57 protein-coding genes (2 of these 57 running past the window's edge) are annotated in these 57,671 nt (G+C 43.0%); 56 read left to right on the top strand and 1 reads right to left on the bottom strand.

What is annotated here, in order from left to right:
- From HUG20_RS10790 to HUG20_RS10735, 12 genes are all read left to right on the top strand, one after another.
- Window positions 1-583, top strand: partial view of a helix-turn-helix domain-containing protein gene (locus HUG20_RS10790; protein WP_200084699.1) — the 3' portion only. The gene continues 1,457 nt to the left of window position 1, outside the view; the window shows 583 of its 2,040 coding nt (coding positions 1,458-2,040); its start codon lies beyond the left edge, outside the window; its stop codon occupies window positions 581-583.
- Window positions 584-730: 147 nt separating this feature from the next.
- Complete coding sequence (locus tag HUG20_RS10785; RefSeq protein WP_200084697.1) at window positions 731-1,540, top strand: IclR family transcriptional regulator; 810 nt, start codon at window positions 731-733, stop codon at window positions 1,538-1,540.
- Between the two features lie 11 nt (window positions 1,541-1,551).
- Window positions 1,552-2,334: an enoyl-CoA hydratase/isomerase family protein gene (locus HUG20_RS10780; protein ID WP_200084695.1), complete on the top strand. Its 783-nt coding sequence runs from the start codon at window positions 1,552-1,554 to the stop codon at window positions 2,332-2,334.
- A gap of 15 nt (window positions 2,335-2,349) precedes the next feature.
- The gene (locus HUG20_RS10775) at window positions 2,350-3,543 is read left to right on the top strand and encodes an acyl-CoA dehydrogenase family protein (RefSeq protein ID WP_200084693.1); all 1,194 of its coding nucleotides are present in this window, start codon (window positions 2,350-2,352) and stop codon (window positions 3,541-3,543) included.
- A gap of 37 nt (window positions 3,544-3,580) precedes the next feature.
- Window positions 3,581-4,720, top strand: a complete 1,140-nt coding sequence (locus HUG20_RS10770; RefSeq protein WP_246476384.1) for an acyl-CoA dehydrogenase family protein — start codon at window positions 3,581-3,583, stop codon at window positions 4,718-4,720.
- A 13-nt stretch (window positions 4,721-4,733) separates the two neighbouring features.
- Window positions 4,734-6,296, top strand: a complete 1,563-nt coding sequence (locus tag HUG20_RS10765; RefSeq protein ID WP_200084686.1) for a class I adenylate-forming enzyme family protein — start codon at window positions 4,734-4,736, stop codon at window positions 6,294-6,296.
- A gap of 22 nt (window positions 6,297-6,318) precedes the next feature.
- The gene (locus HUG20_RS10760; RefSeq protein WP_200084684.1) at window positions 6,319-7,770 is read left to right on the top strand and encodes an aldehyde dehydrogenase family protein; all 1,452 of its coding nucleotides are present in this window, start codon (window positions 6,319-6,321) and stop codon (window positions 7,768-7,770) included.
- Window positions 7,767-8,903 (top strand): NAD(P)-dependent alcohol dehydrogenase, encoded by a 1,137-nt coding sequence (locus HUG20_RS10755; RefSeq protein ID WP_200084682.1) that lies wholly within the window; start codon window positions 7,767-7,769, stop codon window positions 8,901-8,903. The genes HUG20_RS10760 and HUG20_RS10755 overlap by 4 nt, the downstream gene beginning before the upstream one ends.
- Before the next feature lie 39 nt (window positions 8,904-8,942).
- The gene (locus HUG20_RS10750; protein ID WP_200084680.1) at window positions 8,943-10,094 is read left to right on the top strand and encodes a thiolase family protein; all 1,152 of its coding nucleotides are present in this window, start codon (window positions 8,943-8,945) and stop codon (window positions 10,092-10,094) included.
- A 17-nt stretch (window positions 10,095-10,111) separates the two neighbouring features.
- Window positions 10,112-10,957 carry a crotonase/enoyl-CoA hydratase family protein gene (locus tag HUG20_RS10745; RefSeq protein ID WP_200084678.1) on the top strand — a complete coding sequence of 282 codons (846 nt, stop codon included), beginning with the start codon at window positions 10,112-10,114 and terminating at the stop codon, window positions 10,955-10,957.
- Window positions 10,958-11,012: 55 nt separating this feature from the next.
- Window positions 11,013-11,969 carry an NAD(P)H-dependent flavin oxidoreductase gene (locus HUG20_RS10740; protein WP_246476692.1) on the top strand — a complete coding sequence of 319 codons (957 nt, stop codon included), beginning with the start codon at window positions 11,013-11,015 and terminating at the stop codon, window positions 11,967-11,969.
- Window positions 11,953-12,720: a 3-hydroxyacyl-CoA dehydrogenase gene (locus HUG20_RS10735; protein WP_200084674.1), complete on the top strand. Its 768-nt coding sequence runs from the start codon at window positions 11,953-11,955 to the stop codon at window positions 12,718-12,720. The genes HUG20_RS10740 and HUG20_RS10735 overlap by 17 nt, the downstream gene beginning before the upstream one ends.
- 24 nt (window positions 12,721-12,744) lie before the next feature.
- Here HUG20_RS10735 and HUG20_RS19510 read toward each other — a convergent pair whose 3' ends face one another.
- Window positions 12,745-12,876 carry a hypothetical protein gene (locus tag HUG20_RS19510; protein ID WP_281392393.1) on the bottom strand — a complete coding sequence of 44 codons (132 nt, stop codon included), beginning with the start codon at window positions 12,874-12,876 and terminating at the stop codon, window positions 12,745-12,747.
- Window positions 12,877-13,085: 209 nt separating this feature from the next.
- Between HUG20_RS19510 and HUG20_RS10730 the strand changes: the two genes are divergently transcribed.
- From HUG20_RS10730 to HUG20_RS10525, 44 genes are all read left to right on the top strand, one after another.
- The gene (locus tag HUG20_RS10730; protein ID WP_200084672.1) at window positions 13,086-13,862 is read left to right on the top strand and encodes an enoyl-CoA hydratase/isomerase family protein; all 777 of its coding nucleotides are present in this window, start codon (window positions 13,086-13,088) and stop codon (window positions 13,860-13,862) included.
- A gap of 35 nt (window positions 13,863-13,897) precedes the next feature.
- Complete coding sequence (locus tag HUG20_RS10725) at window positions 13,898-14,665, top strand: SDR family NAD(P)-dependent oxidoreductase (RefSeq protein ID WP_200084670.1); 768 nt, start codon at window positions 13,898-13,900, stop codon at window positions 14,663-14,665.
- A gap of 186 nt (window positions 14,666-14,851) precedes the next feature.
- A complete protein-coding gene (locus tag HUG20_RS10720; RefSeq protein WP_200084662.1) occupies window positions 14,852-15,973 on the top strand; it encodes a TRAP transporter substrate-binding protein in 1,122 nt (373 codons plus the stop codon).
- Window positions 15,974-16,035: 62 nt separating this feature from the next.
- Window positions 16,036-16,569, top strand: coding sequence for a TRAP transporter small permease subunit (locus HUG20_RS10715; RefSeq protein WP_200084660.1), 534 nt, complete (start codon window positions 16,036-16,038; stop codon window positions 16,567-16,569).
- Window positions 16,570-17,883 (top strand): TRAP transporter large permease, encoded by a 1,314-nt coding sequence (locus tag HUG20_RS10710; protein ID WP_200084653.1) that lies wholly within the window; start codon window positions 16,570-16,572, stop codon window positions 17,881-17,883.
- Window positions 17,884-18,057: 174 nt separating this feature from the next.
- A complete protein-coding gene (locus tag HUG20_RS10705) occupies window positions 18,058-19,164 on the top strand; it encodes a TRAP transporter substrate-binding protein (RefSeq protein WP_200084651.1) in 1,107 nt (368 codons plus the stop codon).
- 128 nt (window positions 19,165-19,292) lie between these two features.
- Window positions 19,293-20,909: an acetate--CoA ligase gene (locus HUG20_RS10700; protein ID WP_200084649.1), complete on the top strand. Its 1,617-nt coding sequence runs from the start codon at window positions 19,293-19,295 to the stop codon at window positions 20,907-20,909.
- A 34-nt stretch (window positions 20,910-20,943) separates the two neighbouring features.
- Complete coding sequence (locus HUG20_RS10695; protein ID WP_200084647.1) at window positions 20,944-21,189, top strand: hypothetical protein; 246 nt, start codon at window positions 20,944-20,946, stop codon at window positions 21,187-21,189.
- 225 nt (window positions 21,190-21,414) lie between these two features.
- Window positions 21,415-22,557 (top strand): acyl-CoA dehydrogenase family protein, encoded by a 1,143-nt coding sequence (locus tag HUG20_RS10690; protein WP_200084645.1) that lies wholly within the window; start codon window positions 21,415-21,417, stop codon window positions 22,555-22,557.
- Window positions 22,558-22,612: 55 nt separating this feature from the next.
- Window positions 22,613-23,275 (top strand): SDR family NAD(P)-dependent oxidoreductase, encoded by a 663-nt coding sequence (locus HUG20_RS10685; RefSeq protein ID WP_246476383.1) that lies wholly within the window; start codon window positions 22,613-22,615, stop codon window positions 23,273-23,275.
- Complete coding sequence (locus HUG20_RS19165; RefSeq protein ID WP_246476382.1) at window positions 23,272-23,526, top strand: SDR family oxidoreductase; 255 nt, start codon at window positions 23,272-23,274, stop codon at window positions 23,524-23,526. The genes HUG20_RS10685 and HUG20_RS19165 overlap by 4 nt, the downstream gene beginning before the upstream one ends.
- A 57-nt stretch (window positions 23,527-23,583) precedes the next feature.
- The gene (gene fadH / locus HUG20_RS10680) at window positions 23,584-24,375 is read left to right on the top strand and encodes a 2,4-dienoyl-CoA reductase (RefSeq protein WP_200090478.1); all 792 of its coding nucleotides are present in this window, start codon (window positions 23,584-23,586) and stop codon (window positions 24,373-24,375) included.
- A 111-nt stretch (window positions 24,376-24,486) separates the two neighbouring features.
- Complete coding sequence (locus HUG20_RS10675) at window positions 24,487-25,152, top strand: enoyl-CoA hydratase-related protein (RefSeq protein ID WP_246476381.1); 666 nt, start codon at window positions 24,487-24,489, stop codon at window positions 25,150-25,152.
- 33 nt (window positions 25,153-25,185) lie between these two features.
- Window positions 25,186-26,211: a TRAP transporter substrate-binding protein gene (locus HUG20_RS10670; protein WP_200084634.1), complete on the top strand. Its 1,026-nt coding sequence runs from the start codon at window positions 25,186-25,188 to the stop codon at window positions 26,209-26,211.
- A 108-nt stretch (window positions 26,212-26,319) separates the two neighbouring features.
- Window positions 26,320-26,835, top strand: a complete 516-nt coding sequence (locus HUG20_RS10665) for a TRAP transporter small permease subunit (protein ID WP_200084632.1) — start codon at window positions 26,320-26,322, stop codon at window positions 26,833-26,835.
- The gene (locus HUG20_RS10660; RefSeq protein WP_200084623.1) at window positions 26,836-28,149 is read left to right on the top strand and encodes a TRAP transporter large permease; all 1,314 of its coding nucleotides are present in this window, start codon (window positions 26,836-26,838) and stop codon (window positions 28,147-28,149) included.
- 21 nt (window positions 28,150-28,170) lie between these two features.
- Window positions 28,171-29,877: a class I adenylate-forming enzyme family protein gene (locus HUG20_RS10655; protein ID WP_200084621.1), complete on the top strand. Its 1,707-nt coding sequence runs from the start codon at window positions 28,171-28,173 to the stop codon at window positions 29,875-29,877.
- A gap of 22 nt (window positions 29,878-29,899) precedes the next feature.
- A complete protein-coding gene (locus HUG20_RS10650; protein ID WP_200084619.1) occupies window positions 29,900-31,102 on the top strand; it encodes an acyl-CoA dehydrogenase family protein in 1,203 nt (400 codons plus the stop codon).
- An 18-nt stretch (window positions 31,103-31,120) separates the two neighbouring features.
- Window positions 31,121-31,276 (top strand): hypothetical protein, encoded by a 156-nt coding sequence (locus tag HUG20_RS10645; protein ID WP_200084611.1) that lies wholly within the window; start codon window positions 31,121-31,123, stop codon window positions 31,274-31,276.
- Between the two features lie 72 nt (window positions 31,277-31,348).
- Window positions 31,349-32,884, top strand: coding sequence for a class I adenylate-forming enzyme family protein (locus tag HUG20_RS10640; RefSeq protein WP_200084609.1), 1,536 nt, complete (start codon window positions 31,349-31,351; stop codon window positions 32,882-32,884).
- A 21-nt stretch (window positions 32,885-32,905) separates the two neighbouring features.
- On the top strand, window positions 32,906-34,318 hold the full coding sequence (locus HUG20_RS10635) for an OB-fold domain-containing protein (protein WP_200084607.1): 1,413 nt from the start codon (window positions 32,906-32,908) through the stop codon (window positions 34,316-34,318).
- An 11-nt stretch (window positions 34,319-34,329) separates the two neighbouring features.
- The gene (locus HUG20_RS10630; RefSeq protein ID WP_200084599.1) at window positions 34,330-35,511 is read left to right on the top strand and encodes an acetyl-CoA acetyltransferase; all 1,182 of its coding nucleotides are present in this window, start codon (window positions 34,330-34,332) and stop codon (window positions 35,509-35,511) included.
- Between the two features lie 22 nt (window positions 35,512-35,533).
- Entirely contained in the window at window positions 35,534-35,986 is a 453-nt protein-coding gene (locus tag HUG20_RS10625; protein WP_200084597.1) for a MaoC family dehydratase N-terminal domain-containing protein, read from the top strand.
- 20 nt (window positions 35,987-36,006) lie between these two features.
- Window positions 36,007-36,228, top strand: coding sequence for a hotdog family protein (locus HUG20_RS19505; RefSeq protein WP_281392392.1), 222 nt, complete (start codon window positions 36,007-36,009; stop codon window positions 36,226-36,228).
- Window positions 36,209-36,415 (top strand): MaoC family dehydratase, encoded by a 207-nt coding sequence (locus HUG20_RS19500; protein WP_281392391.1) that lies wholly within the window; start codon window positions 36,209-36,211, stop codon window positions 36,413-36,415. The genes HUG20_RS19505 and HUG20_RS19500 overlap by 20 nt, the downstream gene beginning before the upstream one ends.
- Before the next feature lie 139 nt (window positions 36,416-36,554).
- Complete coding sequence (locus tag HUG20_RS10615; protein ID WP_246476380.1) at window positions 36,555-37,505, top strand: NAD(P)H-dependent flavin oxidoreductase; 951 nt, start codon at window positions 36,555-36,557, stop codon at window positions 37,503-37,505.
- A gap of 19 nt (window positions 37,506-37,524) precedes the next feature.
- The gene (locus tag HUG20_RS10610; RefSeq protein ID WP_200084595.1) at window positions 37,525-37,929 is read left to right on the top strand and encodes a PaaI family thioesterase; all 405 of its coding nucleotides are present in this window, start codon (window positions 37,525-37,527) and stop codon (window positions 37,927-37,929) included.
- Between the two features lie 24 nt (window positions 37,930-37,953).
- On the top strand, window positions 37,954-39,129 hold the full coding sequence (locus HUG20_RS10605) for a CaiB/BaiF CoA transferase family protein (RefSeq protein WP_200084593.1): 1,176 nt from the start codon (window positions 37,954-37,956) through the stop codon (window positions 39,127-39,129).
- A 17-nt stretch (window positions 39,130-39,146) separates the two neighbouring features.
- The gene (locus HUG20_RS10600; RefSeq protein WP_200084590.1) at window positions 39,147-40,295 is read left to right on the top strand and encodes an acyl-CoA dehydrogenase family protein; all 1,149 of its coding nucleotides are present in this window, start codon (window positions 39,147-39,149) and stop codon (window positions 40,293-40,295) included.
- A gap of 306 nt (window positions 40,296-40,601) precedes the next feature.
- Window positions 40,602-41,798 (top strand): thiolase family protein, encoded by a 1,197-nt coding sequence (locus tag HUG20_RS10595; protein WP_200084583.1) that lies wholly within the window; start codon window positions 40,602-40,604, stop codon window positions 41,796-41,798.
- A gap of 14 nt (window positions 41,799-41,812) precedes the next feature.
- Window positions 41,813-42,997 carry a CaiB/BaiF CoA transferase family protein gene (locus tag HUG20_RS10590; RefSeq protein WP_200084581.1) on the top strand — a complete coding sequence of 395 codons (1,185 nt, stop codon included), beginning with the start codon at window positions 41,813-41,815 and terminating at the stop codon, window positions 42,995-42,997.
- A 2-nt stretch (window positions 42,998-42,999) separates the two neighbouring features.
- Window positions 43,000-44,244: an acetyl-CoA hydrolase/transferase family protein gene (locus HUG20_RS10585; RefSeq protein ID WP_200084579.1), complete on the top strand. Its 1,245-nt coding sequence runs from the start codon at window positions 43,000-43,002 to the stop codon at window positions 44,242-44,244.
- Between the two features lie 25 nt (window positions 44,245-44,269).
- Window positions 44,270-45,643 carry a hypothetical protein gene (locus HUG20_RS10580; RefSeq protein WP_200084577.1) on the top strand — a complete coding sequence of 458 codons (1,374 nt, stop codon included), beginning with the start codon at window positions 44,270-44,272 and terminating at the stop codon, window positions 45,641-45,643.
- 80 nt (window positions 45,644-45,723) lie between these two features.
- Entirely contained in the window at window positions 45,724-45,918 is a 195-nt protein-coding gene (locus tag HUG20_RS10575) for a hypothetical protein (RefSeq protein WP_200084575.1), read from the top strand.
- Between the two features lie 153 nt (window positions 45,919-46,071).
- On the top strand, window positions 46,072-46,890 hold the full coding sequence (locus HUG20_RS10570) for an enoyl-CoA hydratase/isomerase family protein (RefSeq protein ID WP_200084573.1): 819 nt from the start codon (window positions 46,072-46,074) through the stop codon (window positions 46,888-46,890).
- Between the two features lie 16 nt (window positions 46,891-46,906).
- Entirely contained in the window at window positions 46,907-48,067 is a 1,161-nt protein-coding gene (locus HUG20_RS10565; protein ID WP_343073170.1) for an acyl-CoA dehydrogenase family protein, read from the top strand.
- Window positions 48,060-49,136 (top strand): acyl-CoA dehydrogenase family protein, encoded by a 1,077-nt coding sequence (locus HUG20_RS10560; RefSeq protein WP_200084571.1) that lies wholly within the window; start codon window positions 48,060-48,062, stop codon window positions 49,134-49,136. Before HUG20_RS10565 ends, HUG20_RS10560 begins: the two co-directional genes overlap by 8 nt.
- A gap of 187 nt (window positions 49,137-49,323) precedes the next feature.
- Window positions 49,324-50,463, top strand: coding sequence for a thiolase family protein (locus HUG20_RS10555; protein WP_200084569.1), 1,140 nt, complete (start codon window positions 49,324-49,326; stop codon window positions 50,461-50,463).
- 351 nt (window positions 50,464-50,814) lie between these two features.
- Window positions 50,815-51,870, top strand: a complete 1,056-nt coding sequence (locus HUG20_RS10550; protein WP_200084567.1) for a phosphotransferase family protein — start codon at window positions 50,815-50,817, stop codon at window positions 51,868-51,870.
- A 36-nt stretch (window positions 51,871-51,906) separates the two neighbouring features.
- Window positions 51,907-53,556, top strand: coding sequence for an AMP-binding protein (locus HUG20_RS10545; protein WP_200084565.1), 1,650 nt, complete (start codon window positions 51,907-51,909; stop codon window positions 53,554-53,556).
- Between the two features lie 48 nt (window positions 53,557-53,604).
- Complete coding sequence (locus HUG20_RS10540; RefSeq protein ID WP_200084563.1) at window positions 53,605-54,807, top strand: acyl-CoA dehydrogenase family protein; 1,203 nt, start codon at window positions 53,605-53,607, stop codon at window positions 54,805-54,807.
- Window positions 54,808-54,924: 117 nt separating this feature from the next.
- A complete protein-coding gene (locus tag HUG20_RS10535) occupies window positions 54,925-55,905 on the top strand; it encodes a tripartite tricarboxylate transporter substrate binding protein (RefSeq protein WP_200084556.1) in 981 nt (326 codons plus the stop codon).
- A gap of 107 nt (window positions 55,906-56,012) precedes the next feature.
- Window positions 56,013-56,489: a tripartite tricarboxylate transporter TctB family protein gene (locus HUG20_RS10530; protein WP_200084553.1), complete on the top strand. Its 477-nt coding sequence runs from the start codon at window positions 56,013-56,015 to the stop codon at window positions 56,487-56,489.
- Window positions 56,490-56,506: 17 nt separating this feature from the next.
- A protein-coding gene (locus tag HUG20_RS10525) for a tripartite tricarboxylate transporter permease (protein WP_246476379.1) crosses the window boundary here: on the top strand, window positions 56,507-57,671 show its 5' portion. Its footprint extends 329 nt past the window's final position; 1,165 of the gene's 1,494 nt are visible here — the first part of the coding sequence; the start codon lies at window positions 56,507-56,509; its stop codon lies beyond the right edge, outside the window.

Raw genomic sequence — 57,671 nt, 5'->3', positions numbered from 1 at the left:
GAATGACTTCAAAGAAAAGCTTTCCGTTCTCTATACAAAGGGGACGACTGTGGTCACCCTTCTCTATGCATCACGGTTGGAAATAGATGACATCGATGCTTTCTTATCGCGATTCACTCAAGAAAACACTAATATGCGAATGCGCGCTGGGCTGGGTTCTCAAGCAAATCAACTCTCATTGCTTCCAAGAAGTTATAAAGAAGCAGAAAAAGCACTCTCTCACCTCGAGGTAAAAGGCGAATGGGAGTGTGTGATGAGCTATACGGATATTGGCATCAATCGACTTTTTATCGATCAACCACAAGAAGACCTTCATGCCTTTATACAGGACTTCTTTGCGCCGTTGAACGCGATAGAAGGAAAAGAGGAACGTTTAAGCGAAACACTTGAAACGTTTATGAACAACAATCGATCCGCCGGGCAAACGGCAAGGGAACTGTATATCCATGTGAACACTTTGTACCAGCGTTTAAAGAAGATTGAAGAAATTTTACAAATATCTTTTCATAACAGTCACGACGTCCTTCAAGTGCAGCTTGCATGTTATTTGCGGGAGAATGTTCATGAAGAAAATAAGCGTTAAAATGATAACCTATTAACCCGTCCAACACAGTAAAAAAATGAAAATTTCATTGACAAAAAACTTTATAATATATAAAATAATAGAAACTATCGTTTTTATTTTGAAAGCGATTACATCATGTGATACGACGCACGAAAGGGAATGGATATGTCAAAGCAAATGAATGAGAAGGAAAACGGGAAAAGAAAATATAGTGTGCCAGCCGTAGAAATTGCATTTAGAATTTTGACGCTGTTAAGCCGAAAAAAATTTAGCCAAAGCAACTTAACGGAAATTGCGAATGCCCTCTCATTACAACCAACGACGTGTTATCGCGTATTGCAACAACTTAGGGAACACTCCGTTGTTCATTATGACAAACGTTCAAAACAGTACAGCCTGGGTCCTTATTTAGTTGTCTTAGGTGAAAGGGCGAAAGAAAATTCTTTAGATATTACCATTATTCTTCCTTACTTGGAAGAGCTATCTGAACGTACCGGTCTAACGTCCGTGCTCGTTAATCGAATTGGTAAAACACGAACAACAATTGTTGCCAAAAGCGAAGGAGGAGATTTCGGCGTTAACGTTTCCGTAGGCAGACACTTTTCGATTGTGGACGGCGCATACGGAAAATGCCTGCTCGCGTCTATGGAAGAAGAAGCATCGAATGAATTGCTCCAAGAGGTAAAACAGCAACGCTCATTGTCCGATCAAGAAATCAATCAGCTAAAAGCAGACTTCCCCGTTATCCGTGATTATGGATATGCTACTAATTTCGGGGAATCCATCAATGGGATCTTCGGGATAGCCGCACCGATTTTCAATATGGATAACAATGTAGACATGACGATCAATTTGTTTGGAATGACCGCACAGTATGACGAACACGAACTGATTCCTAAAGGGGAATTGTTAAAAGATGCGGCTGATCGCATCAGTGCAAAAATTAAAGGGCAGGGAAATAACCTGTTCGTTTAAAGGAGGTCAACATGGAAAATCAATGGATCATTAATGAAAAACAGGGAAGTACGAAAATCATCTACTTGAATCAACCGGAAACACGTAATGCGTTGGCGATGGAAATGAGGTTAGCCTTACTGCAAGCATTGGAAGATGCAGAACAAGACGATGCCATTAAATGTATCGTTTTAACAGGATCGGGAAAAGGCTTTTCAGCAGGTGGGGACATCTCAGCCATGAAAAAGGAGATAAAACCCCTCGAAGGCAGAAAAAGACTGCAACAGTCCCACCCTTTGCTTCTGAAGATGTTGAGCATGGAAAAGCCCATCATTGCAGCTGTCAATGGAGCAGCTGCCGGAGCTGGTTTCAGCTTGACATTGCTTTGTGATCTTATCGTAGCGTCCGACGAAGCGTTTTTTGTTCAAAGTTTCGTAAACATCGGACTGATCCCGGATTTCGCAGCCATTCATTTTCTTCCCGCGTTAATTGGGACCCAACGTGCGAAAGAGCTGATGTTTTTAGGAGAACGAATTTCTGCTGACGATGCGCAAAGGTTCGGAATTGTAAATCGTGTTGTTTCTTCCGACCAATTGTTGCCTGAAGTAATTGATATGGCAGAGAAATTAGGGAAAAAAGCGACCGCAGCAATGGGAATGACAAAAAAAATCATGAACGAGCATTTGAACAAAGATTTGAAAAATCTATTAGAGATGGAAGCCCAAGGCCAAGACATATGTTTCCAAACCGAAGATTTTAAAGAAGGTGTGCGAGCGTTTTTTGAGAAAAGAGAGCCTTATTTCACAGGAAAATAAAGGGGGAATTACATAATGGATTTTTCATATTCAACGACAGAAAAAGCATTTCAAGAGGAACTGAGGGCGTGGTTAGAAACAAATTTGCCATCAGGCTGGTTAGATGGCGAACGTAAGGTCCCGAAAGATGAGAAAGAAAAAGGAATTTTTCTTAGGGATTGGCAACGTAAACTTTATGAAGGGAAATGGGCTGGTATCTCTTGGCCAAAAGCGTATGGGGGCAGAGAAGCTTCGCTGATTGAACAAGTGATTTATGAGCAAGAAATGGTGAGGGTAAAGGCACCGCCCGTTTTGAACATCATTGGTACTGCAATGATTGGGCCGACATTATTGCAAATCGGAACAGAAAAGCAAAAAGATCGGTATGTTCAAAAAATTATCAACGGAGAAGAAATCTGGTGCCAAGGATATTCTGAGCCGAATGCAGGTTCTGATTTAGCAGCGATCCAAACAAAAGCCGAAAAAAAGGGAGATCGGTGGGTGATCAACGGTCAGAAGGTTTGGACGAGTTACGCCCATTATGCCGATCAATGTTTTTTATTGGCAAGAACAGATAATAGCGGAAAAAAACATAACGGCATCACTGCTTTTTTAGTGGATATGAATCAAGAAGGTGTAGAAACAAAACCAATCAGATCGATCGATGATAATCCTATTTTTAATGAAATGTTTTTCAATGATGCAATTGCCTATGACGAAGATATTGTCGGCGAAATTAACGAGGGATGGAAAACATCGCTAATCCTATTGAGTCATGAACGAGTCGGGGTAGCCAGAAGAACTTTTGCTATCCAGAAACAGTTTGAGGAGTTAGTTGATCTGGCAAAAACCCTCCAAAAGAATGGCCGCTCCTTAATTAAGGATCCAATCGTACGCCAAAACCTCACCCGTTTCCGTGCTCGATCGAGAGCTCTTTTGATGAATTACTATCGACATTTAACAAATATCATACGAACCGGTCGTCCAGGCCCCGAAGGATCCATGGATAAAATGGCATCCAGTGAATTGGCTAAAGAAATGTACGCCTATGCTATGACGATAAGTGGATCCGGGAACATATTGTGGGGGGATGATGCAATCGTATCTGCGGATTGGCAGGAAAGTTATTTGCGGTCGTTTGGTTTTACCATCGAGGGAGGCACCTCCGAAATTCAAAAGAATATCATTGCTGAACGAATGCTCGGTTTGCCGAAAGACGTGAAATATTAGTAACTTGCACAATTTTCAAGAATGAGAAGGGGTGGAAATGGTGGATTTCGCACTAAATGAAGATCAAGAAATGTTCCAAACGTCAACGCGGCAATATCTAAAATCAAAAGGGGGATTAGACATTCCGCGTCGCTACATGGACGGGGAAGCGCACATTTTGCAAGAGATGTGGCATGGCTTAGCTCAACAAGGATATTTGGGTGTCAATGTCTCGGAAAGGTACGGCGGGCTCGGCCAAGGATCGCTTAGTCTGGTTCCTATATTAGAAGAGATGGGACGTGCCATTATTCCCGGTCCTTACCCTGAAACAATGGCGATCGCGGTTCCTCTATTGGAGGCTTATGGAACGGAGGAACAAAAGGAGAAGTATTTGCCGGAAATTGTAGATGGTAAACGGAAACTAACGCTGGCTCTACTTGAATCAAACGGAGAAAACTCCCCGGAAAATATCCAATTGGCCGCAAACGAAGAGGATGGAGAATACACCCTGCACGGAACAAAAGTATTAGTCCCTCACGGGGACGTAGCTGATACATTGATTGTACCTGTCCGTACAGGAGGGGTTCATAGCGAGTACGGTATTTCTTTACTATTGGTTGACCGAGAGGATACAAACATTGAGATACAAGAACAACAAAGTTTTGAGCAAACGAGAAAAATAGCAAAAATAAAGTTTAAGGAAACAAAAGTAGCTAAACAACAGCTTTTGGGACCGAAAAATGCAGGTTGGGGTGCTTTGCAATCCGCCATGAACGATTTGCATGTTGCTTTATGTTCAACGATGGTTGGCGGCATCGACAGAGTTGTAGAAATGGCGAATGAATATGGCCAAACACGGATGCAATTTGGCCAACCGATCGGGCGTTTTCAAGCCATTAAACATCGCATCGTAGATATGAGAATGGATTTGGAAAGTTCACGATCCCTTACTTACTATGCTGCATGGGCCTTGGAAAATAACGCCGAAGATATGATTGAAGCGATCGCACTTGCGCGTTCTTTCACCTCGGAAGCGTTTGTTCGGACAGCAAGTGAAAATGTTCAAATTCACGGCGGGATGGGATTCACATGGGAATTTGATTGCCATCTATTTTTAAAACGTGCGCGTGCATTAGAAAATTACCTCGGATCTTCAGACGACTGCCTTGAAATCGCTGCCGGTGAATTAGGTTGGTAATGGGGGCTTAATCATGCATTTAGGCAAACTGTTCGAGAGGTCAGTGGAAAATTGTGCTGAACTGGAAATGGTGACGAACGGGGAATACAGAGCGACGTATCGTGAAGAACAGGCGCGCACACAACGATTAGCCGCTGCCATGAAGGCGGTAGGTGTCCAAAAAAATGACCGTGTTGCTTTTGTTGATACTAACCGGTATGAATTCTTTGAAATACTTTTTGCGACTGTATCACTGGGTGCCGTCTTTGTACCTATCAATTACCGGACAAAAGAAAAAGAATTGGAATACATGTTGGATCGGGTAGATATAAAAATGGCTTTTGTCGGGGAACGTTACTACCCGATGGTGCAACAAGTGAAGCGTAATGTGCCTACATTGGAAAGTGTTGTTTTATTCGAAGGTGATCATGAGGGTGCACTTTTGTATAAAGACCTTTTGAAGTGTGGCGTTCAAAGGAAATTATCACATGAGGGAACAGAAGATGATCTGGCCGTTCTTTTATTTACAAGTGGGACTACATCTCGTCCCAAACCGGTGATGCTTACGCACCAAGCAGTGTACAATTTTTTAAATGTCTATCCCTCCTCTGAAAATCTGGAACAAGAAGTCTTGCTATTACATGCCCCAAATTTTCATGTAGCCGGGCTACTAAATGCAATTATCGGCATTTACAAAGGCGTCCGATTCGTATTAATCCCGCAGTTTGATGCACAGTTATGGCTTGAGCAAGTCCATAACGAAAAATGCACGCGCACGTTCTTGACCCCAACGATGATGAAACACGTATTGGATCATAAAGATTTTGATCGCTATGACTTATCAAGCTTAAAATTAGTTACGTATGGTTCGGCACCGGCATCCATTACTATTATCGAAGAGACAATGCACAGATTCCCGGAAACGACAGATTTTGCCCATGCTTTCGGAATGACGGAAACGATGTCGACGGTAACGTCGTTAGGTCCAAGTGATCATAAATTAACCGGAACAGGAGAGGCGCTTGAAAAACAGAAAAAACGTCTGCACTCTGTCGGCCGTCCATTGCCTGATGTACGTATACGTATTTGTGATGAGAAAGGAAATGAGCTTCCTCCAGGAAAGGTGGGACGTGTGGAGCTATTAACATCGCGCACGATGGATGGTTATTTAGGGGATGAAGAAGCTACACGACAGGCATTTACATCAGATGGATGGTTTCAATCCAGTGACATGGGTTACTTGGATGAAGATGGTTACCTCTATATTATGGGAAGAAGTGACGAGCTGATTATACGAGGCGGCGAAAATATATCGCCTTTGGAGGTTGAGGGAGTCATTAGCCGGCACCCGGAAGTGTATGAAGTCTCGGTTATTCCTGTTCCAAGCCTTGAATGGGGGCAAGAGGTGATGGCGATTATCGTCCCGAAAGACAAGAACAATAAACCGGATGCAGAAGCCATCATTCAGCATTGTCGGGAGAACATGACAAGTTTCAAAAAGCCCGGTTACGTCACGTTTGTTTCTGAATTGCCCCGGAATTCAACCGGGAAAATTCTTAAGAACGTTTTGAAAGAACAGTATACGGTGCATCATTAAAACCTGAAAGGGCGGATGATTGATGGGAACAACTGTCAAACAATTTGGCATGACTGTAAACGGGGAAGCGGTTTACACGAAAAATACATTGCCTGTCATCAACCCAGCAAATGAAGAAGTCATTGCGCAAGTTCCCCACGCAGATCAAAATGATCTAAATCATACGGTGAACGCTGCAAAAGCTGCCTCTCCTGCATGGGCTGCACGCTCTGCTGAAGAACGGGCTGCTAAATTGGAAGCATTTGCGGATGCATTTTACGAGCAACGCGACGAGCTAGCAAGGCTATTTACCTTGGAAATGGGAAGACCTCTAAAGGGATCATTACAAGAAGTTATAGGGTCATCGAAATCATGTAAAATGATTGCCGGCCAACGGTTGGAAAACGAGATTCTAGAGGAAACAGAGCAACATTTTGTGGAGAAATCCTACACCCCGCTTGGTGTTGCAGGGTTAATTGTTCCATGGAATTTTCCTGTGACTCTCGCGATTTGGAAAATAGCGCCTGCATTATTAACCGGAAACACGATTGTAATGAAACCTTCTCCTAATACACCTTTAACAGCGTTATTTTTAGGGAAAATTGCCAAGGATATTTTCCCTGCAGGTGTTGTTAATGTTGTTACCGGCGGGAATGAGCTGGGAGCTTGGATGACAGAGCATCCGGGTATCGATAAGATCAGTTTCACAGGTTCAACGGCAACGGGGAAAAAGGTGATGCAAGGTGCAGCTGACAACCTAAAGCGTATTACCTTGGAGCTTGGCGGAAATGATGCGGCTATTGTGCTAGAGGATGCAGATCCGAAGAAATTCGTAGAACCGGTATTTTGGGCAGCTTTCCGAAACACGGCGCAAATCTGTATCGCGTCAAAGCGATTATATGTTCACGAAAACATTTACGATGAGTTTTTAGCGGAACTTGTGAACTATGCGAAAACGGTGAACGTCGGTGATGGGATGGATTCGGACACCATGATTGGACCTGTCCAAAACAACATGCAGTTTGAAAAAGTCAAAGACCTCATTGAAGATGCAAAATCCTCAGGCGCAACCATCGTTTGCGGTGGAGATGTAGAGGATAAACCGGGATACTTCATTCCAATTACGATCGTTGATAATCCGGCCGAAGATTCCAGGGTTGTTCAGGAAGAGGCTTTTGGCCCGATCTTGCCGGTGTTAAAGTATCACGACTATGAGGATGTCATTCAAAGGGCAAACGACTCTATCTATGGATTAGCCGGTTCCGTATGGGGAGAGGATCTAACATTTGCCAAATCTATTGCAGACCGACTCGAAACAGGTACGGTTTGGATCAATGAAGCACACATCCTGTCGCCAAAATTCCCGTTCGGCGGACACAAACATTCAGGAATAGGTGTCGAGCATTCCCGGGAGGGACTTGCGGAATACACGAATACAAAGGTTGTTATGATGAGGAAAAAATATTTTTTTTACAAAAGGGGGGGAAGATTATGAAGGTTACAGCAGCAATTATCAATGAAGCCAATAAAAATTATCAACTTGAAGCGCTAACACTAGGTGAACTTTATTCTGATGAAGTTGTCGTAAAAATGGTTGCCTCCGGCATTTGTCAATCAGATGAAGTAGTACGAACGGGGAAGTCAAGTATTACTCCATTGCCTGCTGTTATGGGCCATGAAGGCGCAGGTGTCATTGAAAAGGTTGGCAGCGCCGTCAAAGACTTAAATGTGGGTGATCAAGTGGTCATGGCTTACAATTATTGTGGTGCATGCCCAAGTTGCCGTACAGGTCATCCTTCTTCCTGTAGCCAATGGACAACACTAAATTTGAGTGGTGCCCGTCCGGATGGAAGCCATATCTTTTTTAAAGCAGATGGTACACCGGTGTCAAGCTTCTTTGCACAAAGTTCTTTTGCCACCTATACGATTACAAATGTTAATAACTTAATTAAAGTTGAACCGGAAGTAGACTTGCGTTTAGTTGGCCCTTTGGGCTGTGGATTGTTGACCGGTTTTGGCACCGTAGTGAATGGTTTACAACCAAAAACGTCTTCATCCATTGTTGTATTTGGAACAGGAGGCGTTGGCCTTGGGGCACTCATGGCTGCAAACATTGAAGGTTGTTCAACTATTATCGCCGTTGATATTCATGATTCCCGGTTAGAAATAGCCAGAGAGCTTGGAGCAACACATACCATAAACAGCAGCACTGAACATTTGGGAGAGCGTATAGCAAAAATTACAGGTAGCTTAGGCGTAAACTATTCAATCGATACAACGGGTATTTCATCCGTGATGAAAGCATCCATTGATGTTTTGGCCATTGCCGGTGTTAGTGCACCCGTAGCCATATCAAAAGACTCCATAGCATTTAACACGTTTAAAGACTTGTCACTGACAAACCGTAAGTTAATAGGTGTCTTAATGGGTGATGCCGTTCCGCAAATTACGATTCCGCAACTTATTCGATACCATAATGAAGGGAAATTCCCATTTGATAAATTAGTAAAGTTTTATAAATTCAATGACATAAATCAAGCAGCAGCAGACTCTACGAACGGTCAAACCATTAAACCAATCGTAATTATGGATGAGAATTATCGCAAGGAAGAACCTATTGGCATTTAATCAATAACAAAAATATGAACCTTTGAAAGGAAGATAACAATGCAAGAAGCAGTCATTGTAGAAGCGGTAAGAACACCGGTAGGGAGGAGGAATGGCTTACTGAGTGAGACCAGACCTGATGAATTGGCAGCAAAAGTACTAAAAGAAGCAGCAACCCGGGGCGGGTTATCTCCGGAACATGTGGAAGACGTCATTATGGGTTGTGTTTCCCAGATTGGAGAACAAGCACTAAACATAGGAAGAGTTGCTGCTTTAATTGCCGACTATCCGACGGAAGTGCCCGGCACGACCATTGATCGGCAATGCGGCTCCAGTCAACAAGCGGTCCATTTTGCGGCTCAAGCAATTGCTAGTGGAGATATGGATGTTGTCGTTGCAGCAGGCGTCGAAAATATGTCGAGAGTGCCGATGGGATCAACTTATAAGGGAACAGAGCGAAGCGAAGAATTAACATCACGTTATGAGATGATTAATCAAGGGTTGTCGGCAGAACGTATTGCCGAAAAGTGGGGGATGAGCCGACAACAACTGGATGAATTTTCATTAGAAAGCCATGAACGGGCGTTACAGGCGCAACAAGAAGGCCTCTTTGAGAAAGAAATCATGCCATTAGAAGTGACGACACCAGAAGGAGAACGAACGACTGTACGGGATGATTCCGGGCCGAGAAAAGGCTCGTCGCTTGAGAAACTTGGCAGTTTGAAACCCGCATTTCAGGAAGACGGGGTCATTCATCCCGGGAATTCCAGTCAAATCAGCGACGGCGCAGCAGCACTTGTCCTTATGTCCAGAGACAAAGCAGAGAAGCTTGGGCTTAACCCGCGTTTCCGTATTTTAGCGCGTTCCGTTGTGGGATCTGATCCAACCATGATGTTAACCGGGCCTATTCCTGCCACTGAAAAAGTGTTGAAAAAAGCAGGGTTAAGCATCCATGATATCGACACTTATGAAGTCAATGAAGCTTTTGCTCCTGTACCACTTGCTTGGTTGAAAGAAACCGGGGCTGATCCCAAAAAGCTTAATCCTCATGGAGGTGCCATTGCCTTAGGCCATCCCCTCGGGGCAAGCGGTGCACGGTTAATGACAACGATGGTGCATGAACTGGAACGCACAGGTGGACGTTACGGATTGCAAACGATGTGTGAAGGAGGCGGCATGGCGAACGCAACCATCATTGAGCGTTTAAATTGAGGAAGGGAGATTTAATCATGGATGAGACGATCAAGGTTGATGTCAGTAACAAGATTATGACGATCACCCTGAATCGCCCGGACAAGTTAAATGCATATAATCGTCAAATGCAAAACGACTTCATGCACGCACTGGACCGTGCAGATTCGGATGATGAGGTTAGAGTTGTCATCGTAACGGGTGAAGGCAGAGCTTTTTGTGCCGGAGCTGATTTGGAAAAAGGCGGCGAGACGTTCGGTTTCGAAGACTCGATCGAAGAACACCGTGATGGCGGCGGGATATTGGCATTGCGCATTTATGAATTAAAAAAACCGATTATCGCCGCAATTAATGGACCTGCAGTTGGTATAGGCGCAACAATGACACTTCCGATGGATGTTCGTATTGCTTCTGATAAAGCAAAAATGGGATTTGTTTTTGCAAGACGGGGGATCACGCAAGAAGCATGTAGCGGGTGGTTTTTACCACGTATTGTCGGCATCAGCCAAGCGATGGAGTGGGTCTCTACAGGGAGGATTTTTAAGGCAGAAGAGGCGTTGGAAACAGGACTGGTCAGTAAGGTAGTTCCTCCTGAAGAACTTATGGATACAGCTGTGTCGCTAGGCAGAGAAATAGCGGATAACACCTCTGCCATTTCAGTAGCGCTTTCCAGACAATTAATGTGGAAAATGATGGGTGCCGATCATCCAATGGAAGCGCACAAAATTGAATCGAAGTATCTCTATTGGGTTGGCAAACGGGAGGACGCACGGGAAGGTATTAACTCTTTTCTTGAAAAACGTGAACCGAATTTTAATATGAAACCGAGCACAGACATGCCGGAATTTTATCCATGGTGGGAAGAACGTACGTTTAAAAGCTGATGGTATGAAGGAGTTAATCAAGGTGAACAGAAAAATAGAGCATCTGAAACAATCAATGGAATTGCCGGTTATTATGGCACCGATGTTTTTAATTAACGATGCCAGAATGGTAATCAATACTTGTTCCTCTGGCATCATGGGCACCTTTCCAGCACTAAATGCTCGTACGAATACGATTTTGGAAGAATGGATGCAGCAAATAAACGGGGAACTAGACAGATTAAAACGCGAAAACCCTGAAAGAAAAATTGGCCCGTGGGGAATTAACTTTATTGTCCATAAGTCGAATAAACGATACAAAGAAGACCTTAAACTGATTGAGAAATATCAGCCCCCGGTTGTTATTACATCTTTGGGGGATCCAAGTCCTGTTGTTGAAGTTGTTGACAAATATGGAGGATTTGTTTTTTCAGACGTGATCAATATAAAATTCGCCAAAAAAGCAATTGAAAAAGGGGCGGATGGATTAGTCCTTGTCGCAAATGGTGCCGGTGGCCACGCGGGGACATTTAATCCTTTTTCATTTATCCATGAAATTAGAGAATTTTTTGACGGTCCAATCGCTTTATCCGGAGGGATGACAACAGGAGAAGATATTCTGGCATCCGAGGTGCTTGGAGCAGATTTTGCATATGTTGGCACACGGTTCATTCCGACGAAAGAAAGTATGGCCCCACAAGGATATAAAAATATGATCGTTGAATCTTCGATCGAAGATATCATTTATACGGATGCATTCAGCGGCGTCAATGCAAATTACCTAATTCCAAGCATAGAAAATGCAGGTCTTGACCCTAACAATCTTCATAAAAAGAAAGAAGTTAATTTTTCAGAGCTAAGAAACAAAGAAGTGAAAGCCTGGAAAGATGTATGGGGGGCCGGTCAAGGTGTTGGGTCGATCAGTGAGGTCCAGACGGTTAAAGAAATTGTTGACGAACTAAAAGGTGCTTATGACAAGTCGAAAGAACGTATAAAGAGAGGGGAGTTTATTACACATGGAACTAAAGAATAGTGTAGCCGCCGTTACCGGAGGTTCTTCCGGGCTGGGAGAAGCCGTTGTACAAAACATTGTTTCTAATGGGGGAAAAGCAGCAATTCTGGATCTTAATGAAGAGAAAGGACAGGATCTGGCACAGTCTCTCGGAGAAAATGTCATGTATATTCAAACAGACGTTACTGATGAGGAAAGTGTACAATCCGCGCTAGATGAAACAGTAGCAAAATTTGGCTATATGAATGTCTTAGTTAATTGCGCGGGTATCGGAGGCGCACAAAAAACGTATGGCAAAAAAGGGGTGCACGGCCTCGGACATTTCCAAAAAGTGATTCAAGTTAATTTGATCGGAACGTTCAATGCCATCCGCCTTGCGTCGGAGAAAATGAGTGTCAATGAACCAAATGAGCATGAAGAAAGAGGCGTTATTATTAATACAGCCTCTGTCGCTGCTTTCGAGGGTCAAATGGGGCAAGCCTCGTATAGTGCTTCAAAAGGCGGAATTGTTGGGATGACGTTGCCGATTGCAAGAGATTTAGCCAGCTTGGGCATCCGAGTATCGACGATCGCTCCAGGGTTGTTTGAAACACCATTGTTTGGGAACGCGCCCGAAAAAGTAAAAAACGCATTAGGAGAAATGACGCCATTTCCTAAACGGCTTGGCTATCCTGATGAATTTGGTCAAATGGCGAAAAGCATTATTGAGAACCCCATGCTTAATGGTGAAACGATTCGTCTCGATGGCGCGATTCGAATGCAGCCTAAATAGGAATTGCTGAACAACTTGCAGCTATCAACTGAAGCCGGGATGCCGCTTCCATGGCTTCGCTTTCCGCAGACGAACGTTCAAGCCTCCTCGCGCAAAACCGGTGCTGCGGGGTCTTGACGCGTCCGTTTTTCCGCTGGAGTCTCGCCATTGCAGCACCGTCCCTCCGTACGTTGCCAGAAATGCAAGGGTTTTTTTGCTTATAGGAGGCACCAAAATCTACGGTTTGACAAACCTAGGGTAATTATGATGTGTAGTGACCGCTACGGAAAAACACTACGCTTTCCCACAGGAGTCTCCGTGTTTTTCCTCCGCTAGCTAGTGTTATCACCATGGTGAAGAGCCGCAATAAGAAAGGGAGATTATAAATGGCTAAAGTTGTATCCGTAAGTAAAGAGCAAGGAATTGCAACCGTTACGATGGACAATCCTCCAATGAATACGTTGAGTGCGCAAATGAGAACAGACTTAGCTGAAGTTTTTACTGATTTGAAGGCAGATAACGAAGTTGTTGCGATCATACTAACAGGTACCGGGGAACGTGCATTCATGGCCGGTGCAGATATTAAAGAATTTCCGGATCGGGATAAAGTGACGGAGCAAGAAGCGTCCTCCGCATCCATGGATGTTTTTAGCGTCATTGAAAATACGCCCAAGCCCACCATTGCAATGCTCAACGGCTATACATTAGGCGGTGGCCTTGAAGTTGCATTAACATGTGATATCCGTATCGCTGAAGAACATGCAAACGTCGGCCTTCCGGAGGTAAAGCTTGGATTGCTGCCGGGAGGCGGCGGTACGCAAAGATTGCCTAAAATCGTCGGTCCCTCCAAGGCAAAAGAGATGATGTTTACAGGCTCACAAGTGCCAGCCGACGAAGCGCTTCAGCTCGGCATTGTCAGCAAAGTAGTCCCGCAAGGGGAAGGGCTGGCTGCTGCGCAAGAATTAGCGACGAAGATTGCCAGACAATCTTTACAAGCGCTTAGCCGCATTAAGCAGTTAGTGAACGAAGGAACAGAAAAACCTCTGGAGGATGGCCTTAAAATGGAGCGTGAATTTTTTGACGGACTTTTCGAGACGAAGGATGCAAAAGAAGGCATCAGCGCATTCATCGAAAAACGCCGTCCGGTGTTTACGCACGAGTAATAGTCATCAACTCACGGTATTTGGAGGTGCTTAAATTGAGCTTAAAAGACTTTTCGGTTAAAGACAAAGTAGTCATCATCACGGGAAGTTCTCAAGGGATCGGGCATAGACTTGCGACGGGATTTGCCGAAGAAGGCGCCAAAGTCGTCGTTAACAGCAGAAAGTATGACAAGCTTACGCCGCTTATCGAAGAAATAGAAGGTTTTGGGGGAGAAGTGCTCCCTGTACAAGCAGATATGAGAGAGTATGATGATGTCGTAGCGTTAATGAAAAAAACCAATGAACGGTTTGGAACAATTGACCTATTAATCAATAACGCGGGCGGAAGTTTCGGTCATTCTTTGGATGAGCTATCCCCAAATGGATTTTCCGCGATTACCCGTAATAATTTGGATCAAGTCTTTAATTGCTGCGCTGCCGTCCGGCCATTTATGGCTGAGCAAGATGGAGGCCGGATTATTAACGTAAGTTCGATGGCAGGCATTCGCCCCTCCCCCGGCTTGGGTGCTTATGGTGCAGCCAAAGCCGGTGTCATTAGTTTGACTGAAACACTCGCTTTGGAGTGGTCTAAGTATAATATACTTGTAAATTGCATTGCTCCGGGGTTGATCGTAACCGAGGGGACAAAAGATGTATTAATACCGACCGAAGAAAAAGAACAAGAATATAGAAATAAAATTCCTGTAGGAAGAATCGGAGTGCCGGAAGATATTTTAAACGCTTGTATCTATCTTGCAAGTGAAGCATCGTCTTATATTACCGCTGAGACGATTAAAGTGGAGGGCGGTCCGCGGCAGGGTTGATTTGAGTCATGGGCATAAAAATGGCCGTTTAAATATTGAGGGGGCTGTCATCATTACGTTATTGCCGACAGGTATGCGGATGGGCATTGCCCCCTTTTTGCTACTGAGCTGAATCGATCATTTGCCAGGTATATTGTAAGCGCTTTTCTTGAGCCGACGAAGAAATAGCAACGAAAGGAGATAACGATGAAGCAATTAACAACACACGGTAAGCAGGTTGTTTCATTCATTTTTCTAATACTTGTTATCTCAGCATGCTCTAGTCCGTCTACTGCTATGACAACAGTGGAGGAAGAGGAAGGAAGTGAATCTGATACATATCATTTAATTTATCATTCTTCCTACACACCAAAAGATGAATCGGAGGACTTTGATCCTTTGTATCATGTCCAGGAACGGTTCATGGACTTGGTTGAAGAAAGAACGGATGGGCGTGTGATGTTTGATGCTTACTATAATAATCAACTGGTAGGTCAGGATGAAGCTGTCGATGCACTTGCAAATGGAACGATTGATGTACAAATTACATCTCCTGATTATTGGGCAGAACGAATACCGGAAGGATTTATCGTGAATTTGCCTTACTGGAATATGGGTGCAGAGCATTCTCTTCATATTTTACGAGAAACGGAAGTAGGTGCGTTGTATGAACAGGCATTGGAAGAATATGATATAAAGCTTTTAAACTATTGGGTCAGTGGTACTTCCGGTTATATGTCGACTTCACCTATTTTTAGTGTTGAAGATATGCAGGGATCCATTATAAATACCACCAGTAATTTTGCTATAAATTTCAACCAAGAAGCAGGTGCCGGGACTGCGTCGTTATCCGTGGCGGAACAATATGAGGGACTATATCGGGGTACGATCGATACAATACAGTTTCCATATTATTCATTGGATAGCATAAGATATGTTGATGTTATTGACTATTTATCTGTTCCGACCTTTAATCCGTCTATCGGAATGGTTGCGATGAGCCAATCAACTTTGGACGAACTTCCCGAGGATATCCAAAACATTATGATGGAGACAGCACAAGAAATGGAAGAAACTACAGCAGAAGTGGGGCCGAGTTATGATCAAGAGATCTTTGCATTTGCGGAAGACCATGGGATAGAACTGGTAAGCATGTCCGAAGAGAATTTCAAGGAAATGGAACAGCTCGCCCAGGAAACTGTTTGGGAAGATTTTGCGTCCGTGAATGATCGTACTGAACAAATGGTTGAATCCTTACTTATGGAAAATGAGGAGTGGTTGGAAGAAAACCCTGAAGCAGAAAATTATATGGACCAGTACCTGGATTAGTTCTCCCTTATAAAATGTTGGTTCTAGCCGTCTACAAAAAAAAGGAACGTGAGGGGATGTCAATGAAACGCTCCGTTATTATGATCATGGATGGGATCACAAAGCTAAATAAATCGATGGTATGGATCATGGGCGTATTAATCGCTGTAGTCAGTATATTGCTCTTTGTCGATGTGCTCTTAAGGTATTTCTTCAGTTCCCCTACCGCATGGGCCTTCGATCTATCAACGTGGAGCACTGGTATCATCGCTTTTGGTCTTGGTGGATATGCATTGGCTATGGGGTACCATGTTCGTATCGATTTATTTTTCGAAAGGTTTTCAAGAAAACAAAAATGTTTCGTAGATCTAATCAGTGCCGCTTTTTTATTTCTGATGGCGATTACATTAATTTGGTTGGGCATGGATTATGTGATCCATTATTATCAAATCGATGCCATGTCATCGGGGGGGATGGGCATGCCTTTGTGGATTCAATGGCTTATCGTTCCGGTGGGAGGAGCTCTAATCGGTCTCCAAGGCTTAGTGAAAGTAATCAATGACATCTATATTATCATCACCGGAAAAGAACTGTATGATGCCGGGGAGGGTCGATAAATGGAATTATGGATGATAGCGATTATTTTATTTGGATCCTTGCTTTTCTTTCTTTTTCTGGGTATTCCGGTGAGTTTTGCCCTCGGAGGCATATCTATTATTCTTGGTATGATTTATTGGGGTGGTCTCCCCAGTCTGGATGGCTTTGTTTTAGGTTCATATGAAAATGTCACGCAAGCCATCCTCACAGCCGTTCCTTTGTATATTTTTATGGCAGCCGTTTTGATGTACAGTGGTTTAGCGGAAGATTTATATGAAGTCATTTACCGTTGGTTCGGGGGAATTCGTGGAGGACTGGCTGCCGGAACATCGGTCATTGCCGCTATATTTTCCTCTATGGTTGGGGTTATTTCTGCATCCACAGCAGCATTGGGGATGGTGTCCAGGCCCTCCATGTTAAAAAGAGGCTATGATGATAAATTAACCTTAGGCGTTATTATGGCTGGGGGTACGTTAGGGCTTCTGATCCCGCCAAGCATTGTGATGATCATTTACTCATCAGAATCCGGCGAATCGGCAGCAGCTCTCTTTATGGCTGGAATCGTTCCGGGTTTATTTGCAGCGGCGATATTTATTGTTTATTCTCTCGTTTTATGTTTCATAAAACCGGAAAAAGGCCCAAAGATTGATATTGAAGAGCGTTTTACTTGGGGAGAAAAACTTCGTTCATTACGTGGGGTCATTCTACCGTTAGTAGTGATTGCTATCGTGCTTGGGTCCATTTATTTAGGGATTGCTACACCGACGGAAGCAGGTGCCGTTGGTGGTGTCGGTGCATTATTTGCGGCTGGCACGAAGAAGCAATTAAACGTGGAAAATATGAAAAGCATATTTCTCATGACCGCCCGTTTAACCGGTATGGTGTTCTGGATTTTAATTGGTGCAGCGGCTTACGCACGTATCGTTGCCGTAACGGGAGTAGGAGATGGATTAGCGGCTATGATTGCTGAGTCCGACTATAACCGGTGGATCGTGTTAATACTAATCCTCGTTTTATTCCTTATTTTTGGGATGTTTATGGACTCGGTCGCTGTATTATTAATCACGGCTCCTTTTTTCTTACCCTTACTCACGGCTTTAGACTTTGATCTGATCTGGTTCGGTGTGTTATTCATCATTACGGTTTGTATTGGAAGCCTTACGCCTCCCGTAGGTTTGAGCTTATTTATAATGAAAGGGGTAGCGCCGGACATAAGTATCGGGAAAATCTATTCGGCGGTATGGCCATTTGTTTTCCTTCTTGTGCTGATGATCGTAATCGTACTAATCTTCCCGGAAGTCGCTATGTGGTTGCCGAGTATGATGATGGATTGACACTGAAATAATCTCTCCGGGAAATTCCTCCTGGGGCTGCTTATCGATCATTGACGGGAGAATCAAAATTTACAGACAGGGGGGATTGGAAATGCTCTAACAAGGAAAATATAAGCGATTGCAAATCGAGTGAAAAAGTAAAGACTAACAAATAACGAAAGAAAGGAGATAGCTGTGAATAGCTTGGATAAAAGAAATGGGTTCGTAGTTCTATCTTTGATCCTGCTATGTATTCTTTCCGCGTGCGCTACATCGGAATCAGCAGGAATCGAGGGTGGGACAAATGAAGAGGAAACGTATACATTGACTTTCCATTCTTCCTATCCTCCCTCGGTACATGATTGGGAACCAAAGTACTATGCTCAAGAAAAATTTATTGAGTTGGTAGAAGAACGAACAGACGGTCGTGTGACGTTTGATGTCTATTATAGTAATCAATTGGTTGGCCAAGATGAATCGGCGGATGCTCTGGCGAATGGAACCATTGATATACAGAATATTTCACCTTCTTATTGGGCAGAAAGGATTCCGGAAGGAAATCTTGTCAGTCTGCCATATTGGAATATGGGGGAAGAACATGCCCTTCATATTTTGAGAGAGACAGAAGTCGGGGAATTGTATGAAGACGCGTTAGATGATTATGGAATAAAGCTCTTACATTACTGGCCCAGTAGTACAACTGGTTATATGTCAACGACCCCGCTTTCCAGCATTGAAGATATGGAAGGGGTGGTAATGAATGTTTCAAGTAATCTAACGATTGATTATAATCAATCCATGGGTTCTGGCATAGCCTCCCTGCCGGCAATCGATCAGTATGAGGGGTTGTATAGAGGAACGATTGATGCAATACAATTTCCATATTACGCGTTGGAAACCTATAGTCTTGTTGATACCGTTGACTATTTGGCCGTGCCAACGCTTAATCCGGCGATGACCCATATAGTGATCAGTCAGGAGTCTTGGGAAAAGCTGCCTGAGGATATTCAAGACATTATGTTAGAGACAGGTCAGGAAATGGAGGAAGCTGCGATTGAAGGTTCACAACGATACACACAAGAAGTTTTTGAATTTGCAGAGAATCATGGAGTTGAATTTGTCAGTATGACCGAAGACGATTACGAACGTATGGAACAAATGAGTCAAGAAAAAGTTTGGGACAATTTTGCATCCATAAATAATCGTACTGCACAAATGATAGAGCACCTGATGATCGAAAATGAAAAATGGATGGAAGAGAATCCGGAGGCAGAAGATTACATGGATCAGTATTTAGATTAACTTAGGAGAAAGCAGGGAAAAGAAAAAGTTAAGTGATGGATTAGGTTTTGAAAAGGCCTCTGTAAATATAGAATTTACGGTTGCCATGGAATACGTAATAATTAACGGTTTCAAAGGAGTGTTCAAAAATGAATTATCACGAATTGGTTGAACATTTTTCTTGGGAAGAAGTGGAGAAACAATTTAATTTTAGATCTGGCGACGGAATTAATATGGCGCATTTAGTATGTGATCGCTGGGCAGAAGATCTAAACCGAGTTGCCATTCATTGGGAAGATGCATCAGGGAATGAACAGACATGGACATATAAAAAATTAAAAGAAAAGTCCAACCGGATGGCACATGCATTAAATTCACTCGGGGTAAAAAAGGGGGATCGAGTAGCGGGACTTTTAGGTAAAGATATGGAATTAATCGTCACCGCTTTAGCAACTTGGAAAGTAGGGGCAATATATGTTCCATTATTCACAGCATTCGGTCCGGATGCAATCATGCATCGTGCAACAGACTCGGGAGTCAGCCTCTTAGTGACGAATCAAGAACAAATGAGTAAGCTTAAGAATCAAGAAACAGCATTCAAAGTACTAACAACTGATGGTATTACTAATGAAGGAAAAACTTTTTGGGAATTGGTTGAATCGTTCGCTGATGACTACGTGATCGAACCTACCATCGAGACGGACCCTTCTGTCATTCAATATACCTCTGGAACGACAGGTCTTCCCAAGGGGGCGGTAAGCTCCCATAACAGCATTATAAGTTTATATCCATATATGAAATACGCGTTAAATATCGATTCAGATGATATCTTTTTCGGTGGCGCGGATATGGGTTGGTCCTATGGGCTAATGCCATGTACCTTTGCACCGCTTAGCTTCGGAATCCCCATTGTTGTATATAAAGGTTATTTTGATGTAGAAAAAATTTACAAGCTTTTGGATAAATATAATGTTACGAACTTCACCTACGCACCGACCGCATATAGGATGATGATGGCAGCCGGCACAGATCTTCTACAGAAGTATAACATAAAAACGAAAAAATTTAGCAGTGCCGGGGAGCCATTAAACGCTGAGGTTGTTCGTTTTTTCGAGAATAATTTTGGGATGCCCATATACGATCATTATGGATCAACCGAGTCAGGGATGCTTGTGAATAATTATAATATAACGGATATGGCTATAAAGCCCGGATCTATGGGGTTGCCGTTACCGGGTTATCGAGTTAGCTTGATAGATAACCAAGGGAATACTGTAATGAAAGGGGAAACCGGAGAAATTGCGATTGATACAACCGATGGTAAATTCAACTTTATGGGTTATTGGAACAACGAGCAAAAAACGAAAGATAAGCAATTTGGCAAATGGTTCTTGACCGGTGACCTTGCAAAGCAGGATGAGGATGGCTACTTTTGGTTTGAAGGGCGAGCGGACGATGTCATTACCAGCGCAGGATACAGAATTGGCCCCACTGAAGTGGAAAATAGCCTAATGGAACATCCTGCAGTTATGGAAGCCGCTGTAATCGGAAAACCGGATAAAGCAAAAGGGGAGATTGTGAAAGCGTTCGTGGTGCTTAATGACTCATATGAACCATCTGAAATGTTATCACAAGAATTCAAGGAATTCGTAAAGCAAAAATTATCAAAACATCAATATCCACGCGAGATAGAGTTTCTGGAAAATCTCCCGAAAACCCAGAGCGGAAAAATTCAGCGGTACCTTTTGAGGAAACAACACGTATAACAAATGAGAACCTATATTTAGGGACTGCTGAATAATGGAAAAAGACTGGCACAAAAGCATTTTCCGTTGGCGTTGCCAAAACTGGATGCAAGGAAATCCATCCTATAAGCAAAAAACCCTTGCACTTCTGGCAACGTACGGAGGGATGAAGTTGCAATGGCGAGACTCCAGCGGAAAAACGGACGCGTCAAGACCCCGCAGCGCCGGTTTTGCGCGAGGAGGCTTGACCGTTCGTCCGCGGAAAGCGAAGCCATGGAAGCGCCATCCCGGCTTCAGCTGATAGCTGCATGTTGTTCAGCAATCCCTATTTAGGGGCGCGCTTAAAGTGCGCTTCCTTTTTTTGTTCATTTCAAAATATCTCAAAAAGATCATAATATTATTGACAAAAAAATTTATTGTATGTAAAATATCAATAAATGAAAGCGATTCCAATGCTTGACACTGTTTCTTTTTAGATTGTATACAATAACCAGTTTTACGAAAGTGAAGTCAGGAGGGGCTTTATATGGGATTAACTGTTTACACCGACGAGCATCAAATTTTCCGCGAATCATTGAGGCGTTTTTTGGAAAAAGAAGTGGTTACCTACCTTGATGAATGGGAAAATCAACAATTCGTTCCAAAAGAGATGTGGAAGAAGTTCGGCGAACATGGTTTTTTGTGTCCATGGGTGGATGAGAAATATGGAGGCGCCGGTGTAGGCTTTGAGTATTCCGTTATTCTGATCGAAGAAATGGCAAAAATCGGATTTGATATGGCGACAAGCCTGCATAGCGATATCGTGGCACCATATATCGCCAGCAATGGGACTGAAAAACAGAAAGCCGAATGGCTCCCCAAGTGTGTGTCAGGGGAGATGCCGCTTGCGATCGGCATGACGGAACCAAATACCGGTTCGGATTTAGCAAACATCCAAACGACTGCCAAAAAATCGGGAAATGACTATATCATTAACGGTCAGAAGGTATTTATTACAAATGGCATAAATTGCGGAATGGTCATCGTAGCCTGTAAAACGGACACAAAAGCTGATCCGCCTCATAAAGGCATTAGTTTAATTGCCGTTGAAGAAGATACGCCCGGATTTATTAAAGCAAAAAAATTGGAGAAGTTGGGTCGTAATACATCAGAAGTTGCGGAATTATTTTTCGAAGATTGCCGTGTTCCCGCTGGCAATTTGATCGGCGAAGAAGGTAAGGGCTTTCAATATATGATGGAAAAACTTCAGCAAGAGCGTCTGATTCAAATAATTCGCAGTCAAACAGATGCCGAGACGATGTTGGATATGACGATTGATTATTGTCAAACGAGAACGGCATTTGGAAAACCAATTAGCAAATTCCAGCATAACAAATTTAAAATCACCGAGATGGCGACTGAAATTGAATTGGGACGCACATTGCTTGATCAGTTGTTAGAAGGGCATATTAATGGCATCGAAGATGTCAAGAGAGTTTCAATGGCGAAATGGTGGATTACGGAAATGGCTAATCGCGTGGCCTATCATTGTTTGCAGTTGCACGGCGGCAACGGATATATGGAAGAGTACCCCATTGCGCGCAGATATCGGAATGTTCGTATGGATACGCTTGCAGCCGGGACGACGGAGATTATGAAAGTGATTATCGCAAAACAGATGAAATTGTGAGCACTGTAGATTTGGATAGGGGTATAACTTAGATAAATAATTGGAGGACATACACATGGGGAAACTGGAAAATAAAGTAGCGATTGTGACAGGTGCAGGACGGGGGATTGGACGTGAAATTGCTTTGCTGATAGCGAGCGAAGGAGCGAAATTGCTTGTCAATGATTTAGGTGGTGAAGCAGATGGAGAAGGGAAAGACGTAAAAGTTGCCGATCAGGTGGTTGCAGATATTCAAGAAGCCGGAGGTGAAGCAACCGCAAACTATGATTCCGTTGCGGAATTTGAAAACGGTCAAAAAATGGTGCAACAAGCGATCGATGCTTTCGGTAAGATTGATATCGTCGTCAATAATGCCGGCATCTTAAGAGACCGTATGATTTTTAATATGACAGAGGAAGAGTGGGATGCTGTTATCGATGTCCACTTAAAAGGGACGTTCAATATGACACGTGCAGCGGCACCTCATTTCAAGAACCAAAAAAGCGGACGCTTCATTAACTTTACCTCTACTTCGGGGCTTATCGGAAACATTGGACAAGCCAATTATGGGGCTGCGAAGTTAGGGATAGCCGGCATGACGAAAGTAACAGCCCTTGACATGGCGCGTTATAACGTTACGGCCAATACGATCGCCCCGTTTGCATGGAGTCGCCTCATCGGTTCCATCCCAACGGAAAATGAAGAACAAGAAAAGCGGGTGGAGAAAATAAAAAAATGACGCCTGCCGATATCGCTCCGATCGTCACATATCTGGGAAGTGATGATGCAGCGGATGTGACCGGTCAAATTTTCGGCGTTCGCGGCAAAGAAATTATGCTGTTTTCGCAACCGCGACCGATTCGTTCCGCTTACAATTCCGATGGCTGGAGTGTTGAAGATATCGGAAGCACAGTGAAAGAAGCGTTTAAAAACGATTTTGTTTCCCTTGATGTGTCATCTGACGTATTCCCTTACGATCCATTAGTGTAAAAATAAAATCCTTAAAAAGGTGGGGTTCTTTTGTCAACCGAACAATATAAACAGCCGATGCTTCCGGAAGAAAGCTTAAAAGGCAAGGTGGCCATCATCACAGGCGGAGCGACCGGTCTCGGCGAAGCGATGGCGATGGAATATGCACGCTTGGGCGCTGATATTGTCATCGCGAGTCGTAAACAGGAAAAATTAGATCAAGCAAAAGAAAACATAGAACCATATGGGACGAAAGTGAAGACGATTCAAGTGGATGTACGGGAACCTGAGCAAGTAGAGAGAATGGTTAACGAGACGGTTTCGACATTTGGAAAAATAGATATTTTGGTCAACAATGCCGCCGGAAACTTTCTCGTTAAGGCCATCGATATGTCCACAAATGCGTGGAATACGGTCATTAATATCGTTTTAAACGGGACTTGGTATTGCAGTCAGAGTGTCGCGAAACGAATGATTGAGAAGGGCAACCCGGGAGCGATTTTAAATGTGGGAGCAACCTATGCGTGGACAGGCGGACCGCTAACGGCGCATTCCGCTGCAGCGAAAGCGGGCGTGGCGGCATTGACAAAAACGTTGGCCGTGGAATGGGCGCCTCACAATATTCGCGTGAACATGATTACCCCGGGACCGACAGAAGATACAGGTGCAGTTAGCCAACTTTGGGCAAGCCCGGAACAGGAGGAAGAAATTTTAAAGAATATTCCCTCCCATCGATTATCTACGCGGCAAGAGGTCGCAAATTTGGCATCTTATTTAGTTAGTGATTATGCCAGCTACGTCACGGGGGCAAACCACGTTATCGATGGTGGTGGCTGGTTGAATAAAGGCAGGTATAAAGATGAATTGTAAAAAGAAAGGAAGTCAAAAATCGCAGATCATTTAAAGATCGAACAAGAAGGCAGGAAAGTATGGATTCAATTTAATCATCCGGCTAAGTTGAATTGCTTGGACAAAGAAACGTTGACCAACCTAAAATCGGAACTTCTAAGAATTCGTGAAGATCGCGCCATATCCGTGGTCATTATAACGGGAGCAGGAAATAAAGCGTTCTCATCGGGTGTGAATGTGCATGAATTTGAACAACTCGATCCGCAAAATGCGCGTGAATTTATCACGTTATTAAAGGAAATATGTGAAACCCTTCGAAAAATGCCGCAAGCCGTGATTGCAGCTATTAATGGTTATTGCATAGGAGGGGCGATGGAGCTCGCGATGGCAGCAGATTTCAGAATTGCAACCACCCATGCTTCCTTTGGGATGCCTGAAATAAAATTGGGAATTCCTTCGGTATTGGATGCGGCGCTACTTGAAAAATATGTAGGATTGAATTTGGCCAAGGAAATGCTATTGATCGGGGATATGGTAGATGTCGAGCGCATAAACCAGTTTGGCCTGATCAATCAAGTTGTTGATAGTAAAGATCTAAGGCATACCGTTGATAAATACGCCGATAAAATTCTGTTAAACCCGCCGGAAACGGTAGCAATTCAAAAGAGACTTTTTGAAACTTGGCAAAATACCCATTTGGAAATGGCGATACAAGATAGTATCAATGAGTTTAGCCTTGCTTTTGCTACCGATATTCCCCATAAACAAATTGCTGATTTTTTAGCTGATAAAAAATAGAACATTTCTTTCTCAACCTTGAAGGGGGGTACGATGAATAACAAAGCGATGTTATCGATCATGTCTTCAACATTATTATTGGTTTCCGCTTGTGGACATTCGGGTAGTACGACTGCTTCTTCCGAAGAAACATATACATTAACTTATAATATCACGTTTCCGCCGCCTCAATATGACTATGAACCGAAACGTCATGCCGTTGAAACATTTTCTGAACGAGTGGAAGAAGAGACAGATGGCAGGTTGCAAATCGATTATTACTATAGTAATCAATTAGTACCTGAAGATGAATTGCTTGATGCAATAGCTGCGGGTACCGTGGATATGGGCGGACACGGACCTTACTGGGGGGACCTGGTGCCAACGAATGATGCTTTATGGTTGCCATTTGCCACCCAGGGGGAACAAGATGCTATAGAATTAATGCGGGAAACTGAATTCGGAGAAATTTTTGAAGAAAACATGGAGGAATACGGAGCAAAAGTTTTGTTTTATTGGCCGGCAAGTACACAGTCATTAATGACGAATCAGCCGGTTCGTAGCCCGGAAGATTTGGCGGGAACAAATTTGCGGTTGCCTACTGGGCTATATTTAGACTGGTTTAGCGAATTGGGAGTCGCTCCTTCAAGCATCGCGACGACAGAAATGTATGAGGGACTGCAGCGAGGCATGATGGACGGAACGATTTATCCTGCCTATACGCTCGATACGAACAATTATCATGAAGTTGTTGACTATGCAACAAGTCCGGGCATCGTTGATCCCATTGTATGCATGGTTACGATTAGTATGGAAAGTTGGGAACAATTGCCTGAAGATTTACAGGAAACTGTGCTGGAAGTTGGCCAGGAAATGGAGAAAAAAGCGATCGAAGGTTCCGAACGATTGACAGAGGAATCGTTACAGATTGCACAGGAAAATAATGTTGAAGTGAATGAACTAACGGAAGAGGAACTCGAAGCCTTTCGAGAAAGCAGCGAACCTATATGGCAAGATTTTGCTGAAATTAACGAAGATACGGCCAGAATGGTTGAAATATTGGAAGATCGCAGGGATTAGTATTCCTTGTGGATCCTTTTGATCAATGGTGAAAAATTCGTATAAGGAAGCAATGCTAAATAGCTTTCCTATATGAATTTTTGGTCATCATAAAGGAAGGTGTTTTGCATGTATAGGTTCGTAAAATTCGTTCGAAGCATAAATGAGACGATGTTATGGGTGGTTGGCATTATTATTGCCTTGATGAGTGTTTTATTATTTTATGATGTCATTGCCCGGTACTTTTTTAATAATCAAACGCAATGGGGATATGATTTATCCATTTGGATGACAGGTCTTTCCGTTTTTTTGGCAGGGGGCTATGTGTTATTGCATAAGGGGCATGTACGCGTTGATTTCTTTTATGAAAATTTTTCTGAAAGAAAAAAGAGTTTAGTTGATCTTATGACTGCACTGTTCATTTTTTTAGTCGCGTTGGCTTTTATGATCGTTGGCGGCGAAAGGGTTTTGCATCTTATGGAGCTAGGTGCCGTAGCTTCAACCGGGTTAAATATTTACCTTTGGCTGCAATGGTTGATGGTGCCGATCGGCGGCTTACTCCTTGCCCTCCAAGCGGTAGTCGATGTTATTAATGATCTATACACATTTTTTACGGGAAATAAGCTATGGGAGGAGGACATCTAAGTGGACGGTGGTGTTATCGCTTTAATATTGTTTGGGTCACTTCTCCTCTGTATAGGATTAGGGATTCCGGTGGCATTTTCGCTGGGGGGATTATCCCTGATTTTCGGCTTTTTCTTTTGGGACGGGATCTCCAGTGTTGATGGGTTTGTTTTGGGTTCCTACGGGAAGGTCACTGAATTTACGTTATCGGCATTGCCATTATATATTTTTATGGCTGCTATTTTACGCTACAGTGATTTAGCGGAAGATATGTATGAGGCAATATATCGATGGCTGGGCGGACTAAGAGGGGGATTGGCTGCGGGCACGAATGTGATTTCGGCTATATTTGGCTCAATGACGGGGATTGCAACCGTTGCAACAGCGACACTTGGTGTGACTGCAAGGCCTTCCATGCTCAATAGAGGATATGATAGTAAAATTATTTCCGGGACAATTGTGGCCGGAGGCTCGCTTGGGGTATTAATTCCGCCGAGTATCATTATGATTTTATATGCGTCGGAGGCGGGCGTTTCAACTGCTCAAGTTTTTTTTGCAGGCATTGGTCCCGGTATACTGGCAGTTGTCGTTTTTATCACATATGTTCTTATTTTGTGCTATTTCAAACCGGAAATGGGACCGGCGATCAGTCGGCAAGAAAAGTTTACGTTAGCGGAAAAATTACAATCATTGAAAGGTGTTTTATTACCTGTAAGTATTATTATTTTAGTGTTGGGTTCCATATATGCGGGTATCGCTACGCCAACAGAAGCAGCATCCGTCGGTGTGATCGGTGCTGCGATCAGTGCCGGTATTAAGAAAAAAATGATATGGCATAACATTCGGCAAATGTTAATGATGACGGTGCGTATTAACGGTATGGTTTTTTGGCTCCTCATTGGTGCAACAGCCTATGCCAAAATTGTAACCGTTTCCGGTGTAGGTGAGTGGTTTGCCGGTACGATCACAGGACTAGAGGTCAATCGTTGGGTGATCTTGATCGGCATGTTGCTGATTTTTTTCTTCTTGGGTATGTTTATTGATCCGGCAGGCATTTTATTGATGACGGCTCCTTTGTTTCTACCCGTGGTCACCGAATTGGGCTTCGATCCTATTTGGTTTGGGGTGTTATTCGTTCTCAATATGTGTATGGCTTATATGACGCCGCCATTTGGATTCAATCTATTTATTCTAAGAGGTGTAGCCCCGGATATAAGTATACGTGAATTATACCTTTCCGTTTGGCCATTTGTAGGGCTTTATATTTTGGTATTAGTCATTGTCATGCTCTTCCCGGATATCGCCTTATGGCTCCCTGAGAATTTTATGAATTAGTGAAACTGGAGGTATGAATCGATGAATAAACCATGGTACAGCCATTGGCCGAAAGGGCTTCCAAAAAGCATGGATTTTCCTGAGTTGCCCGTGCATTCTATTTTAAAAGGGTCTGCGGAACGTTTTTCCGAACAAATCGCACTGACCTACAAAGAACGCGATTGGACATTTGCAGAAATCTACGAGCAATCTTTACGGTTTGCAAACGCACTGCATGTTTCGGGGATTCGCAAGGGAGATGTCGTTTCGATTCACATGCCCAATTGCCCTCAATACATGATCGCGTATTACGGTATAATGATGAATGGGGCTATTTTTTCTCCGGCAAATCCGATGCTTACGGAACGAGAATTAAGCCATCAATTAAAAGATTGTGAAGCACGGGCAGTCGTGACACACGAGACGGCTGCACATACATTGAGGAATGTTTTGCCGGAGACTATGATTGACGTGGTTGTCTTAACAAGCGAAAAGAATGTCGAAACCGACGAATGGCCAGATGATTGGTATCGGTTTTCAGCTTTGCTAGCAAACTATGAACCTGAATCTCCGGAGGTGGGTATAGATCCCAAACAGGATTTAGCACACATTGCCTATACGGGTGGGACGACGGGACGTTCCAAAGGGGTTATGATTACGCACTATAATGCGGTATGCAACATCATTCAATCCAGTTGCTGGTCGAGTGGGTTCTTACCTGATGTGGTCGATGACGGGCTTATCGTTAATCCTGCGTCCGAAATGTCTAAAGGGGAGTTCCCGGTACCGGTAGGGACAGGTACAGTCTTGAACATTTCCCCTTGGTATCACGCGATGGGAACGTTGGGTTACATGAATAATTTAATTTTGCAAGGAACCAGAATTGTATTACACACGCGTTTCCAACCTGAGGATTATTTGGATGCCATCGAACAATATGGCGTAACAACGATTGGCGGATCAGCGCCGATGTTTAGTGCCCTTGTCAATGCTGAAAGCATTAATGATCGTGACCTTACTTCCGTTCGTCAAGTTCGTTCCGGCGCGGCTCCCATTTCTACAAAAGTGTTACAGCGCTTACATGAACTTTTTCCAAACGCGATTATATCGGAAGGATATGGCTTAACCGAAGCTTCGATGATGCACACCTCTAACCCGGGGAACAAGTCGGGGCTCCGAAAATTGGGCTCCGTCGGCATGCCGGTTTTTGCTACCGACATAAAAATCGTAGCCGATGATTCCGATGATCCCCTTCCTATCGGCTATTCCGGAGAGGTTTGTGCCAAAGGTCCTCAGATCATGAAAGGTTACTATAAAAAGCCTGAAGAAACCAAAGACGTTTTAAAAGATGGTTGGTTAAGAACAGGCGATATCGGACAGTTGGATGAAGATGGTTATCTCTACATCGTTGATCGCAAGAAAGATATGCTCATTCACAAAGGATACAACGTTTATCCAAGGGAACTGGAAGAACTTTTGATGCAACATTCACTGGTAGCCAATGCCGCTGTGGTGGGAATCCCCCATGAAGAAAGCGTTGAAATCCCAATTGCTTTTGTGATTTTAAAATCGAAGCCTGATTCATTGGATATTTCGTCAACGAAGGAACAAATCATGGCCGATATAAATAAACAAGTCGTTCCCTATAAAAAAATCAGAGACGTGTATATCGAAAAAGAGCTTCCGATTACCGGTGCAGGCAAAATTTTAAAACGAGCATTAAAGGAAAAAGCACAAAGTCATCGATAAGCTAAAAATGGAGGAACATAGCATGAATTTTAATCTGTCTCAAGAAAACAAGGAGATCAAAAAACTGGCGGCTGATTTTGCGAATAAAGAAATTGCTCCGAATATCGAAAAATATGAAAGCAACGGGGAATTCCCGAAAGATCTTTTGCAATCCATGGGAAAACAAGGGTTTTTTGGCGCTTGTTTTCCCGAGAAATATGGCGGTTCGGAGCTTGGCTTTTTGAACTTAGCCCTCATTGCCGAGGAAATCGCCCGTGTTTATCCTGCTATTTCCTATGGGTTCAATATGCAAGCCATGACGTGTCCGTTTACGATTCTGAATTGGGGAACAGAAGAACAAATTGAAAAATATGTCCCTGATTTAATTAAGGCGAACACGATTGGGATGTTTGCCCTGACGGAACCGGGCGGGGGTTCTGATGCGGCAGGTGCAATGAAAACGACGGCCAGTCGTGACGGGGATGAGTACGTGATCAACGGGCAAAAGGTTTTTATTACATTCGCGAATGAAGCCGATGTCGGCGTCTTGTTTGCGAAAACGGATCCGGATGCCGGGCATAAAGGGATTTCAGCTTTTATTATCGAAACGGACCGCCTGGGGTTTGAAGCTCGCCCCATTGCTATGAGCGGTTTGGGGAACGCTGTGCGCAGTTGTGAGGTTTTCTTCGATGATTATCGCATCCCTGAGGAAAATTTGCTTGGTGAAGAAGGCAAAGGGTTTAAAATATGTATGAACGCGCTGGATTATGGGCGACTCACCGTACCGTCACGACTTGTCGGAATCGCCCAAGGTTGCATTGATGCAGCGCTTAACTATTGTGATGAGCGGGTCGTTGGCGGCCAAAAAATAGGCGAATATCAAATGATCCAACATTTAATTGCGGACATGGTCGTGGAGACAGAGGCAGCCAGACTGATGGTACACAAAAGCGCGTTTTTGAAAGATAATCGGGAAGCTGCGACTCGGGAAAGCGCCCATTCCAAGTATTTCGCGGCTGAGATTACAACAAAAGTGGCGAAATCTGCGTTCGAGATTTTTGGAGGGTACGCCCTTGCGGACGAATATCCGGTCATGAAATTTTTAAATTATGCCAACATGCTGCATACGGGTGAAGGCTCCGCCAATATTCAACGTGTACTGATTGCTGAAGATGCCTTGGGGTGGAAGGATGCGAACAGACATAATATTCCAAGACGTTTTGAATTAAGCAGTGATATTAGGTGACACCCTAGTGCAGAACGGATGAACGAAGGAATCCCCCTCATCAAGGGCGCTTTAGATGGACAAGCGCAGGGAAGGCCCATCGTCCCTAAAAAGAATAATTCTCCATATGAGGTACGCTGGGAGAAATTCATCTTTAAAAAGATGATTAACGAAGGCGGGATTTCTGGAAAATAGTTAAACCACGCTATGACGTGTTTAGAATGTCAACCACTCTGCACTAGTAGCTGGGAGGAGGAAGCAGCAAAAATGAATGTTGGAGAATTATACACATTAAATTGTGCTCATTTAGGCGAGAAACCTGCTGTTATTTGCGAAGGAAGATCGATCAGTCACCGGGAATTGGAAAAAAGAACGAACCAGTTTGCTCATCTATTAATGAATATGGGGTATAAGAAAAATGATCGGATCGCGATTTTGGCGAAAAATCATATCGAATACCCCGTTATCATGATCGGAGCTGCGAAAGCAGGGATTTCTTTTACCCCCATTAATTATCGCATGACCGAAGAAGAAATCGTAGGCTTGTTGCAGCACTGTCATCCCAGAGGATTATTTTTTTCTGAAGAGTACCTTGATGTAGTGGAGGCAACTAAAAAACACATCGGGGTTCGAGATTATTTTAACATGGACAGCTATGCAACCATAGAAGGATTTGAGTCCTATGATTCATTATTAAACCTTCAACCCGATCACAAACCGCAAACTCAGCTTGAAAGTCAAGACATCTATTATATCGGATATACTTCCGGAACGACGGGAACACCGAAAGGCAGCGTCGTTACGCATGAATCACGGGGTATGCTCATATTGATTAACGCTGCCGAATTTGGCATCGGCACAAAAGATGTCCAGTTGGTACCCGGTCCGATTTATCATTCAGCTCCCCATGTATTTTTACTGACGCAGCTCGTGATGGGCGGTACTATTGCATTAATGAAAGAATTTGACTCCGAAGAAGTGTTAAAAAATATAGCAAAATATCAAGTAACCAATATGTTTATGGCGCCTACGATGTATAATTTCGTATTGGATTTGGATGAACGAACGAAAGAACACTACGACTTTAGTAGCGTGAAAATCCTGATTTCTGGAGGATCTTCATTACCAACCAGAATCAAAGAAAAAATCACTTCCGAATTCGCGAATGCAGGACTATATGAGTTTTACGGAGCTTCCGAGACAGGTGTAAACACGCTCTTATATCCACATGAACAGTTGCAACGACCCCAATCAGCCGGTAAAGCGGCCCCATTTAACGACATTAAAATTTTAGATGATGAGGGAAATGAAGTGCCAAATGGTGAAGTCGGGACAATATACACAAAAAACCCGTATTATTTTAAAGGGTATCTTGATCGCCCGGAAGAAACGGCAAAAGTATTCCATCATGATTATATTACGGCTGGTGATTTAGCGACCAAAGATGATGACGGGTATATCTATATCGTCGGTAGAAAAAAAGACATGGTTATTAGTGGCGGCGTCAATATTTTTCCGGAAGAAATTGAAGAAGTCCTATATAAACATCCCGATATAAAAGAAGCAACGGTTATTGGTGTTCCGGATGAGAAATGGGGCGAATCGCTCAAAGCTTTTATCGTGCCGAGAAACAACGATTTAAAAGAAGACGCTGTTATTGACTTTGTGAAGCAACATCTTGCCAGTTATAAAAAGCCAAAAACTGTGAACTTTGTGAATGGGCTGCCACGGAATGCATCCGGGAAGATTCTAAAAAGAGAATTGCGGCAACCGTATTGGGAACAGACAGGCATTGAACGTTAAAGAAACGAGGGAGGAATCCATGTGGTTGGAATTACAGGGTATGGCGCGTACATTCCATTTAGTCGATTAAGCAGGAAAGTTATCGCGGAGGCATACGGGGAAAAAGGGGGTTCCGGCGAGAAGGCGGTCGCGAATCACGATGAGGATAGCCTGTCCATGGCAGTAGAAGCGGCGATGGATGCAAAGGCAGATGAGGGCGATTTCAATGTAGATGTCGTTTTTTTCGCATCTACGACGCCGCCTTACAAAGAAAAGCAATCGTCAGCCATTATCCGATCCGCTTTGGATTTCAAACGAAACATTCGTGCAACCGACGTGACCGATTCACTCCGGGCATCTTCCGGAGCATTATTGTCAGCCGCCGATGCCGTGAAATCCGGAGAGAAAAGTGCGTTAGTTACAACCTCGGATACTCGATTAGGGGGCGCGCAGGGAGGATTTGAAGCTTTATTGGGGGATGGTGCCGCTTCTTTACTAATCGGATCTGAAAATGTATTGGCAACGATTGAAGATTCCAAAAGTATCACGGTTGATATTACTGATCAATGGCGCTCCACTGCGGATGATTTCCTTCAATCGTGGGAGGAACGTTTCGGCGTTGAAAGCGGTTATAATCAACTTGTGTCCGAAGCTATCCATGAATTGCTAACATCGAACGACCTGCATACGACCGATATTACCAAGGTGATTCTGGCAGGGCCAAAGGAAAGGTATCAGAAGAAACTGGCGTCAACGCTCGGTTTTTCCGAGGAACAGCTTATGGCCGGCCATGAAAATCTTATTGGCCATTGCGGCACTGCACAGGCTCCTTTGTTGCTCGTGGACTGTTTGGAAGGAGCAAGTCCGGGTGACTTGATTGTCATGGCCACCTATGGATCAGGCAGTGATGCCATTTTATTTAAAGTGACAGAAAAAATTCGTTCTTATTCCCCGCGCATGGGATTTGCAAAACAATTGCAATCAAAAAGGGACAACCTTCCCTATACGACTTATTTGAAATGGAAAAACATGCTCCCGGTAGAAGCCGGGAGGCGCCCGGAAATTCCACAGCCTTCAGCTCCTGCCATGTATCGGCATCAAGAACAAAATCTAGGAGGGTATGGGAGCATCTGTACAGCTTGTGAAACCCCGTACTTTCCTAAACAGCACGTGTGTGCGGAATGTGGAGCAATCCGGCAAATGGAACCTTACAAATTTACGGATAAAAAAGGGAAAGTGGTCACGTATACATCAGACTATCTAGCGGTCTCACCGGATCCACCTTCTACGTTTAATGTGATCGATTTTGAAGGCGGAGGCCGCATGATTTGCGAAATGGTCGATTATCATTTCGACCAATTAGCGGTAGGGATGGAAGTTGAGATGACGTTTAGACATCTTTATGAAGCAGGAAGTCTCCATAATTATACGTGGAAAGTTCGGCCAAAACGATAGGAGGGCTTTATATGGCAAAAAGCATAGCGGATCAAGTAGCCGTCGTGGGCATGGGTTGTACGCAATTTGGAGAAAAGTGGGATAAGGGACCGGAAGACATGATTTTAGATGCATCCGTGGAAGCATTTGCAGATGCAGGGATTGAATCCGATGACTTGGACGCGATTTGGTATGGAACGTTGTTGACGTCGGGCTCAGGGTTAATGGTTTCCAAAACGCTCAAAACCGGGTTTATTCCCGTCACCAGAGTAGAAAATAAATGTGCTTCCGGTTCGGAAGCTTTCCGTAATGCCTGCTATGCCGTGGCTTCCGGTGCATACGATGTCGTCTTGGCGGTAGGCGTTGAAAAATTAAAGGACTCCGGGTTCAGCGGTTTGCCCAACACAGATCCGGATCCGGATGGCACCCGCCCAAATATCAGTGCCCCTGCCTCGTTTTCGTTTTTAGCGCCTGCATATTTCGAAAAATACGGACTTACCCGTGAACAGGGGAAGGAAGTGATGTCTCGCATTGCATGGAAAAACCATAAGAATGGGTCATTGAACCCGAAAGCGCAGTATCAAAAAGAAGTTCTGATGGATAAAATCATGAACGCGCCCATGGTCGCCGATCCTTTAGGGGTTTTTGATTGTTCCGGCGTGTCCGATGGGGCGGCAGCGGCAGTAATCGTTCGGACGGAAGATGCTCATAAATATCGCCGCAATCCCATGTATGTAAAAGCTTTAACCATAGCTGCCGGCACAGGTTTTGGAGCCATTCATCAAGATTTCGATTTTACAAGCATTAAGGAAAACAATGCCGCAGCGACAACAGCGTATAAACAAGCGGGCATTAAAAATCCGCAAAAGGAAATCAGCATGGCGGAGGTTCATGATTGTTTCACACCGACGGAATTAGTTATTTATGAAGACTTGGGATTCAGTGAGAGGGGTGAAGGGTGGAAAGATACGTTAAACGGAAAATTTGATTTGGATGGGGAGCTTCCCGTCAATCCTGATGGAGGCTTGAAATCATTTGGCCATCCCATTGGGGCAAGCGGATTGAGAATGTTGTATGAAATGTATAAGCAGTTTCAGGGAAAGGCGGAAAAACGTCAAATCGAAGATCCGAAATTTGGATTAACACATAATTTAGGCGGACGGCCGTGGGAATGTGTTTCTTTTCTTTCCATTGTAGGAAAAGAGTTAGGCTAATTTTTTTCAGGGAGGTTTCAGAATGTCGGACAAACAACAATTAATAGGCTTGGAATTTGAGCCGTTTCATTTTGATGTGGAGAAAGGGAAAATTAAGGAGTTGGCAATGGCCATTGGCGATGACAACCCGATCTATTTTGATGAGGATGCGGCTAGAAAGGAAGGATTTGAAAGGATTCCTATTCCATTAACATTCTTGCAAGTGATTGATCTGTGGGGTGGATATACCTTTGATAAAAAAGTGGAAATGCTGGATATAAACCCGGTGAAAGTTCTCCATGGGGAACAGGAGTATGAAATCATTGGTGATATATATGCGGGGGATCATTTAACCGTTACGTCGAAAGTGATTGATGTAAAGGTAAAAGAAGGTGCTTCCGGCGGAATGAATCTAATAACGACTGAAAACACCTACACGAATCAAAATGATAAAAAAGTTGCCATTGCCAGAAGCACGACCATTGAAAGACATTGATCAATAGAGGAGGAGATAACATGATCTATGAAGATATAGACGTTGGCGAGCAATTGCCGGTGATCGAAAAAGATCCAATTACAAGAGTGCAATTGGTGAAATATGCAGGTGCTTCCGGGGATTTTAATCCATTGCACACGGTTGAAGAAGTTGGGGAGCAAGCCAGCCGGAACCGGTTTAATCGCTCACGGGATGCTGATCATGGGGATGGCTGCCGAGGGTGTGACGACATGGGTACCTAGAAAAAACGTGAAAAAAATGAATGTACGCTTTCAGAAGATGACGTACCCCGGTGAACGTATACGGGTCGTCGGTTCCATTTTGGAAAAGAAAGATGATCATCGGGTTGTAGGGGAAGTTCAAGCCATGAATCAGGACGGGGAAGTGAAAGTCAAAGGGACATTTGAGTGTGAACTCCCCACAAAATGATCCCCATAAGGCAGGTGTTTGCACCTGTCTTAATGTATTTAAATTTATTTGACAAAAAATTTTTTTATAAGTAAAATGAAGACAAATAATTGAAAGCGGTTTATAAAAGATTTTATCCTGCCACTGAGGAGTTGTTCCTGTGCCAAATAGAATAAATGAAACGTTTGGTATCGATTACCCAATCATTCAAGGCGGGTTGGCATATCTGGCATTTGCCGAGTTAGCGGCCGCTGTTTCAAACGCGGGAGGACTTGGTCAAATCACGGCTACATTTTTTAAAGATGCAAACGATTTACGTAATGAAATTCGAAAAGTAAAACAGCTCACGAACCGTCCTTTCGGTGTCAATTTTGCATTAGGAAGACGCCCGGTAGACCAATTTGTAGATGTGGCGATTGAGGAGGAAGTTCCTGCTATTTCTCTCACCGCGGGCAACCCGGCAAACGTTATTCAACAATTGGAAGGAACGAATATTAAAAAGTTTGTGCTTGTAGCTTCGGTACGACAAGCGCAAAAGGCTGAAGAATTGGGCGCTGACGCAGTTATTGTCGTGGGCACCGAGGGAGGCGGCCATCTCGGCAGGGATGATGTAGGCACCGTTGTTTTAGTACCAAAAGTTGTTGATGCTGTATCGATTCCGGTGCTTGCCAGCGGAGGACTTGTGGATGGGAGAGGTTATGCCGCCGCTTTGGCTTTAGGGGCTGAAGGCATAGAAATGGGGACGCGATTTATTGCGACAAAGGAGTGTATCGCGCATCCCCGTTATAAAGAGGCAATTGTAAATGCGCAAGAGAATGAAACCATTATTATCAAAAAATCGATCGGCATCCCTGCACGGGGATTACGTTCTGAAGCAACGGAAAAAATTGCTCAAATGGAAGAAAAAGGAGCTTCATTTGAGGAATTATGGCCATATATTAACGGCGAGGCAAACCAAAAATTCATTCAAGACGGCGATATGAAGGAAGGGTTCGGCTGGGCAGGCCAAGGGGTCGGACTGATTGATGATATCCCAAGTGTGGAACAATTATTTGATCATATTTTAAAGGAAGCAAATCTAGCACGCAAAAGATTAGACGATAATTTATGAACCGAGGGAGAGAGAACTTTTGGACAATGAATACTTAACATGGTTGCAGAATGATTTTGAAGATTCCCCTTTTTGGAGGCATATGGGAATCTCGATGGATTATTTATCCGCGGGGGAAGCGAGAATAAAAATGCCAGTATCCGAAAATCAAATGAATTGCAATCAATTTTTGCATGGCGGGTCCATTACATCATTGTTAGATTCAATTATTGGCGTGACGATTCGTTCATCCCAGAACGTTAAAGTAGCGACGATTTATTTAAATACACACTTCGTATCCCCAGTGAAGGATGGAACGCTGTATGCCACAGCAAATATTGTTCATCCGGGCAAAAGTATAATACCGGTGGAATCAAAGGTGGTCGATGATCAAGATCGATTGATCGCGGTTGCAACCGCAGCTTTTACCGTTTTAAAAAAATAATAGGCAAAGCAGGTGGATAGGTACATGGGCGTACTAGATGGAATACGGATTCTTGATTTAACGAGGTTGTTGCCCGGCCCCTACTGTACGATGTTAATGGGGGATTATGGCGCTGAAGTGATCAAGGTGGAGCAACCGGTCATTGGGGATTATGGCAGAAACACCGATCCTTTTATCGAAGGGTACAGTACCAGGCACTTAGTTCTTAACCGGAATAAAAAGAGCGTTACCCTTGATTTAAAGAGCGAGGAAGGAAAAGAAATTTTTAAAAATCTTGCCAAGGATGCCGATGTCATCATCGAAGGTTTCAGGCCCGGCGTGATGAATAAGTTGGGATTATCTTATGAGCAAATTTCTGCCCTCAATCCGGGGATCATTTATTGTTCCATTACCGGTTATGGACAAGATGGTCCTTACAATCAATTGGCCGGCCACGATATTAACTATATTGGATATAGCGGCGTATTGGGTTTAATCGGTGAAAAAAATGGCCAACCGATTGTCCCGGGTGTTCAAATTGCAGATATTGGCGGCGGCTCGTTAATGTCTTTGGCCGGGGTGTTGATGGCCCTTCTCCATAAAGAAAGAACAGGTCAAGGCCAATATGTTGATATTTCCATGATGGACGGGGTGCTTTCTTGGTTATCGGGAGTAGCCGGAGGTTATTTGGCAGCGGGTGATAAGCCCAAACGCGGTGAGACCAGACTTTCCGGGCAAAAGGCTTGTTACGGCGTCTACGAGACAAAAGACGGAAAATATCTTTCCGTGGGCGCTTTAGAAGAAAAGTTTTGGAAAAGACTTTGCCAACTTCTTGAAAAAGAAGATTTTATCGATCGTTTGTCAGCTCCGGAGGAAGAGCAACAAGAGATGAAACAAGAATTACAGCGTATTTTTTTAGAGAAAAATCAACAAGAATGGTTGAATTTATTAAAAGAGGACGAAACATGTGTCGGACCGGTTCACGATATTGACGAAGTGTTTGCCGATCCGCAGGTTATTGCAAGAGAGATGATGATCGAAAGTGAACATCCTGCACTGGGGATGCTAAAACAAATTGGATTCCCGATTAAATTTTCTACGGAAAAAGGCGATATTAGGCGAAACGCGCCGGACTTGGGTGAACATAATCACGAATTGTTCGGTGAACTGGGATACTCCCCGGCCGGCATTCAACAATTACAACAGCAAAGAATTATTTAAACAATGGGGGAAAGAAAATGAATTACGATTTCTCGGAAGAGATTCAAATGTTAAAAGGGACCGTCAAGGATTTTGTCTATGAAACAGTGGATCCTGTCGCCCATCAAATTGAAGAAACGGATGAAATCCCGAAAGATGTCATGGATAAAAGCAAGGAAATCGGACTGTTCGGATTAAGTATTCCTGCAGAATATGACGGTTTAGGTATTGATATGGTCGGCAAATGCGCTGTATATGAGGAGCTGGGTAAAACCATCAATGGGTTTACCACCGTCATCGGTGCCCATACCGGCATCGGCAGTGTCGGCATTGTGGAAATGGGAACAGAAGAGCAAAAGAAAAAATATTTGCCTCCGATGGCAAGAGGGGAATTAATCGGCGGATATGCCTTAACCGAACCCGCGGCAGGGTCGAACGCGGCGAACGTAAAAACAACAGCTGTTCGTAAAGGTGACAAATATATTTTAAATGGGTCAAAGCATTTTATCACCAACGGGACAATCGGAGATGTTTTCACTGTGATGGCTGCTACCGATCCTGAAAAGGGCGCAAAAGGGATCACATCTTTTATTGTAGAAAGTGATTTTCCTGGCTTTAAAGTAGGAAAAGTCGAGGAAAAAATGGGATTACACGGTTCGCAGTCGGTGGAGTTGTTTTTCGAAGATTGTGAGGTGCCTGTTGAAAACGTGCTTGGAGAAGAAGGCAAAGGATACGTCAATGCGTTAAAAATTCTTGCCAATGGCCGCGCCGGCTTAGCCGCACGAAATTTAGGGTCTTGCGTGAAGTTACATGAAATGTCCTTGGACTACGCGATGCAAAGAGAACAATTCGGGAAACCGATTTTTGAACAACAAATTATTCAACATTATCTCGCCGATATGACGCTGGATATTGAAACATTGCGAGCGCTCACGTATAAAGTTGCATGGATGAATGATCAAGGCCGAAACTTGATTAAAGAAGCAGCGACGGTTAAATTACACGGCGCCGAAGTCTATAACCGGGTTGCCGATCTCGCCGTTCAAATCCATGGCGGAATGGGCTATATGAAAGAGTACCCCATTGAGCGGTATTACCGTGATGCCCGTATAACAAAGATTTATGAAGGAACATCGGAAATTCAAAAGAACATTATTGCGGGTAGACTGAAAAAGGAATATTCATAGAGGGAGTTCCTTGCCGTGAGGGGATCATAATAGATTGTTTAGTGCTGTGAGGGTCATGACACCTCCTAAATGGAATAATCGTCCAAAGAGAGGTGTCATGAAGAGTCTATGTGACATCACCAGAAGGTAAAATCAACTGAATTGACCCTTCGATGGATGAGGTTATCGGCATATAGCCCATAAAATTCCAACATCACCTGGGTTCGGACAGTTTCAACTCTATTAATAAAGAATTCGTCCGAACAACACCGTAAAAGTAACAGCGCATCCCCTTGCGCCAAAATATTATATGGGAGTTGTTTTCAAATGAAAGATGTTGTCATCGTCGATGGGGTACGAACGGCAATCGGGAGAATGGGCGGAACGTTAAAAGACGTGGAACCGGATTATCTGGCTTCCCATGTTATGAAAGAGCTTCTTTCCCGTACCGAGCTGGATAGTACCACTATTGATGAAGTGATCCTTGGACACGTTAAGCAAAGCACGGATCAACCAAATATTGCCAGGAAAGCTGCGCTTCGCGCCGAGATCCCTATTGAAGTTCCGGGGTATACAGTCCATCGGCAATGCGGCTCCGGCTTACAATCGATCAATAATGCCGCGCAGCAAATCGCTTGCGGTTTGGGGGATACGGTCATAGCCGGGGGAACGGAAAGCATGAGCACAGCCCCATACTATATTCGGGGTGCGCGTTTTGGCCTAACAGCGGGAAATGGTGTAATCGTCGATCCCAATACGGAAAGCCAGCCGAAAGCGCAACCGGAAGAAGTATACGGGAATGACTTGACGATGGGAGTCACGGCTGAAAATTTGGCGGACATGCACAGTATTAGCCGAACTGAACAAGATGAATTTGCATTGCGTAGCCAGGAATTAGCCAAAGACGCCATTAATAAAGGAAAATTCAAGGATGAAATTACCCCATACGAAGTGAAGCAGCGAAAAGAAACCATTACGTTTGACATCGATGAGCACCCAAGGGACACGAATATAGAAAAATTATCTAAATTACCGGCTGTTTTTAAAAAAGACGGAACCGTTACACCAGGCAATTCAAGTGGAAGGAATGATGCAGCAGCCGCTACGCTCGTTATGTCTGCGGAAAAAGCCGAAGAAATGAATCTGACACCAAAAATGAAGGTCGTTGCACAGGCTTCAGCAGGCGTAGGGCCGGATATTATGGGGATAGGGCCTGTTCCATCCACGAGGAAAGCCTTAAAACAAGCCGGCCTTAAACTGGAAGATATCGATCTTATTGAGTTAAACGAGGCATTTGCCGCCCAGTCACTGGCGGTCGTTAAGGAATTGGGCATCGACCAAAACCGGTTGAATGTCAACGGCGGTGCGATTGCTTTAGGCCATCCGTTAGGTGCGACGTGTAATATTTTAACGATTAAATTGATGAATGAAATGGAGCGTCGCGGAAGCAAATACGGGGCGGTTACTGCTTGCATCGGCGGTGGGTTAGGGATTACAACCATATTCGAAAATTTACAAGTTTGATGGTGGGGGAGAGCATGCGTTTACCTTTGGAAGGAATAAAAGTTTTAGAACTCGCACGGACACTTGCGGGACCCGTATCCGGCCAAATGCTCGGAGATCTCGGTGCGGAAGTGATTAAAGTGGAGCAGCCCGGGAGGGGGGATGAAGCCAGACATTTCTCGCCCCCGGAATGGGAAGGGGAAAGCTGTTATTATTTAAGCTCTAATCGAAACAAGCGAAGTATGACTGTAAACCTTAAAACAGATCAGGGAAAACAAATTATTCATGAATTGGCCAAAGACAGCGATGTTTTAATTGAAAATTTCAGAACCGGTGCTACCGAAAAGTTGGGGATCGACTATGAAACATTGAAAAAAATCAACCCGCGAATTATCTATTTATCCATTTCAGGCTTTGGCAGAACAGGCCCTGAAAAATTTCGTGCAGGATATGATATTTTAATGCAAGGTTACGCCGGGTTGATGAGCACAACAGGAGAGCCTGGTGTTCCCTATAAGGCGGGGCCATCCGTCGCTGATTTAACGACAGGTATTCTAGGTGCATTAGGCGTTTTGGCTGCTTTATTGGCGAGAGAAAACACAGGAGAAGGCCAGTTTGTAGATAGCAGCTTATTGGACGGGCAAATCATGACCTTAAACCACTTAGCCACAGGTTTTTTTGCAACCGGACAATCAGCGAAGCCGATGGGACAAGGACATAATTCGATTGTGCCGTATCAAGTGTTTAAAGCAAGCGATAAAAATATCATTCTGGCGGCCGCAAATGATGCCCTGTGGGAAAAAGTGTGTAAAGCGATGGGATGGGAAGATTTATTGCAAGTGGAAGCGTATAAAACAAACCAGTTGCGTGTTGCCAACCGTGATCGACTCGTTCCTGTTTTGGCTGAACGGTTCGCTCAATTTACAAGCGATGAGATTTGCACAAAAATGGATGAAGTCGGTGTTCCTTGTGGCCCCGTGAACGCAGTCGGTGAGGCAGTCACATCCCCACAAGCTGTCGCCAGAGAAACAATGGCAAATATTGATCATCCAAAAATTAAAGACTTAAAAACACCTGCTTTTCCCGTGAAATTATCAGACACCCCGGCATCGGTAAGACTTCATCCACCTTTATTGGGGGAACATACGGACGAAGTGTTATCATCTTTGGGCTTTAACAATGATGAAATTTCCCGTATGCGAGAAGATGGGGTGTTATAAAAATGATAGATAAAACGATACCGGCATCAGAAGCGGTACAACAGGTAAAGTCAAACGATCATCTCGTGTTGGCAGGGATGTGCAGTGAACCTCCGACGCTTATCCGAGAATTAATCCAACAAAGGCAAAGGCTTGAAAATGTAACGATTTATAATATGCCCCTCGGCACCCCATGTGAATATGCAAATCCAGAGTGGGATCAACATTTTAAAGTGAATAGCTTCCTTTTATCGGGGGGGTTAAAAGATTCATATAAAAGCGGGATGACCGATTATTTTCCCATGAATTTGTCCGATATACCCGAATATATGGAACAGTTGAGACCGGATGTAGCTTTTATCCAGTGTACACCGCCCGACAACGAAGGGAACGTTAATTTAGGGTTGTCTGCGGATTATACATTATCATTGATCCAGCACGCACAATTGGTGATCGCAGAAATAAGTCATCAGCTACCGTGGGTGAACGGAAGAGGAACGATTTCTTCCACTGGCATTGATGTATTTGTGAAAGGCTCGCTCCCTCCAAATGAACTTCCAAGTGCGATCCCGGGTGATACAGAGCACAAGATTGCTCACTATGTGGCTGAATTAATTCCCGACCGCTCGACGATCCAGATCGGGATAGGATCATTGGCAAACAGTATTATAGGTGCTTTAAAAAATAAATCCGATCTCGGCGTTCACACGGGTACGTTTCCGGAAGCACTCATCGATCTATATGAAAACGGCGTCGTGACAAACGAACATAAAGAAATTAACCAAGGAAAAATCGTTGCCACGTGCTTAGCAGGGACACAGCAACTATATAACTATGCCGACTGTCATTCGAACATAGAACTACATCCATCCGATTATACGCATAGCACAGCGACTATTTCGCAGTTATCCAATTTTCATGCGATCAATTCAGCAGTGCAAGTAGATTTAACCGGACAAATTAACGCTGAAAAAATAAAAGATTTTTACATCGGAGGCGTTGGAGGCCAAATGGACTTTATGCGCGGCGCGATGGCTTCAAAAGGCGGGAAGTCCATTATCGCTCTCCCTTCAACGGCGGCAAAAGGCACGAAATCAAGAATTGTTCCCACCCTGACGAGTGCTACGTCGACCAAATCTGATGTGCATTATGTCGTTACGGAATACGGGATCGCATCTCTGTATGGGAAAACGTTGGCAGAAAGAAAAAAAGAATTGATCAACATCACTCATCTCGATTTTCGAGATGAGTTAACCGAGAGTTTTTAAGTGAAGAGATAGGGATGAGAAGTCGATGAATAGACCTGAAATGATAAGGGCGCTCATTACCGTGCTGATTGCTTTTTCCTATTTGATGTACGTTTTTGTTCCTAATGAACTTCTTCTAAACATCTATACGTTATTTTGCTTGTTGCTTATACTAATGAGCTTACCTTCTTTGAGAGGAATACCGGCTATAACAATTGTGCTTCTCCTTATTGCGGGGACTTGGATTCATTTTTCACAGGGTGGAAACGTTCAGGTTTGGTTCCTCGCGTTTGGAGAAAATGCCAGTATATTGACACTATTCATCGCCGTTCCTCTTTTAAGCATTCCCATTCGAATTGGTTATTACTTGGAGGCATTGGATGATTTTTATAAACGATATATAAGCAACGCTAATCGCTTCTATTTTATGTCGAGCAGTACGGCTTTTTTGTTCAGCGTCCTGCTGAATTTAGGCGCGCTTCCACTCTTGTATCAAATGTTGAACACAGAACAAAACAATCCATTTTCAGGGAAGCTGCGAAAGGCTTTATTAAGAGGCTATGTGTTGGCTGTTATGTGGTCGCCCTACTTCATTTCAATGGCACTCGTGATTTCCTACTTTGATGTCAGTTGGGTGCAAATATTTCCTTATGGATTGATGATTGCTTTGATGGGTTTAGCTGCCGGTTATGGTATGGAACGGCAAGGGAAAAAGGTACACAAAAATGTACCAAAAGATGTCACGCTCGAAAATCCCCTGAACAACAGTGCAAGTAAACTCAAGCAGTTAATCGCGACCGGTTTGGTTATTACAGTAAGCATTTTTATCATAGAGTTTTATTCGGAACTCAGTGTCATTGTTGTTGTCTCAGTTGCAGCGGTTTGCGCCGCTGTTATTTGGTCATCGTTCTTACGTAAGATAAGGCTCTTTTTTGTGGAGTTTAAAAATACATATTTTAAGAGCCTACCGAACATGAAGATAGAGTTGGTATTATTCGCAACAGCTGGATTTTTTGGTGCAGTGATCGTACAAACCGATTTTAAGCAATGGATGGATCAGTTCTTTTCGCTGATCGGCACAAACATTATCATTCTTGCTGCTGTCATTATCGGTATTGTCGTTCTTCTTTCTATGGTAGGCGTCCATTCGATTGTGACCGTGACATTGATGGCCGTAAGTTTAAGTGAACTGCCCCAGTTTGAACAGTCTCATCTTGCCATCGCGATTATGTTACTCACCAGTTGGTCCCTTGCATCTATTCTGTCTCCGTTCTCCGGGCTAACACTGTTGACGAGCTCTTTATCCAATCGTTCTTCTTTTCAAGTGGGTATGAAGGAAAATTGGGTCTTCGCGCTGATTTTGTTTATGATTGTTGTGATCGTTCTTGCTTTCTCTCGCTATTTTCTCGGAATTTTATAAACGTGTCGTTATTTAGGGACTGCTGAATAACGGAAAAAGACTGGCACATAAGCATTTTCCGTTGGTGTTGTCAAAGCTAGATGCAAGGAAATCCATCCTATAATCAAAAAACCCTTGCACTTCTGGCAACGTACGGAGGGATGGTGCTGCAATGGCGAGACTCCAGCGGAAAAACGGACGCGTCAAGACCCGGAAGCGCCGGTTTTGCGCGAGGAGGCTTGACCGTTCGTCCGCGGAAAGCGAAGCCATGGAAGCGACATCCCGGCTTCAGCTGATAGCTGCACGTTGTTCAGCAATCCCTATTTACCTCTATACAAAATGTTTGTCCCCAGAAGGCTATTCCTCCTGCCGGAGCAATATAAATGGAGGAGTTATGTTGGCATAGATATTGCATTAATATAATTAACGAAAGATGAGGAGATGAAAAGATGGAAGACTTATTATTTGATGTAGAGGATGGCATCGCAACGATCACATTGAATCGGCCGGATTCATTGAATGCGTTTAGTGTAAAAATGATTGAAGATTGGATTAAAGCACTTGAAGACGTGCGTGACAATGATGATATTCGCGTCTTAGTGCTGACCGGTACAGGTAAAGCGTTTTGTGCAGGCGGGGATCTCAAGACGATGAAAAATGGGGAAGGGTTTCTGAATAAAGAGGGATATGAAGACAAGGATTTCGCTTCGACAGGAATTAATCGAAAAAATAGTTTATGGAAACATGTTCAAAGAATTCCACTGTTGATGGAAGAGATTGATAAACCCACCATTGCCGCCATAAACGGAGATGCGATTGGAGCCGGGTTGGATATGACGCTTCAATGTGACATACGAATTGCATCAGAGAATGCACGGTTTGGCGAAGGATACGTTAAAGTAGGGCTTGTCCCGGGAGATGGCGGGGGTTATTATTTGCCCAGAATTGTCGGTCTGGATCGTGCACTTGAAATGTTATGGACGGGAAAAATTATCGATTCAACAGAAGCGGCAGATATCGGACTTGTCACGCGCGTTGTGACATCGGAAGATTTAATGGATGAATCTTATCATTTGGCAGGTAAAATAGCGAACGGTCCGCAACAGGCAATAAGGTTAATGAAACGAACCGTTTACCAAGGACTTAAAACAGATTTGCGGACATCGCTTGATCAAGTTTCATCATTCATGGGTTTGGTGACTGAACACCCAGATTATGAAGAAGGTTTAAACGCGATTATTGAAAAAAGGAAACCTAAATTTGAATAATAAGGGGGGGAACAATGTGCTGAAGGAATTAGAACTGCCTATTGTAGATCTGCCGAAAGAAACAGAAAGTTTGCGCGAGGACGTTCGTAGCTTTCTTTCTGCAGAATTGCAGAACGGATCATTTGAAACGAGATGTGATTCTTGGTTAAGCGGTTTCTCAGCTGATTTTAGCCGCAAGTTAGGCGAACGTGGATGGCTGGGTATGACATGGCCAAAAAAATATGGCGGACACGAGCGAACGGCATTTGAGCGGTTTGTCGTGACCGAAGAACTGTTAGCGGCCGGTGCGCCTGTTGCGGCGCATTGGTTTGCGGATCGTCAAACCGGCCCGCTTTTATTGAATTATGGCACTGCCTATCAGCGTCAAACATTTTTGCCAAAAATCACTAGAGGAGAACTGTTTTTTGCCATAGGCTTAAGTGAGCCAAATTCAGGTTCCGACTTAGCCTCTATTTCTACACGTGCGAAGAAATCAGGGGGTCAATGGGTCATCAACGGCAGTAAGATTTGGTCCAGCGGTGCACATCACGCGCATTATATTGTCGTATTGCTCCGAACATCCTCACAGGGCGAGAAAAAACATGAAGGGCTCAGTCAGATGATTGTTGATCTTTCCGCATCGGGAGTCACGGTCCGGCCGATTTATTTAATGACCGGCGAGCATCATTTTAATGAAGTGATTTTCGAGGATGTGGAAATTTCAGAGGATATGATCGTCGGTGAAGTAGGTAACGGTTGGAAACAGAGCATGGCAGAACTCGCCTATGAACGAAGTGGGCCGGAACGTTTCTTAAGCACTTATCCTTTATTAAGTGAACTTATCAATCTACTTTCGGAAACGTCAAGTAGTGACCATGCAAAAAATAAAATTGGAAAATTGGCATCACGGCTGTGGACATTACGGTGCATGTCACTAGGTGTTGCAGGCATGCTTGATAAAGGAGAATCACCTGATATCGCAGCATCCCTAGTGAAAGATTTAGGGACCCAATTCGAAAAAGATGTTATCGACGTGGCAAGAGAGCTCATACCGAGCAGGCCATCGATGCATGCAGAAACTAAATACGAAACATTACTCGCTGAAGCGATCCTCCATGCGCCTGGGTTTACGCTTCGTGGAGGGACAACAGAAATTTTGCGAAGCATTATAACGAAGGGGGTGGGATATAATGAGTGACATTCAACCCATGCTTATCGATACAGCAACCAAAATCATGAAAGATATATGTACGAAAGATTTAATCAGCAATGCAGAAGAAGGGGAATTCCCCCAAGAACTTTGGGAAGCATTGAAAGAAACCGGAATGACCTCCATTGGGGTTTCCGAGGAATCAGGTGGAGTGGGCGGTGATATAAAAGATGCCATGAGTTTGCTGAAAGTTGCCGGCAAATTTACAGCGCCTATCCCTTTAGCAGAGACGCTGCTTGCAAACTGGATACTTGGTGTTGCCCGATTACCTTTAAAAAATAGCCCACTAACGTTGATACCGGCACTAAAGAAGGACCGAATCACGTTTAAAAAAGTTGAGGACGGATGGGTAGTATCCGGGAAAGCCCAGTATATTCCCTGGGCACGTGATGTGCAAGACATGGTTGTTTTTGGAAAGACAAGTGACGGGCAACAGGTCGTTACTACTCTCTCTACGACTGATTGTCAAATCAATCGAGGACAAAATCTAGCAGGTGAACCAAGAGATGAAGTTCATGTGCCTGAGAATTTAATTGAAAATGATAGGGTAGCTATTGTTCAAAATTTAACGTACGAAGACATTTGTAATAGAGGTGCTCTCACGCGAATAGCTCTTATGGCTGGCGCACTTGAAAACGCACTAGAGTTAACGCTGACGTATGCAAACGAACGGACACAATTCGGAAGACCAATCGGAAAGTTTCAAGCCGTAAAACAACAATTAGCTGTCTTAACAGGAGAAGTGATGGCTTCAGGAATAGCGGCCGACTCTGCTGTGGCGGCTTATGAGAACAGTGGACAAAATGAAGAAATAGCCATGGCCAAGATTCAAGTGGGTGAAGCCACAAAAGCTGTCACAAATATTGCTCATCAAGTGCATGGTGCCATGGGTTTCACAGATGAACACCCATTACATTACAGCACGCGACGATTATGGTCATGGCAAGATGAATACGGCACCGATAGTGAATGGGCTGATCTTCTCGGTGATAAAATTTTGGAAGAAAAATCCGATGTGTGGTCTATGTTCACGGAATCACCCAGACAATTAACTTAAAGTCTGAGCTGATCATTTTTTTACAATAGAAGGATTGCGTCAAGAGTTGTCCCCAGATCCAATATTCGTGCGACCATTATTGCAACTGGTTCTGTAGAGACGGAATTGAGGGAGACGCGTTAAAACAAGGGGAGTACTAAATAGAAGGCTCGTATACAAAATGTATATATAAAGGAGGCGGTATACAATGAATGAAGCGGTAATTGTAGATGCTTTGCGTTTACCTGTTGGAAGAAGAAAAGGGGTTTATTCTGAGACAAGGTCTGAATATTTGTTAAGTGAAATTTTAAAAGGTTTGGTTAATCATTCGGAAATTGATCCCACTGAAATAAATGATGTCATTGTCGGGTGCGTTACACAAAATGAAGAGCAAGGTAATAACATTGCTAGAATTTCTGCTTTGATGGCAGAGTTGCCCGAGGAAATACCAGCGACATCATTAAATCGAAAATGTGGCTCTTCACAACAAGCCATCAACCAAGCTGCACAATCCATTATAGCAGGAGATCAGGAAGTAGTGATTGCTGCGGGAATTGAAAATATGACCCGACATCCGTTGGGAACAGATCGGGTCGATTCACCAAGTGAATTGACCGATCTATACGAAATGATACCACAAGGAGAATCAGCTGAACGTATTGCTGAGAAATGGGAGCTAAGCCGAGATCAGCTAGATGAATTTTCAGTTAGAAGTCATCAGTTAGCTGAAAAAGCTACGCGTTCAGGAGCCTTTTCAAGGGAGATACTCCCGATAGATGTTGAAAAAGACGGAGCAAAAGTCACAGTAACGAAAGATGAGGGGATTCGCCCTAATTCAACAGCGGAAAAACTCAGTACACTCTCTCCTGCTTTTTCAGCAAATGGTAGAATAACTGCAGGAAATTCAAGCCAAATTAGCGATGGTACAGCGGCAGTTTTACTAATGTCATCAAAAAAGGCAGAAGAATTAGGTTTAAAACCGAGAGCAAAAGTAATCGCAAGAGATGTAATTGGATCAGACCCTACGATGATGCTCACAGGTCCGATCCCACTCACAAAACGGATATTGAAAACAGCCGGGTTATCAGTTCAAGATATCGATGTTTTTGAGTGTAATGAAGCCTTTGCCTCAGTACCGTTAGCTTGGATGAAAGAACTAAACCCTTACATTGAAAAAGTAAACCCTCGCGGAGGCGCAATAGCGTTAGGGCATCCTACAGGTGCTAGTGGAGCCAGACTTATGACAACATTACTTCATGAATTGGAAGATATGGATAAACGGTATGGCCTACAAGTGATGTGTTGCGGCGGAGGAATGGCAACAGCGACAATTATAGAGAGGATTTAACAAGGTTTGCTCCCAAAAAGGTAGGTTTTTTAAAAATACGCTCTTAAACACACATTATATTGTTTTGAATTCACCGTCTTATATACTATATGTTGTGGCATAAATGGCTAGCTGACCTTTTTGGGTGAGAACCTTAACAATGGTATACAAACCGTTTACTAAATCTATGAATTTTTCTGACTCAACCGACTAAAATGTTGATTTAAAAGGGATTTGAGCCAGAGATAGAAATGGCATATATATTGCATTATTTAATTATAAGAATAAATTAAGAGTAGACCTAACTACAATGATAGCGCTTACTTTGATGATATTGTTTAGATATACTTACTCATAAGAAGGTGATAATGTATGGCCGATTCAGTCCGGACAGGTGAAGAATTAAATGATCAAAAGGTAAAAAGTTATTTACACGATCGTTTAAATATAAATCCAGCGAATCCATTAGAGATAAAACAATTTTCAATTGGCGCTTCTAATCTGACTTACCATTTGAAATGCGGATCATGGGAAGGAGTTTTACGGCGTCCCCCCTTAGGTCCCTTACCGCCTAAAGCCCATGATATGGAAAGAGAATATGAAATTTTAAAACGATTAAACCCAGTCTTTTCTTTAGCTCCCAAACCTTATATTTTTAGTGAAGATGAGTCCGTTATGGGTGCCCCATTTTATATAATGGAAACAAAAAGTGGAATCGTGATAGATCGTGAGTTTCCTCCGGGATATAATGTTTCTGAAAACGATTGCAAAAATATATCATATCTTGTAGTTGATACACTAGTTGATTTGCACAGCGTTGACCTTAATAAAACAAAATTAAAATCCTTTGGTCATCCTGATGGATTTTTGGACAGGCAAGTTCATGGTTGGATAAAAAGATATAAAAAAGCCAAAACCGATAATATACCAGAATTCGAAATAGTAGCTAAATGGTTAATAGAAAATACGCCAGTTTCACAAGAAGCAACTATGATTCACAACGATTACAAATTAAATAACATGATGTTTTCTCATGATTTAAAAAGTATGACGGCTGTTTTGGATTGGGAAATGTCAACAATTGGAGATCCATTATTCGATTTGGGGCTATCTTTAGGTTACTGGATAAAAGAAGAAGATCCAAAATTATTGAAGGAGACTTTACAGACGGTAACAAAACAACCAGGCTTTATTACCCGTAGAGATTTTATTGAACGTTATGCAAAAAAGAGCGGTAGAGATGTCTCATCTCTTAAATTTTATATGATATTGGCTTACTTTAAGTGGGCAGTCATAATCCAACAAATCTATTACCGTTGGAAAAGAGGTCAAACACAAGATAACCGATTTAAGAATTATGACGAGCGAGTTAAAAACTTAATGCAATTTTCACTCTTAGCAATAGAAAATGAAGATATTCTATATTGACAATTTGTAAAGAAAAAAGCACGATAGGAGGATTCTATGGGCAAGCCGTGGTTTAGGAAATGGCCAGAAGCACTCCCGAAGAAATTGGATTACGGAACAAAAACCTTACCTGAAATCGTACTAGAGAATTGTGAAAAATTCAGAGATGAATATGCAGTTATCTACTATGGGAGGGGAATTACTTTTCAAGAACTAGGATCATCTATTCAATCTCTTGCTGGATGGTTGCAAGAAAAAGGACTTGGTAAAGGAGATCGGGTAGCAATATACAGCGATAATACACCCCATTTCATCATTTCTTATCTAGCAATACTAGCAAGTGGTGGGGTCTGTGTTTGTTTGAATCCCATGTTTAAGGAGGATGAATTAGAATACCATTTAAATGATTCAGGTGCTGAAACCATTATTATTTTAGAATCTAAGTATAACACGTTACAAAACGTGCGAAACAAAACATCGATTAAAAATGTGATTATAGGATTTTTTGATGACTATATTCCAGAACAACCGACATTACCTGTACCTAAAAGCATCGAAAAAGCAAAAAGTTTAAATCACAATGATGAGTCGTTTATGAACATTATTAACCTGAATAAAAAGTACTTCCCTGTTAAATTTAATTTCCATGAAGATATTGCGTTACTACAATATACTTCAGGGACTTCAGGGTTTCCAAAAGGAAGTATGATCACCCATAGAAACCTATTGGTAAACGTGAAAGGTGCTAAACACTGGTGGGGGTATGAAAAGAGAGATGCACATCTAGCAGTTTTACCCTTCTTTCATGTCACAGGAATGCTGCATAGTATGTTACAACCCGTGTTCTCAGGTGGGGTTATGGTATTATTAACTAGATTTGACGTTGAAACAGTTGTAAAAGCAATAGATAGATATCAGATCAATCATTGGTCTAGTATCGCAACGATGAATATCGCCTTGGTGAATTTTCATGATGTAAAACAATATAATTTAACATCCTTGCGGCTCGTTAGGTCCGGGGGAGCGAGAATTCCAGTCAACATCTATAAAGAATTTAAAAGTTTAACTGGTGTTGATCTCTTAGAAAGTTATGGTTTAAGTGAGACTATTTCTCAAGTCACTTCTAATCCACCTAATTACCCTAAATTAGGATCTGTGGGGATGCCAGTATTTGATGTCGATGTCAAAATCGTTCATGAAAATAACCCTAATAAAGAACTTCCGCTTGGGGAGAAAGGGGAGATCATCGTTAAGGGTCCCCAAGTCATGAAAGGTTATTGGAATAACGAACTAGAAACAAAAGAATCATTTTCAAAAGGTTTCTTTTTGACAGGAGATTTAGGTTATATGGATGATGATGGGTTTTTATATATATCAGGTCGAAAAAAAGAGATCATTAAAGCCTCTGGTTACAGTGTTTTTCCAGCAGAGGTTGAAAATTATTTATATAAGCATCCAGGTATTGCTGAATGTTGTGTTTTTGGTATTCCAGATCCATATCGAGGAGAACAAATTATGGCTGCTATTGTGCCAAAAGATGAATATCAAGGTAAATTGGAAGAAGGTAAAATTGTCGAGTGGGCAAGAGAAAACATGTCTGCGTATAAGTATCCTAGAATCGTTGAATTACGAGAGTCTTTACCGAAAAACGCATCTGGTAAAATCTTAAGGCGAAATTTAGTAAAAGAATATAATGAAAAAACATAACAAAAGTTGCTATTCTCTAGTCATTAAATATCCAATGGAGGGATAACAATGGATTTTGCATTAAGTAAAGAAGTCAAAGATTTACAAAATAAAATAAGTCAATTCATGGATGATGTTATTTATCCGAATGAGACTGTATACGAGGAACAATTAAATGAGCAACGTTGGCATTCACCACCAATCATGGAAAAGATGAAAGAAAAAGCAAAGGCAGCAGGCTTATGGAATCTTTTCTTACCGGAAAGTGAGTATGGTGCGGGGTTAACTAATTTGGAGTATGCCCCGTTATGCGAGTTAATGGGACGTTCATCGATTGCACCGGAAGTCTTTAATTGCTCAGCACCTGATACAGGTAATATGGAGACGCTTGTCCGTTATGGATCAGATGATCAAAAGAAAAAATGGCTGGAGCCGTTGCTCGCTGGCGAAATACGCTCTGCATTTGCAATGACTGAGCCTCAGGTCGCTTCTTCAGATGCGACAAATATTGAAACAAAAATCACAAAAGATGGAAATGAGTATATCATTAACGGTCGGAAATGGTGGACATCGGGTATCATGGATCCACGCTGTGAAATCATGATTGTTATGGGAAAAAACGATCCGGATGGCCCGAAATATACACAACAGTCGATGATTTTAGTGCCAACAGAGACCCCAGGTGTGACCATTAAACGGCATTTGCCGGTTTTTGGATACGACGACGCCCCCCATGGGCATGGAGAAGTGGAATTTGATAACGTGCGAGTTCCCGCGTCTAATATATTATGGGACGAAGGAAAAGGTTTTGCCATATCACAAGGACGGTTAGGCCCAGGGAGGATTCATCACTGCATGAGGTTGATCGGATTGGCTGAGCGTTCGCTTGAGACTATGTGCGAACGTGTACAGGATCGCTCAACATTTGGGAAAACGCTTGCAGAACAAGGAGTTATTCAAGAATGGATCGCTGATTCACGCATTGATATTGACCAGGCACGTCTGTTGACGATGAAAGCCGCCTACATGATGGACACGGTTGGCAACAAAGAAGGCCGTATGGATATTGCAATGATAAAGGTTGTCGCGCCGAACATGGCGTTACGAGTCATCGATCGCGCCATTCAAGCCCACGGTGGTGGAGGAGTCACCGATGACTTTACACTAGCAAAGGCGTGGACAAAAGCGCGAACATTGCGACTTGCTGACGGTCCCGATGAAGTGCACAGGCGAACAATTGGGAGATTAGAATTGAAAAATATCGTTAAATAGAATGAGTATTTTTAATTGGAGGTGATTCAAAAGCAGATAGAAAGTGTTTTTATAGTGTCTCCTGTGATTGACTACATTATTGTAATAAAATAATAATAAGAGAAGGAGTGAAAATAAATGAAATTTGTACCTTTGAAAATATTGTTGGTTTTTGCGATATCAATATTAGCAGCATGTAATGACCAATCTTCGGGAGAAAGTGATAGTGATGATTTAGAAACTGATTTTCCTCAAGATGATATAGAGATTATTGTGCCATACGCTCCAGGCGGTAGTAATGACATCTCAGTGCGACTTATCGCAAGTGTTGCAGAAAAATATGTTCCAAATGATCAATCAATAGCGGTCGTAAACACCCCTGGCATTGTTGGCACATCTGACATAGCCACTGCACCTAATGATGGTTATACGATAGGAGCAGCAACTACTGGGACAATTGGTGTTCAGCCGTTTGTGAACGACACGTCTTTTGATCTAGATAGTTTTGAGCCAATCGCAGGTACTATACATGGGCAAGCAGCATTTTTAGTTTCATCCGAAGCCCCTTTCGATGATTTCGACGAATGGTTAGAATACACGGAAGAAAACCCAGGGGAATTTTCTTTTGCTGCTTCAGCTGCTGGAAATACTACACACTTAGCTGCAGAAGCATTTAATGATCAATTGAATCTAGAAAATGAAGTTGTACCTTTTGAAGGTGCTGGGCCTGCAATATCAGCTTTACAGGGAGGACACGTAGGCGGGTTTGTTAACCCGATAGAGGAAGTTATGTCTGATGTAGAAAGTGGAAACTTAGAAGTGTTAGCTGATGCCTCGGCAGACGGGATAGATTATTTAGAAGAAGAGGTAATTTCTACTCAAGAGGAATACGGATTTAATACAGACTTGATTTATGGATTGGTTGCTCCAGAAGGCATACCTGAACCAGAACTAAATGTGCTTGTAGACATTTTTGAACAAGCTTTTGAGGATCCTGAATTAATCGAGCAGTTGGAAGAACAGGATTACACTCCATCGTATTTATCCCCTGATGAGTTTGCGGAGGCAGTAGCGGAGGATGCCGAATTTTTTGAAGAAGTATACCAAGCAATGGATTAAGCATAACAACATTTGGGTCGTTACATAGATTTGGCGTGGTTAGGATAGCTCCGTCACGCCAAATTTATTACGGCTAAACTTACATTATTTATTTAGGGGGAAAAGTAATGTCTAGGAAGGTAGAAAATTCTTTACCTCCCATGATCTTCTTAATATTGGGGATTTTACTATTGACAACATGGATACCTCAACAAATTCCAATTACAGGAAATGAAGCTATAAATGCAAGGTTTTTCCCATACATTTTATCATTAGCATTAATTATTTGTAGTGCGTTTACATTAATCATAAGTTTAAAAGAAAAAAAATCTAAATCTTATGATGTAGAAAAAGAGAGCAAGCAGCAGTCTAATAAATATTATCGAATAATATTAGTAATATTTATCTCTGTATTTTGGTTAATTACCATTCAATTTCTAGGTTTTATTTCTACAACAATCATTCTTGTTGCAAGCACGATGCTAGTTTTTGGAAATAGAGTTTGGTATCAAATTATCCCTGTCTCCATTATATTTCCTATATTATCTTATCTACTGTTTTCAGAATTTCTAAATGTTAGGTTCCCAGATGGAATGTTGTTCTAGAAAAGGGAGTGAGCTAATTGGACGGTTTTTTAGAGGGTCTTTTCAATGTATTTCAGTTAGGAAATCTCATAATTATTATTTTTGGTATGGCATTAGGAATTGCCGTTGGTGCCTTACCGGGGTTAAGTGTTACCTTGGCAGTTGCTCTTATGCTTCCATTTACTTTTGCTATGGACCCAGGCACAGGGGTGCTTTTTTTAGTTGCCATATACTGTGGAGGTATATATGCAGGGTCAATTACCGCAATATTGCTTAAGACCCCGGGGTCACCTGCATCGGCAGCTACAACTGCTGATGGTTATGCTTTGGCGCAACAAGGTAAAGCTAGTCAGGCTCTAAGTGTATCGTTATACGCTTCAGTTGCAGGCGGTTTATTTAGTGGATTTACCCTACTGTTATTTTCACCACTAATTGCTGAGCTCGCATTAATGTTTGGTCCACCTGAGTTCTTAACATTAGCACTCTTTGGTATGACAGTAATCGCTAGTGTAAGTGGAGATTCCATAAGTAAGGGTATGGTAATGGCGATTTTAGGTATGCTAATTGCCACTGTTGGGGTGGACCCAATGACAGGTTCAGAGAGATTTATATTCGGTGCAGAGTTTTTATTAGGCGGAATAGAAATTGTGCCAGTTCTTATTGGCCTTTTCGCCATTTCAGAAGTTCTTTTACAAGTAGAAAAAAAATCAAAAAGAATATCAGTGAGATCTGGATCAGAAAATCAAAGAAAAGTGAAAATACGTGAATTAAAGCCATATCGCAGAACGATTTTTAGATCAAGTGTAATAGGCTCGATTGTTGGTTCAATTCCAGGACTTGGGGCTGAAATTTCTTCATTTATTTCTTACGGTCAAGCAAAAAAGAAATCAAAAGAGCCTAAGAAATTTGGGAAAGGGAGCATGGAGGGTGTTGCTGCTTCTGAGGCAGGGAACAATGGTGTAACCGGTGCAACTTTAATTCCAACAATGACTTTAGGTATACCAGGCAGTGTTGTAGCTGCCGTGCTATTAGGCGCCTTTTTAGTTCAAGGCTTGAATCCAGGTCCACAGCTATTTCAGGAAAGCGGGGATGTTGCATATACAGTAATATTAGGTTTTATAGTTGCTAATATTGTTATGTTAATAGAAGGAAAATTAGCGATCCGTTGGTTTGCAAAAGTGGCTACGATACCGTCTTCAATTT

This window comes from Salicibibacter cibi (assembly GCF_016495865.1).
Taxonomy (GTDB): domain Bacteria; phylum Bacillota; class Bacilli; order Bacillales; family Marinococcaceae; genus Salicibibacter; species Salicibibacter cibi.
Note: the sequence above shows the minus strand (reverse complement) of the source record. Positions and strands in the feature narration are given on the sequence as shown.

Excerpts from the sequence above, each read along its gene's own strand:
- HUG20_RS10600 (WP_200084590.1), top strand. The coding sequence starts at position 39,147 with ATGAATTACGATTTCTCGGAAGAGATTCAAATGTTAAAAGGGACCGTC.
- HUG20_RS10695 (WP_200084647.1), top strand. The coding sequence starts at position 20,944 with ATGGAAAAAGACTGGCACAAAAGCATTTTCCGTTGGCGTTGCCAAAAC.
- HUG20_RS10630 (WP_200084599.1), top strand. The coding sequence starts at position 34,330 with ATGGCAAAAAGCATAGCGGATCAAGTAGCCGTCGTGGGCATGGGTTGT.
- HUG20_RS10570 (WP_200084573.1), top strand. The coding sequence starts at position 46,072 with ATGGAAGACTTATTATTTGATGTAGAGGATGGCATCGCAACGATCACA.
- HUG20_RS10655 (WP_200084621.1), top strand. The coding sequence starts at position 28,171 with ATGAATAAACCATGGTACAGCCATTGGCCGAAAGGGCTTCCAAAAAGC.
- HUG20_RS10580 (WP_200084577.1), top strand. The coding sequence starts at position 44,270 with ATGAATAGACCTGAAATGATAAGGGCGCTCATTACCGTGCTGATTGCT.
- HUG20_RS10755 (WP_200084682.1), top strand. The coding sequence starts at position 7,767 with ATGAAGGTTACAGCAGCAATTATCAATGAAGCCAATAAAAATTATCAA.
- HUG20_RS10700 (WP_200084649.1), top strand. The coding sequence starts at position 19,293 with ATGAATTATCACGAATTGGTTGAACATTTTTCTTGGGAAGAAGTGGAG.
- HUG20_RS19505 (WP_281392392.1), top strand. The coding sequence starts at position 36,007 with ATGATCTATGAAGATATAGACGTTGGCGAGCAATTGCCGGTGATCGAA.
- HUG20_RS10715 (WP_200084660.1), top strand. The coding sequence starts at position 16,036 with ATGAAACGCTCCGTTATTATGATCATGGATGGGATCACAAAGCTAAAT.
- HUG20_RS10685 (WP_246476383.1), top strand. The coding sequence starts at position 22,613 with ATGGGGAAACTGGAAAATAAAGTAGCGATTGTGACAGGTGCAGGACGG.
- HUG20_RS10560 (WP_200084571.1), top strand. The coding sequence starts at position 48,060 with ATGAGTGACATTCAACCCATGCTTATCGATACAGCAACCAAAATCATG.
- HUG20_RS10710 (WP_200084653.1), top strand. The coding sequence starts at position 16,570 with ATGGAATTATGGATGATAGCGATTATTTTATTTGGATCCTTGCTTTTC.
- HUG20_RS10605 (WP_200084593.1), top strand. The coding sequence starts at position 37,954 with ATGGGCGTACTAGATGGAATACGGATTCTTGATTTAACGAGGTTGTTG.
- HUG20_RS10770 (WP_246476384.1), top strand. The coding sequence starts at position 3,581 with ATGGTGGATTTCGCACTAAATGAAGATCAAGAAATGTTCCAAACGTCA.
- HUG20_RS10670 (WP_200084634.1), top strand. The coding sequence starts at position 25,186 with ATGAATAACAAAGCGATGTTATCGATCATGTCTTCAACATTATTATTG.
- HUG20_RS10750 (WP_200084680.1), top strand. The coding sequence starts at position 8,943 with ATGCAAGAAGCAGTCATTGTAGAAGCGGTAAGAACACCGGTAGGGAGG.
- HUG20_RS10640 (WP_200084609.1), top strand. The coding sequence starts at position 31,349 with ATGAATGTTGGAGAATTATACACATTAAATTGTGCTCATTTAGGCGAG.
- HUG20_RS10575 (WP_200084575.1), top strand. The coding sequence starts at position 45,724 with ATGCAAGGAAATCCATCCTATAATCAAAAAACCCTTGCACTTCTGGCA.
- HUG20_RS10550 (WP_200084567.1), top strand. The coding sequence starts at position 50,815 with ATGGCCGATTCAGTCCGGACAGGTGAAGAATTAAATGATCAAAAGGTA.
- HUG20_RS10730 (WP_200084672.1), top strand. The coding sequence starts at position 13,086 with ATGGCTAAAGTTGTATCCGTAAGTAAAGAGCAAGGAATTGCAACCGTT.
- HUG20_RS10745 (WP_200084678.1), top strand. The coding sequence starts at position 10,112 with ATGGATGAGACGATCAAGGTTGATGTCAGTAACAAGATTATGACGATC.
- HUG20_RS10650 (WP_200084619.1), top strand. The coding sequence starts at position 29,900 with ATGAATTTTAATCTGTCTCAAGAAAACAAGGAGATCAAAAAACTGGCG.
- HUG20_RS10625 (WP_200084597.1), top strand. The coding sequence starts at position 35,534 with ATGTCGGACAAACAACAATTAATAGGCTTGGAATTTGAGCCGTTTCAT.
- HUG20_RS10785 (WP_200084697.1), top strand. The coding sequence starts at position 731 with ATGTCAAAGCAAATGAATGAGAAGGAAAACGGGAAAAGAAAATATAGT.
- HUG20_RS10590 (WP_200084581.1), top strand. The coding sequence starts at position 41,813 with ATGCGTTTACCTTTGGAAGGAATAAAAGTTTTAGAACTCGCACGGACA.
- HUG20_RS10595 (WP_200084583.1), top strand. The coding sequence starts at position 40,602 with ATGAAAGATGTTGTCATCGTCGATGGGGTACGAACGGCAATCGGGAGA.
- HUG20_RS10645 (WP_200084611.1), top strand. The coding sequence starts at position 31,121 with ATGAACGAAGGAATCCCCCTCATCAAGGGCGCTTTAGATGGACAAGCG.
- HUG20_RS10545 (WP_200084565.1), top strand. The coding sequence starts at position 51,907 with ATGGGCAAGCCGTGGTTTAGGAAATGGCCAGAAGCACTCCCGAAGAAA.
- HUG20_RS19165 (WP_246476382.1), top strand. The coding sequence starts at position 23,272 with ATGACGCCTGCCGATATCGCTCCGATCGTCACATATCTGGGAAGTGAT.
- fadH (WP_200090478.1), top strand. The coding sequence starts at position 23,584 with ATGCTTCCGGAAGAAAGCTTAAAAGGCAAGGTGGCCATCATCACAGGC.
- HUG20_RS10585 (WP_200084579.1), top strand. The coding sequence starts at position 43,000 with ATGATAGATAAAACGATACCGGCATCAGAAGCGGTACAACAGGTAAAG.
- HUG20_RS10555 (WP_200084569.1), top strand. The coding sequence starts at position 49,324 with ATGAATGAAGCGGTAATTGTAGATGCTTTGCGTTTACCTGTTGGAAGA.
- HUG20_RS10690 (WP_200084645.1), top strand. The coding sequence starts at position 21,415 with ATGGGATTAACTGTTTACACCGACGAGCATCAAATTTTCCGCGAATCA.
- HUG20_RS10530 (WP_200084553.1), top strand. The coding sequence starts at position 56,013 with ATGTCTAGGAAGGTAGAAAATTCTTTACCTCCCATGATCTTCTTAATA.
- HUG20_RS10665 (WP_200084632.1), top strand. The coding sequence starts at position 26,320 with ATGTATAGGTTCGTAAAATTCGTTCGAAGCATAAATGAGACGATGTTA.
- HUG20_RS10735 (WP_200084674.1), top strand. The coding sequence starts at position 11,953 with ATGGAACTAAAGAATAGTGTAGCCGCCGTTACCGGAGGTTCTTCCGGG.
- HUG20_RS10780 (WP_200084695.1), top strand. The coding sequence starts at position 1,552 with ATGGAAAATCAATGGATCATTAATGAAAAACAGGGAAGTACGAAAATC.
- HUG20_RS10765 (WP_200084686.1), top strand. The coding sequence starts at position 4,734 with ATGCATTTAGGCAAACTGTTCGAGAGGTCAGTGGAAAATTGTGCTGAA.
- HUG20_RS10540 (WP_200084563.1), top strand. The coding sequence starts at position 53,605 with ATGGATTTTGCATTAAGTAAAGAAGTCAAAGATTTACAAAATAAAATA.
- HUG20_RS10760 (WP_200084684.1), top strand. The coding sequence starts at position 6,319 with ATGGGAACAACTGTCAAACAATTTGGCATGACTGTAAACGGGGAAGCG.
- HUG20_RS10535 (WP_200084556.1), top strand. The coding sequence starts at position 54,925 with ATGAAATTTGTACCTTTGAAAATATTGTTGGTTTTTGCGATATCAATA.
- HUG20_RS10740 (WP_246476692.1), top strand. The coding sequence starts at position 11,013 with ATGGAATTGCCGGTTATTATGGCACCGATGTTTTTAATTAACGATGCC.
- HUG20_RS10720 (WP_200084662.1), top strand. The coding sequence starts at position 14,852 with ATGAAGCAATTAACAACACACGGTAAGCAGGTTGTTTCATTCATTTTT.
- HUG20_RS10775 (WP_200084693.1), top strand. The coding sequence starts at position 2,350 with ATGGATTTTTCATATTCAACGACAGAAAAAGCATTTCAAGAGGAACTG.